The 55,306-nt window shown below is 72.8% G+C and carries 55 protein-coding genes (1 of these 55 running past the window's edge); 28 read left to right on the top strand and 27 right to left on the bottom strand.

Features of this window, described 5'->3' with window-relative positions; genetic code table 11:
* The 4 genes from hemC to RZ50_RS10975 all read left to right on the top strand — a co-directional run.
* Positions 1-853, top strand: partial view of a hydroxymethylbilane synthase gene (gene hemC / locus RZ50_RS10990; RefSeq protein WP_196949864.1) — the 3' portion only. The gene continues 83 nt to the left of window position 1, outside the view; 853 of the gene's 936 nt are visible here — the last part of the coding sequence; its start codon lies beyond the left edge, outside the window; its stop codon occupies positions 851-853.
* Between the two features lie 198 nt (positions 854-1,051).
* Entirely contained in the window at positions 1,052-2,986 is a 1,935-nt protein-coding gene (locus RZ50_RS10985; protein ID WP_196949863.1) for a serine/threonine-protein kinase, read from the top strand.
* Between the two features lie 64 nt (positions 2,987-3,050).
* Complete coding sequence (locus RZ50_RS10980; protein WP_196949862.1) at positions 3,051-3,584, top strand: hypothetical protein; 534 nt, start codon at positions 3,051-3,053, stop codon at positions 3,582-3,584.
* A gap of 67 nt (positions 3,585-3,651) precedes the next feature.
* Positions 3,652-4,473 (top strand): hypothetical protein, encoded by an 822-nt coding sequence (locus tag RZ50_RS10975; protein WP_196949861.1) that lies wholly within the window; start codon positions 3,652-3,654, stop codon positions 4,471-4,473.
* Position 4,474: 1 nt separating this feature from the next.
* Here RZ50_RS10975 and RZ50_RS10970 read toward each other — a convergent pair whose 3' ends face one another.
* Positions 4,475-4,993 (bottom strand): winged helix-turn-helix domain-containing protein, encoded by a 519-nt coding sequence (locus RZ50_RS10970; RefSeq protein ID WP_308271585.1) that lies wholly within the window; start codon positions 4,991-4,993, stop codon positions 4,475-4,477.
* Positions 4,994-5,003: 10 nt separating this feature from the next.
* Between RZ50_RS10970 and def the strand changes: the two genes are divergently transcribed.
* The 4 genes from def to RZ50_RS10950 all read left to right on the top strand — a co-directional run bounded on the left by def (position 5,004) and on the right by RZ50_RS10950 (position 7,803).
* On the top strand, positions 5,004-5,651 hold the full coding sequence (gene def / locus RZ50_RS10965) for a peptide deformylase (RefSeq protein WP_196949897.1): 648 nt from the start codon (positions 5,004-5,006) through the stop codon (positions 5,649-5,651).
* 35 nt (positions 5,652-5,686) lie between these two features.
* Positions 5,687-6,343, top strand: a complete 657-nt coding sequence (locus RZ50_RS10960; RefSeq protein WP_196949859.1) for a class I SAM-dependent methyltransferase — start codon at positions 5,687-5,689, stop codon at positions 6,341-6,343.
* A gap of 106 nt (positions 6,344-6,449) precedes the next feature.
* Entirely contained in the window at positions 6,450-7,055 is a 606-nt protein-coding gene (locus RZ50_RS10955; protein ID WP_196949858.1) for a TetR/AcrR family transcriptional regulator, read from the top strand.
* A gap of 112 nt (positions 7,056-7,167) precedes the next feature.
* Positions 7,168-7,803 carry a cysteine hydrolase family protein gene (locus tag RZ50_RS10950; RefSeq protein ID WP_217680485.1) on the top strand — a complete coding sequence of 212 codons (636 nt, stop codon included), beginning with the start codon at positions 7,168-7,170 and terminating at the stop codon, positions 7,801-7,803.
* A 196-nt stretch (positions 7,804-7,999) separates the two neighbouring features.
* Here RZ50_RS10950 and RZ50_RS30110 read toward each other — a convergent pair whose 3' ends face one another.
* From RZ50_RS30110 to RZ50_RS10930, 4 genes are all read right to left on the bottom strand, one after another.
* Positions 8,000-10,216 carry a tetratricopeptide repeat protein gene (locus tag RZ50_RS30110; RefSeq protein ID WP_308271583.1) on the bottom strand — a complete coding sequence of 739 codons (2,217 nt, stop codon included), beginning with the start codon at positions 10,214-10,216 and terminating at the stop codon, positions 8,000-8,002.
* Between the two features lie 26 nt (positions 10,217-10,242).
* Positions 10,243-10,728, bottom strand: a complete 486-nt coding sequence (locus RZ50_RS10940; protein ID WP_196949856.1) for a hypothetical protein — start codon at positions 10,726-10,728, stop codon at positions 10,243-10,245.
* Positions 10,729-10,986: 258 nt separating this feature from the next.
* Positions 10,987-11,325, bottom strand: coding sequence for a hypothetical protein (locus RZ50_RS10935; protein ID WP_196949855.1), 339 nt, complete (start codon positions 11,323-11,325; stop codon positions 10,987-10,989).
* A 163-nt stretch (positions 11,326-11,488) separates the two neighbouring features.
* Positions 11,489-12,130 (bottom strand): CGNR zinc finger domain-containing protein, encoded by a 642-nt coding sequence (locus tag RZ50_RS10930; RefSeq protein WP_196949854.1) that lies wholly within the window; start codon positions 12,128-12,130, stop codon positions 11,489-11,491.
* Positions 12,131-12,234: 104 nt separating this feature from the next.
* On the opposite strand from RZ50_RS10930, the gene RZ50_RS10925 reads away from it, so the two are divergent.
* The 3 genes from RZ50_RS10925 to RZ50_RS10915 all read left to right on the top strand — a co-directional run bounded on the left by RZ50_RS10925 (position 12,235) and on the right by RZ50_RS10915 (position 15,876).
* A complete protein-coding gene (locus tag RZ50_RS10925; protein ID WP_196949853.1) occupies positions 12,235-13,131 on the top strand; it encodes an arginase family protein in 897 nt (298 codons plus the stop codon).
* Between the two features lie 172 nt (positions 13,132-13,303).
* Complete coding sequence (locus RZ50_RS10920; protein WP_196949852.1) at positions 13,304-13,618, top strand: hypothetical protein; 315 nt, start codon at positions 13,304-13,306, stop codon at positions 13,616-13,618.
* Positions 13,619-13,635: 17 nt separating this feature from the next.
* Positions 13,636-15,876 (top strand): SAM-dependent methyltransferase, encoded by a 2,241-nt coding sequence (locus RZ50_RS10915; protein ID WP_196949851.1) that lies wholly within the window; start codon positions 13,636-13,638, stop codon positions 15,874-15,876.
* Here RZ50_RS10915 and RZ50_RS10910 read toward each other — a convergent pair.
* From RZ50_RS10910 to RZ50_RS10900, 3 genes are all read right to left on the bottom strand, one after another.
* A complete protein-coding gene (locus tag RZ50_RS10910) occupies positions 15,858-16,118 on the bottom strand; it encodes a DUF397 domain-containing protein (RefSeq protein WP_196949850.1) in 261 nt (86 codons plus the stop codon). The genes RZ50_RS10915 and RZ50_RS10910 overlap by 19 nt on opposite strands.
* Positions 16,119-16,183: 65 nt before the next feature.
* The gene (locus tag RZ50_RS10905) at positions 16,184-16,372 is read right to left on the bottom strand and encodes a DUF397 domain-containing protein (RefSeq protein ID WP_196949849.1); all 189 of its coding nucleotides are present in this window, start codon (positions 16,370-16,372) and stop codon (positions 16,184-16,186) included.
* A complete protein-coding gene (locus RZ50_RS10900) occupies positions 16,369-17,253 on the bottom strand; it encodes a helix-turn-helix transcriptional regulator (RefSeq protein WP_196949848.1) in 885 nt (294 codons plus the stop codon). Before RZ50_RS10900 ends, RZ50_RS10905 begins: the two co-directional genes overlap by 4 nt.
* Before the next feature lie 108 nt (positions 17,254-17,361).
* Between RZ50_RS10900 and RZ50_RS10895 the strand changes: the two genes are divergently transcribed.
* From RZ50_RS10895 to RZ50_RS10870, 6 genes are all read left to right on the top strand, one after another.
* Complete coding sequence (locus RZ50_RS10895) at positions 17,362-17,823, top strand: ATP-binding protein (RefSeq protein ID WP_217680483.1); 462 nt, start codon at positions 17,362-17,364, stop codon at positions 17,821-17,823.
* 101 nt (positions 17,824-17,924) lie between these two features.
* Positions 17,925-18,458 carry an NUDIX domain-containing protein gene (locus RZ50_RS10890; protein ID WP_196947268.1) on the top strand — a complete coding sequence of 178 codons (534 nt, stop codon included), beginning with the start codon at positions 17,925-17,927 and terminating at the stop codon, positions 18,456-18,458.
* A gap of 58 nt (positions 18,459-18,516) precedes the next feature.
* Positions 18,517-19,620, top strand: a complete 1,104-nt coding sequence (locus tag RZ50_RS10885; RefSeq protein WP_254802447.1) for a serine hydrolase domain-containing protein — start codon at positions 18,517-18,519, stop codon at positions 19,618-19,620.
* A 93-nt stretch (positions 19,621-19,713) separates the two neighbouring features.
* Positions 19,714-20,145, top strand: coding sequence for an SRPBCC family protein (locus RZ50_RS10880; protein WP_196947270.1), 432 nt, complete (start codon positions 19,714-19,716; stop codon positions 20,143-20,145).
* 192 nt (positions 20,146-20,337) lie between these two features.
* A complete protein-coding gene (locus RZ50_RS10875) occupies positions 20,338-21,573 on the top strand; it encodes a serine hydrolase domain-containing protein (RefSeq protein WP_308271582.1) in 1,236 nt (411 codons plus the stop codon).
* Between the two features lie 149 nt (positions 21,574-21,722).
* On the top strand, positions 21,723-22,244 hold the full coding sequence (locus RZ50_RS10870; protein WP_196947271.1) for a hypothetical protein: 522 nt from the start codon (positions 21,723-21,725) through the stop codon (positions 22,242-22,244).
* 108 nt (positions 22,245-22,352) lie between these two features.
* Here the strand turns inward: RZ50_RS10870 and RZ50_RS10865 are convergent, their stop codons facing one another.
* Positions 22,353-22,775, bottom strand: a complete 423-nt coding sequence (locus RZ50_RS10865) for a helix-turn-helix domain-containing protein (RefSeq protein ID WP_196947272.1) — start codon at positions 22,773-22,775, stop codon at positions 22,353-22,355.
* 88 nt (positions 22,776-22,863) lie between these two features.
* Here RZ50_RS10865 and RZ50_RS10860 point away from each other — a divergent pair, with 88 nt between their 5' ends.
* Positions 22,864-23,676: an NmrA family NAD(P)-binding protein gene (locus tag RZ50_RS10860; protein ID WP_196947299.1), complete on the top strand. Its 813-nt coding sequence runs from the start codon at positions 22,864-22,866 to the stop codon at positions 23,674-23,676.
* Positions 23,677-23,690: 14 nt separating this feature from the next.
* Here the strand turns inward: RZ50_RS10860 and RZ50_RS10855 are convergent, their stop codons facing one another.
* Positions 23,691-24,332: a TetR/AcrR family transcriptional regulator gene (locus RZ50_RS10855; protein WP_196947273.1), complete on the bottom strand. Its 642-nt coding sequence runs from the start codon at positions 24,330-24,332 to the stop codon at positions 23,691-23,693.
* Between the two features lie 115 nt (positions 24,333-24,447).
* On the opposite strand from RZ50_RS10855, the gene RZ50_RS10850 reads away from it, so the two are divergent.
* A complete protein-coding gene (locus tag RZ50_RS10850; protein ID WP_196947274.1) occupies positions 24,448-25,200 on the top strand; it encodes an SDR family oxidoreductase in 753 nt (250 codons plus the stop codon).
* Positions 25,201-25,362: 162 nt separating this feature from the next.
* On the opposite strand, the gene RZ50_RS10845 is transcribed toward RZ50_RS10850, so the two are convergent.
* Together RZ50_RS10845 and RZ50_RS10840 are read right to left on the bottom strand one after the other, a co-directional pair.
* A complete protein-coding gene (locus tag RZ50_RS10845; RefSeq protein WP_196947275.1) occupies positions 25,363-26,769 on the bottom strand; it encodes an SDR family NAD(P)-dependent oxidoreductase in 1,407 nt (468 codons plus the stop codon).
* Between the two features lie 113 nt (positions 26,770-26,882).
* Positions 26,883-28,406 carry a carbohydrate binding domain-containing protein gene (locus tag RZ50_RS10840; RefSeq protein ID WP_196947276.1) on the bottom strand — a complete coding sequence of 508 codons (1,524 nt, stop codon included), beginning with the start codon at positions 28,404-28,406 and terminating at the stop codon, positions 26,883-26,885.
* Between the two features lie 242 nt (positions 28,407-28,648).
* Here RZ50_RS10840 and RZ50_RS10835 point away from each other — a divergent pair, with 242 nt between their 5' ends.
* Positions 28,649-29,287: a GDSL-type esterase/lipase family protein gene (locus RZ50_RS10835; RefSeq protein WP_196947277.1), complete on the top strand. Its 639-nt coding sequence runs from the start codon at positions 28,649-28,651 to the stop codon at positions 29,285-29,287.
* Positions 29,288-29,418: 131 nt separating this feature from the next.
* Positions 29,419-30,375: an aldo/keto reductase gene (locus RZ50_RS10830; RefSeq protein WP_196947278.1), complete on the top strand. Its 957-nt coding sequence runs from the start codon at positions 29,419-29,421 to the stop codon at positions 30,373-30,375.
* 10 nt (positions 30,376-30,385) lie between these two features.
* Here RZ50_RS10830 and RZ50_RS10825 read toward each other — a convergent pair whose 3' ends face one another.
* The 4 genes from RZ50_RS10825 to RZ50_RS10810 form a co-directional block, all read right to left on the bottom strand.
* Positions 30,386-30,988 carry a GNAT family N-acetyltransferase gene (locus RZ50_RS10825; RefSeq protein WP_196947279.1) on the bottom strand — a complete coding sequence of 201 codons (603 nt, stop codon included), beginning with the start codon at positions 30,986-30,988 and terminating at the stop codon, positions 30,386-30,388.
* A gap of 107 nt (positions 30,989-31,095) precedes the next feature.
* Positions 31,096-31,770, bottom strand: coding sequence for a nitroreductase family protein (locus RZ50_RS10820; protein ID WP_196947280.1), 675 nt, complete (start codon positions 31,768-31,770; stop codon positions 31,096-31,098).
* Between the two features lie 107 nt (positions 31,771-31,877).
* Positions 31,878-33,515 carry an ABC-F family ATP-binding cassette domain-containing protein gene (locus tag RZ50_RS10815; RefSeq protein ID WP_196947281.1) on the bottom strand — a complete coding sequence of 546 codons (1,638 nt, stop codon included), beginning with the start codon at positions 33,513-33,515 and terminating at the stop codon, positions 31,878-31,880.
* 297 nt (positions 33,516-33,812) lie between these two features.
* Positions 33,813-35,027, bottom strand: coding sequence for a serine protease (locus RZ50_RS10810; RefSeq protein ID WP_196947282.1), 1,215 nt, complete (start codon positions 35,025-35,027; stop codon positions 33,813-33,815).
* A 633-nt stretch (positions 35,028-35,660) separates the two neighbouring features.
* On the opposite strand from RZ50_RS10810, the gene RZ50_RS10805 reads away from it, so the two are divergent.
* Positions 35,661-37,268: an ABC-F family ATP-binding cassette domain-containing protein gene (locus tag RZ50_RS10805; RefSeq protein ID WP_196947283.1), complete on the top strand. Its 1,608-nt coding sequence runs from the start codon at positions 35,661-35,663 to the stop codon at positions 37,266-37,268.
* A gap of 3 nt (positions 37,269-37,271) precedes the next feature.
* On the opposite strand, the gene RZ50_RS10800 is transcribed toward RZ50_RS10805, so the two are convergent.
* Positions 37,272-38,756: a S41 family peptidase gene (locus RZ50_RS10800; protein ID WP_196947284.1), complete on the bottom strand. Its 1,485-nt coding sequence runs from the start codon at positions 38,754-38,756 to the stop codon at positions 37,272-37,274.
* 167 nt (positions 38,757-38,923) lie between these two features.
* Between RZ50_RS10800 and RZ50_RS10795 the strand changes: the two genes are divergently transcribed.
* Positions 38,924-39,136, top strand: coding sequence for a hypothetical protein (locus RZ50_RS10795; RefSeq protein WP_196947285.1), 213 nt, complete (start codon positions 38,924-38,926; stop codon positions 39,134-39,136).
* A gap of 26 nt (positions 39,137-39,162) precedes the next feature.
* Positions 39,163-39,534, top strand: a complete 372-nt coding sequence (locus RZ50_RS10790) for a toxin Doc (RefSeq protein WP_196947300.1) — start codon at positions 39,163-39,165, stop codon at positions 39,532-39,534.
* A 63-nt stretch (positions 39,535-39,597) separates the two neighbouring features.
* On the opposite strand, the gene RZ50_RS10785 is transcribed toward RZ50_RS10790, so the two are convergent.
* The 9 genes from RZ50_RS10785 to RZ50_RS10745 all read right to left on the bottom strand — a co-directional run bounded on the left by RZ50_RS10785 (position 39,598) and on the right by RZ50_RS10745 (position 48,918).
* A complete protein-coding gene (locus RZ50_RS10785; RefSeq protein ID WP_196947286.1) occupies positions 39,598-40,248 on the bottom strand; it encodes a Pr6Pr family membrane protein in 651 nt (216 codons plus the stop codon).
* A 153-nt stretch (positions 40,249-40,401) separates the two neighbouring features.
* On the bottom strand, positions 40,402-41,058 hold the full coding sequence (locus RZ50_RS10780) for a response regulator transcription factor (RefSeq protein ID WP_308271776.1): 657 nt from the start codon (positions 41,056-41,058) through the stop codon (positions 40,402-40,404).
* Between the two features lie 86 nt (positions 41,059-41,144).
* Positions 41,145-42,422, bottom strand: a complete 1,278-nt coding sequence (locus RZ50_RS10775) for a sensor histidine kinase (protein ID WP_196947288.1) — start codon at positions 42,420-42,422, stop codon at positions 41,145-41,147.
* Positions 42,419-43,432, bottom strand: coding sequence for a hypothetical protein (locus RZ50_RS10770; RefSeq protein WP_196947289.1), 1,014 nt, complete (start codon positions 43,430-43,432; stop codon positions 42,419-42,421). Before RZ50_RS10770 ends, RZ50_RS10775 begins: the two co-directional genes overlap by 4 nt.
* 111 nt (positions 43,433-43,543) lie before the next feature.
* Positions 43,544-44,077, bottom strand: coding sequence for a GNAT family N-acetyltransferase (locus RZ50_RS10765; RefSeq protein WP_196947290.1), 534 nt, complete (start codon positions 44,075-44,077; stop codon positions 43,544-43,546).
* Between the two features lie 76 nt (positions 44,078-44,153).
* Positions 44,154-45,233: a hypothetical protein gene (locus RZ50_RS10760; RefSeq protein ID WP_196947291.1), complete on the bottom strand. Its 1,080-nt coding sequence runs from the start codon at positions 45,231-45,233 to the stop codon at positions 44,154-44,156.
* Between the two features lie 14 nt (positions 45,234-45,247).
* Complete coding sequence (locus tag RZ50_RS10755; RefSeq protein WP_196947292.1) at positions 45,248-46,297, bottom strand: hypothetical protein; 1,050 nt, start codon at positions 46,295-46,297, stop codon at positions 45,248-45,250.
* Positions 46,298-46,302: 5 nt separating this feature from the next.
* Entirely contained in the window at positions 46,303-48,438 is a 2,136-nt protein-coding gene (locus RZ50_RS10750) for a hypothetical protein (RefSeq protein ID WP_196947293.1), read from the bottom strand.
* A 21-nt stretch (positions 48,439-48,459) separates the two neighbouring features.
* A complete protein-coding gene (locus tag RZ50_RS10745; RefSeq protein WP_196947294.1) occupies positions 48,460-48,918 on the bottom strand; it encodes a hypothetical protein in 459 nt (152 codons plus the stop codon).
* A gap of 263 nt (positions 48,919-49,181) precedes the next feature.
* On the opposite strand from RZ50_RS10745, the gene RZ50_RS10740 reads away from it, so the two are divergent.
* The 4 genes from RZ50_RS10740 to RZ50_RS10725 all read left to right on the top strand — a co-directional run bounded on the left by RZ50_RS10740 (position 49,182) and on the right by RZ50_RS10725 (position 55,022).
* On the top strand, positions 49,182-50,357 hold the full coding sequence (locus tag RZ50_RS10740; RefSeq protein ID WP_308271581.1) for a CaiB/BaiF CoA-transferase family protein: 1,176 nt from the start codon (positions 49,182-49,184) through the stop codon (positions 50,355-50,357).
* Between the two features lie 2 nt (positions 50,358-50,359).
* On the top strand, positions 50,360-51,502 hold the full coding sequence (locus RZ50_RS10735) for an acyl-CoA dehydrogenase family protein (RefSeq protein ID WP_196947295.1): 1,143 nt from the start codon (positions 50,360-50,362) through the stop codon (positions 51,500-51,502).
* An 83-nt stretch (positions 51,503-51,585) separates the two neighbouring features.
* Entirely contained in the window at positions 51,586-52,800 is a 1,215-nt protein-coding gene (locus RZ50_RS10730; RefSeq protein WP_196947296.1) for an acetyl-CoA C-acetyltransferase, read from the top strand.
* Between the two features lie 38 nt (positions 52,801-52,838).
* The gene (locus RZ50_RS10725) at positions 52,839-55,022 is read left to right on the top strand and encodes a 3-hydroxyacyl-CoA dehydrogenase NAD-binding domain-containing protein (RefSeq protein WP_196947297.1); all 2,184 of its coding nucleotides are present in this window, start codon (positions 52,839-52,841) and stop codon (positions 55,020-55,022) included.
* An 8-nt stretch (positions 55,023-55,030) separates the two neighbouring features.
* Here RZ50_RS10725 and RZ50_RS10720 read toward each other — a convergent pair.
* The coding region (locus RZ50_RS10720; RefSeq protein WP_217680482.1) for a transposase at positions 55,031-55,306 on the bottom strand (276 nt) is incomplete at its 5' end.

The raw sequence follows: 55,306 nt of genomic DNA, 5'->3' as shown, positions 1-55,306 counted from the left end.
CGCCGCCCTGCACCCGGAGTTGCGCACCGAGGTGGTGCCGGTCACCACCTCGGGTGACCGCTGGACCGGCGATCTCGCCGCACTGGGCGGCAAGGGCGCGTTCACCAAGGAGGTCGACGCGGCGCTGCTCGCCGGGGAGGCCGACGTCGCCGTGCACTGCCTCAAGGACGTCCCCGCCGACCGCCCGCTGCCCGCCGGCACCGTCTTCGCCGCCTACCTGCGCCGCGACGACATCCGCGACGCCCTCGTCCACCCCGGCGGCCTGACCCTGGCGGAGCTCCCGCCCGGCACCCGGATCGGTACCTCCTCCGTCCGCCGCATCGCCCAACTCGCCTCCACCCACCCGCACCTGGAGTGCGTGCCGATCCGCGGCAACGCCAACAGCCGGCTCGCCAAGCTGGCCGCCGGGGAGGCCGACGCCCTGCTGCTCGCCGTCTCCGGGCTGGAGCGGATCGGCGAGCAGGGCCGTATCACCGAGATCCTCGGCATCGGGGCGATGTGCCCGCCGATCGGCGCCGGCATCCTCGTCCTCCAGTGCCGCGAGGACGACACCGCGACCATCGAGGCCGTCACCGGCCTCGGCCACCACGACACCTGGCGCGAGGCGGCGGCCGAACGGATGTTCCTGCACGTGCTGCAGGGCCACTGCAACAGCCCGATCGCCGGCTACGCCGAGGCCGAGGCGGACGGCCGCCTCTCCCTGCGCGGCCGGGTCTTCACCCCCGACGGCAAGCGGGTGCTGGACGCCCACGAGTGGGCGGGCGCGCTCAGCCCCGAGGACCTCGGCACCTCGGTGGCCCTGGCCCTCAAACGGCAGGGTGCGCAGGAGCTGATCTCCTCGATCCCGCACTGACTCGATCCCGCACTGAGACGTGAAGCCGGGGCGGGGCCGGGTGATCTCTTTGCCTTCGTGAACTGTTCCGCCGCGCCCGCTGCTGACATGATTCGGGGAGCGCGGCAAGGCAGCTGACGTTGGCTCAATCAGCAGCGGATCAGGCGGCGTTGAGCGAAAAAAGACGGAACGGGCACGCCGGGGGTGGACGTGGAACCGTTGAGACCCACCGATCCGACGACGGTCGGCGGCCGCTACCGGCTGCTGGCCCGGCTCGGCAGCGGCGGGATGGGGGTCGTGTACCTGGGCCGCTCGCCCGGCGGGCGGCTGGTCGCGGTCAAGTGCGTGCACTGGGACCTCGCCACCGACCCACGGTTCCGGCTCCGCTTCACCCAGGAGCTGGAGGCCGCCCGGCGCGTCGGCGGCTTCCACACCGCGCAGGTCGTCGACGCCGACCCGGACGGCGATCCGCCCTGGCTGGTCACCGCCTACATCCCGGGCCCGTCCCTGGAGGCGGCCGTGGCCACCCACGGCCCGCTGCCCGAACCGGTGCTGCGGGTGCTCGGCGCCGGGCTGGCCGAGGCGCTGGAGGCGATCCACGCCGTCGGGCTGGTCCACCGGGACCTCAAGCCCTCGAACGTCCTGCTCAGCGACGACGGGCCGAGGGTCATCGACTTCGGCATCGCCCGCGCCCTGGACGGCGCCTCCATCACCCGCACCCAGACCGTCATCGGCACCCCCGGCTACATGGCCCCCGAGCAGATCGCGGGCGAGCCGGTCGGCCCGGCCTGCGACCTGTTCAGCCTCGGCCGGGTGCTCTGCCACGCCTCCGGGAGCGACCCGTACGGGGGCGGCAACCCGCAGGTGCTGCTCTACCGGATCATGCACACCGAGCCGGACCTCACCGGCGTGCCCGAGGCACTGCGCCCGATCGTCGCGGACTGTCTGGCCCGTCGACCGGAGGATCGGCCCACGCCCGCCCAACTGCTGGCCCGGCTCGGGCCGCCCGCGTACGACGGGCCCACCGGCTCCTGGCTGCCGGAGGGGCTGCGGGCCGCGCCGGCGGTGCCGGAGGCGCCGCTGGTGGCTCCCGCGGGGCCCGTTCCCGCCGGTCCCGTTGCTGTCGGTCCCGTTCCCGCCGGTCCCGTTGCTGTCGGTCCCGTTCCCGTCGGTCCCGTTTCCTTCGGGCCCGTGGCGGACGGTCGCGTGCCCGCCACCAGGGTGCCGACCGTGCTGGCCGGGGACCCGTACGGCGCGGGCGGCTGGGCGCGGACCGAGCCCTCGGAGGCGGCGGAGGCCCGTCGGCGCAAGGCGCGGCGGCTGTGGGTGCTGGTGCCGAGCCTGCTGGCGCTGGTCGCGGTGGCCGTGCTGGTGCCGCTGTACCTGACCCGCGACCGGGGCGCCTCCGGCCTGGACAACGGTGGTTTCGTGGTCGCCAAGGACGACGGCAGTCCGCCCGACTGCGTGACCGGCGGGACCAGTGGCGGGGTCGGCGGCGCCAACCCCAGCCAGGGCCCGCCCGCGACCGTGCCCGACGGCACGCCGCACGCGCCCGGCCTGCTCACCCCGGGGGACCGGGACACGCTGACGCTGGGCCGGTCCCTGGTGCTCAGCTGGGACAAGACCGGCCCGGTGACCAGGGTGTTCACCAAGCTCCGCAACGATCCCTGGAAGGCCTCCGGCTGGCTCGTCTCGGCGAACTGCACCTTCAAGCCGACCGAGGCCGGGGTCTACCAGTGGGCCGTGGTCTCCTCCAACACCTCCACCGGCGGCGTCGCCAGCGGCTGGAGCACCGTGCGCTACCTGAACGTCCAGCCGGACGGCGTGACCGCCAACCCGGTCAAGCCCGCGCCCTCGGCCCCGCTGCTGGTGGCCCCCGCCGACCAGGCGGTGGTCCGCGCCGGGCAACCCGTCACGCTCAGCTGGGCCTCCTCCGGCACCAACTCCACGGTGAGCGTGCTGCCGCCGGGCTCCCGCGACTGGGACCTCCTGCCCTGGCAGTCCGGCCTGAGCACGACCTACACCCCGACCGCGCCCGGCACGTACATCTGGGTCGTGTACACCTCGGGCCCGGGGAACTGCACCGGCGGCCCCGTCGCCGGCAGTGACTGCGTGAGCGGGGCGAGCGAGCAGCGGTACCTGATCGTGCGGTGACGGGCGGTCACGCCCGTGGGCGCTTGTTCAGAACCGGCCGGGTGTTCGGGGCGTCCGTTGAGGCGTGATCAGTGCGTTGCTCGGCGGGATGCCGATGTTCTGGCCCGGGCTGCTGCTCTCGCTGGTGCCGGCGGCCCTGCTGAACCGGCCGGTGGGGCGGCTGCTGCGGGCCCACTGGGTGGTGGGCTTCGTGCTGCTGCTCGGGCTCGGCGGGGTGGTGGTGGCGACGCTGCTGCCGGAGGCGTTCGAGCTGTCGGAGGACGCCGTGCGGCACTGCACGGTGGCGGGCGGGCGGCCGCGCTCGCCGCACGAGCTGCTGCACGTACGGCACATCGAGCTCAAGCTGGCGACCTACGCCCCGGTGGGCTTCGCGGCCGCGCTGGCCGGGACGCGGCGGCGAAGGGCGGTGGCGCTGGCGGCCGCCGCCGTGCTCCCCTTCGCAGTGTCGGCGTTGCAGTACGCGGTGCCGGCGATCGGGCGGGACTGCGACGTGCAGGACGTGTGGGACGGCGTCCAGGGCGTCGCGCTGGGCGCGGCCCTGGGACTGGCGGCCGGCCCGGCGGTACGGGCGGTGCGGTCGAGGTCGCGCGCGGTGTGAACCGGGCCTTCGGATCCTGCGTGCGACGGGCCTCCCGGCCCTCTCCGCAATGGCCTAGGCTGCCGCCATGACGGGGCCTTTCGAATGCGGCGCGATGCTGGTCCGGCTGCTGGACCACCGTGGGCTCGGTGTGCCGGAACTCGCCGACCGCGCCGGGGTGATGGCGCCGGACCTCCGGGCGGTGCTTGCCGGGGCGTCCCCGGACGCGGAGCTCCTCCGGTGGCTCGCCACCGCGTTGGGGCTGCACGCCGTCGACCTGTTCGTCCTCGCCGGGGTGCCCGTCCCGGACGACCTGCTGCCGTGGGACGCCGCGGCCGCGCGGTGGGCGTCGGACATCGTGCAGGACGGGGTGCACCTCCCGGCGGCGGGTCGGCAGGTGCTCCTGGAGGTCATCCGTTCACTGCCGCGGGAGGAGCGGGATCCCGACCCGGAGCCGGCGCAGGTCAGACCGCTCTCGGACGGTCCGGGCGGGAGGGTCATCGGCATGACCCGTTGCCGGAACCTTCGCCTGCCGGGCTTGGCGCAGGCTCTCGCGGTGGTGACGCCGAGCTGTCTGGCGGCGTCCACCTACGGCCGGATCGGCGACGGAGGCAAGGACCTGACGCCACGCCTGGTCATGGACTTCGCCGCCCTGCTGGGGATCGACGCCCTCGACCTCTCCGCGCTGACGGGCGTCGCGCTGCCCGAGCCGCCCCCGCCGGCGGCGCCGGAGGCCGTGGACGCCGCGGCGCTGCTGTGGGAGGCGCGACGCCTGTCGGCCGCGCAGGCGAAGCTCGTCGCGGAGCTGGCGCGCGCGATGCGGCCGGCACCCCGCAACTGCTACCAGCTCAACCTGTCGGGGAGCGACGCTTTCCGCCCCCTGATCCACACACAGGCCTCGGCGGTGTGAACTACCCGTCGAGCAGCGGGAACAGGCGCGCCACGGCCGCGACCGGGCGGGCGCCGGCGGGGCGGGCGGCCGGGTCGGCCTCGCGGGAGAGGTAGCGGGCGAGGAGTCGGCGGATCTCCTCGCCGACGGCGGCGAGTTCGGCCGGGGTCAGGTGGACGACGGCGCTGAACGCCTCGTCCTGCTGCCACTCGACCGGGGCCTCGGCGCGCCGGGCGAGCCAGCGCTGGTAGCTCTCGTCCTCCAGGTCGCGTGCGAGGTCGCCGAACCCGTCTGCCGTTGCCTCCTGTTGGGGCTGGGGGAGTCGCCACGGCCGGGCGCGGCCGTCGAGCGCCGGGGCCTCCTCGATCAGCCCGTGCCGGGCCAGCTGCCGCAGGTGGAACGAGCACAGGCCGGAGCTGTAGCCGAGCCGGGCGGCCGCCTCGGTGGAGGTGAGGGTGCCGCGCTCGGCGAGCAGCTCCAGCAGCGCGGTGCGGACGGCGTGCTCGGGGAGGGCGCCGCTTCTGACGAGGTCTTCGGTCACTTTGCAAAGTCTGCTACTTTGCAAAGTTGACAGCAAATCCATTGAGGGAGCACCCGTGTCCGAGCTGCGCGACCGTCCGACCGTCCTGCGGATCACCGAGGTGGGGGAGGAGATCCTCCGCCGCACCTGCCGCACGGCGACGGAGGAGGACTTCGGCAGCGAGCGCCTGGCCCGGCTCATCGATTCCATGTTCGCCACCATGTACGTCGCCGACGGCTGCGGCCTCGCCGCCAACCAGGTGGACGTGGACCTGTGCCTGTTCGTCTACGACTGCACCGACGAGGAGGGCGTCCGGCACGTCGGCCACGTGCTGAACCCGGTGGTCGAGGAGCAGGAGCCCGGCCGCCGCCTGATCGAGGACACCGAGGGCTGCCTCTCCGTGCCCGGAGCCAACACCCAACTCGCCCGCCCGGCCCGCGCGGTGGTGCGCGGCGTCGACCAGCACGGCGAGCCGGTCGTGATCGAGGGCGCCGGCTACTTCGCCCGCTGCCTCCAGCACGAGACCGACCACCTCAACGGCGGGCTCTACATCGACCGGCTCTCCGCCCGCGACCGCAGGCGGATGATGAAGCAGACCGCCGACCGCCGCGAGAAGGTCTTCGCCGAGCGCGCCGCCAAGGCCGCCAAGGCCGCGAAGCTCGCCGGCGCCGAACGCTGACGCCGAGCGCTGACGCCGGACGCTAGGGTGGCGCGGTGACCGAGCCCGCGCACCTCGCCGCCGTCCGGGAGTCGTACGACACCGTCGCCACCGACTACCTCCGCCTGGTCGTCCCGCCGGAGGGCATGGATCCCGTCTCACGGGCGATGCTCGCCGCCTTCGCCGAGCTGGTGCGGGAGTCGGGCGGCGGCGAGGTCGCCGACCTCGGCTGCGGGCCGGGGCGGGTGACGGCGTACCTGTCCACCCTGGGGCTGTCGGCCTTCGGCGTGGACGTGTCGGGCGAGATGGTCGCCCTCGCCCGTCGGGCCTACCCTCAACTGCGCTTCCTGCGCGGCTCGATGGCCGCGCTCGACCTGCCGGACGGCGCGCTCGGCGGCATCCTCGCCTGGTACTCCGTCCACCACACTCCGGCCGACCGACTCCCGCAACTCTTCGCCGAGTTCGCCCGCGTACTGGCCCCCGGTGGGCACCTGCTGCTCGGCGGCCACGCCGGCGAGGCCCAACTGCTGCGCCCGGCCCGGGCGTACGGCCACCCGGTGTCGTACGCCTCGCACCTGGTCCCGGCGGGGCGCCTCGTCGAACTCGTCGAGGAGGCCGGGTTCACCGTCATGGCCCGGCTCGAACAGCCGAACCCGCAGCGGGGGGATCGATCCTACGTGTGCGTTCTGGCGTCCGCCGCAGGGGGCGGCTGACCGTTCCGGCGCGGAGGTCGGTGCTCCCGGGTGGCCGGACGGCTCTCCCGGGAGGCCGGGCGGCCCGATTCCAACCGGCGGGTTGGTGGCTTCGTATGCTGGATGCATGGCATGGGATACCGCGAAGACCAAGAGGCTGTTGCTCGACGCCGCCGTGGACGAGTTCGCCGCGTACGGGCCCGAGGGTGCCCGGATCGACCGCATCGCGGCCGCGGCCGGGGTCAACAAGGAGCGGATCTACCCGTACTTCGGCGGCAAGCGGCAGCTGTTCGCCGCGGTGATCCAGCGCGAGCTGGAACAGCTCGCCGCCGCCGTACCGATGGAGGAGGCGGACGGGCGGGCGGTGGATCTTCCGGAGTACGCGGGCCGGGTGTTCGACTACCACCACGACCATCCGCACCTGCTGCGCCTGCTGCAGTGGGAGGCCCTGTACGGCGATGCCGCCGCTCCGGTCGCGGGCGAGGAGCGGCGGGCCGCCCACTACGCCGAGAAGCTCGCCGCGGTCTCCCGCGCGCGCCGGGGGGAGGTGGATTCCGCGCGGGCAGGGGTGCCGCTCGCGCCCGAGGAGTTGTTGTACGCCGTCGTGGCGCTGGTCGGCTGGCAGTTCGCCGCGCCGCAGCTCGCCCGGATGATCCTCGGCGCTGCGGTGGACGAGGATCCGGCCGCCCGGCGCGCCGCCGTCGTGGACATGGTGCGCAGGCTCGCGCTCTGACCCGCCTCGGCCCCCATTTCCAACTGCTGGGTTGGAAATGGGGGCCGCTCGCGCTAGTGTCCAACTCGTCAGTTGGAGATTTTTCCGGACAAGGAGCCCCACCATGACGGTCATGTCCGCACGCCCGAACGCCGCCCTCGTCCTCATCGAGTTCCAGCGCGAGTGGCTCGACCCCGATCACGGCCGCCTCAACCACCTCGTCGAGGACCGCGGCCTGCTCGACACCGCCGTGCACGGCGCGGCCGCCGCACTGGCCGCCGCCCGCGCACACGGCGTCCCCGTCGTGCACGTGCCGCTCGTCCTCACCCCCGGCGCACCGGAACTGGAGAGCTGGACCCCGGCGCGGCTCGGCCTGCGCGCGGCGATCCCCAAGGCCGGCACCTGGATCCAGGGCAGCACCGGCGTCGAGTTCGCCGAAGCGTTCCAGCCCGCTCCCGGCGAACCGGTCGTGCGCGGCCGCGCGGGCGCCAGCGCCTTCGCCGGTTCCTCCGACTTCGACCTGATCCTGCGCCGCCTCGGGGTCACCGACCTGTACCTCGCGGGCTTCGCCACCCACGTCTGCGTCGAGTCCACCCTGCGCGAGGCCCACGACCGCGGATACACCGCCCACGTCATCCACGACGCCTGCGCGGCCTTCACCCGCGCCCAGCAGCAACACGTCCGCGAACACGTGATCCACCACTTCGGCGACGAGACCGACGCCGCCGCCTTCGCCGCCTCACTCGACGCCGTGACCACCGCACGATGACGGAGGGGAGTGCGCCGCGGCCGGAGACGGCCTGAAGGGGGAACGCGGATTCCCCGCCCGTCTCGGCGCGCCTCCCTGGGAAACCGCAGGACCGCCTCGAATTCCGCGAGGGGCACCTCCGCTGAGACTTCCCGGCATGGCGTTCTCAACCAGGGGACGGGGGGCGGTCGTCGGCGGCGAGGTGCGGTTCTGGTAGCTACTCGGCACCATCACCCCGAGCCTGCCCCTGCCAGTGGGCGAGGTTGTTCCGGATGACGACGGTTTTGACATGGTCCGGGCCCAGGACTCGCAGTGTGTCTGTCAGTAGGTCGGCGTACGCGGTGGCGGCGCCCGTCGGGTCCCCTGCCTCCCCCTGCCGGAAGGCGAGGTTGTTCCGGATGGTGAGGGTGTGGGGATGGTCCGGGCCCAGGACTCGCAGTGTGTCTGTCAGTAGGTCGGTGTATGCGGTGGCGGCGCCCGCCGCATCCCCCGCCTCCCCCAGCCAGTGGGCGAGATTGTCCCGGGTGCTGAGGGTGTGGGGATGGTCCGGGCCCAGGACTCGCAGTGCGTCTGTCAGTAGGTCGGCGTACGCGGTGGCGGCGCCCGCCGCATCCCCCGCCTCCCCCGGCCACCGGGCGAGGTTGATCCGGGCGGTGAGGGTGTCGACATGGTCCGGGCCCAGGACTCGCAGTGTGTCTGTCAGTAGGTCGGCGTATGCGGTGGCGGCGCCCGCCGGATCCCCTGCCGCCCCCAGCCAGTGGGCGAGGTTGTTCCGGGTGGTGAAGGTATGGGGATGGTCCGGGCCCAGGACCCGCAGCATGTCTGTCAGTAGGTCGGTGAGCGCGGTGGCGGCGCCCGCCGCATCCCCCGCCTCCCCGCGCCACCGGGCGAGATTGCCCCGGGCGGCGAGGGTGTCGACATGGTCCGGGCCCAGGTGGTGGGAAGCGCTGGTGGTGATATGGGCGAAGTGGTCGCGGGCTGCTACGACCTGGCCGATCTCGCCGAGGCTGTGGGCAGCCCGGTACAGCACTGCGTGCGCGTTGGGCTGGTACATCGAGTCCCCCGCGCAGTCGGCGAGGGTAGCGGTGTTGGCGCGCAAGGCCGCACAGAGGACCGTGTCGCGTTCAACCTCGGGCCACGCGGAGAGGAGCGCGTCAGCGGTCGTGCGGGCGAGGGCTTGGCGTTGGTCGGATGCCAGGGAGTCTCGGACGGCACGCTGGACGAGTTGGTGGACGCGGACCGCGGTGGCCGGGAGGTCGGGCGAGTGCTCGATGAGGCTGAGGCGACGAAGGGCGCTCAGGGCCGCTCGGGCTTCCGTCTCCGTCACCACCCGCTCGGGTGGCTGCTCCTCGGATCCGGCCGCCTCGCCGTCGCCCGGTCGGGCAGGGGGCCGTTGTCGGCCCAGGTGGGCGCGGGCCGGGCCGCTGGTGAGGACGGCATCGGGGATGCCGTTGGGGTCGAGGAAGGACACGAGGTGGAGCATCGGCCGGGCCAGTCCCTGCGGGCGGAGGGTGTCGGCGTGTTCGACCGACAGCGACCACGTGGCGGCGACGGTCACGGCCTGTTCGTCCGGCAGGCGGTCGGGGGCGGTGTCGCGCAGGACGGTGGTGCGGTCGGCGAGCAGGTGCCGGTAGGCGGCCGGGGTCATGCCGGTGTCGGAGAGCTCGGCGATGTAGGCGGCCGCCTGCGCGAGCGCCAGTGGGAGGTGGCCGAGGTCGTCGGCGAGCTGGTCCAACTCCTCGGCGGGGTGGGCGAGCCCGAACGGGTCGAGCACGCCCTTCAGGTAGGCGCGGGCCTCGGCGGGTGTGAAGACGTCGACGGGGATCAGCCGGCGGCCGCTGAGCAGGGCGGGATCCCGGCGGCGGGTCGTCACGAGTGTCCGGCCGGTCGGTGAGGCGGGTGGCCACAGTCCGGTCAGGTCGGCCGGGTCGGCGAGGTCGTCCAGTACGACCAGCCACCGGCAGGCGGGCGTGCCCGGCTTGGCCTCCAGCCAGGCCAGGAAGGCCTTCGCGGCGTGCTCCGGGTCCTCGGGCGCTGCCGAGCCGAACAGCTCGGCGGCGGCCCGGGCGTAGGCGTCGATGACTGCGGCCCTGGCGGCGGCGGTGACCCACACCAGCACGTCCACCTCGCGGCTCCGCATCGCGGTGCGGGCGTAGTGGGCGGCGAGCTGGCTCTTGCCGACCCCGCCCAGCCCCGCCAGGACACCCGCGGCCTGACCGAGCACGGCGGTGCCGCCTCCGGCCAGCGCCGCCGTGAGTCGGGCGGACTCGGCGCGGTCCTGGAAGTGGGCGGCCTGCGGGGGCAGGGTGCCGACCTGGTGCGGCCAGGCGGCCGGGGGCCTCGGCGCGGCATGTTGGTGGACCTGGCCGATCACACCGGCCGCGATGCCGCCGCCGGTCGCCGCGACGCCGAGCCCCGCCCCGGCCGCACTCACCGGGACGGATGAGGCACCGGGAACGGTCAGCCCCGGCCCGTCCCCGGCTGCGGAGGGTTTGCGGCCCCCAGCGTGACCGGCCCGTCGATCCGCACCGCCGCGACGGACCCGCCCTCGGCGTGGATCTCCACGGTGCCGCCGACGGCGATCCCGTCGCCGCTCGCGGACACCCCGCCCCCGCCGACCGCCCGTTCGGCGGCCTGCACTTCCTCCACCGCGGCCTTCAGGGCCGCCGCGAACTCCTCGTCCTTCTTCGCCGCGTTGTTGAGGCTCAGCGCCAGCCACTGACGGGTCTCGTCCGAAAGCTGCGCCCGGTCCTCGCCGGCCTCCTCGGCGACCTGCTCCAATGCCGGGTCCCCTCCGAGCTTGCGGCTCACCACGTCGTGCACGCGGTCCATCCCGGCCTCCAGCGCCCGGTCGACCTCCCCGTCCGCCCGTCCCGCGACCAGCCGCGCCTTCCGCACCGCCCACGCGAACACGTACCCAACCGCGATCTCAACGCCAGGAAACACCCGTGCCACCTTCAACCGGACCGGAAACCCACCCCCGACCGTACCCACAACCGGGCACTCGTGCAGGCCAGTTGAGACCACTTCCTGCCGGGCGACCCGAAGGCCGCCAACGTCGCGGCGCACGGCCCGGCCGGGCCGTGCGCACAGGGGGCGGAAACCCGACAGCTCGCGGTTGTACGGTTCCGGCCGGGAGGTGTCCTCACTCCGAGGCCTTGCCCGTGCCACCCACCCCCCACCAGCCGCGATCGCTGCCGCGCGCTATTCGGTGCAGTTGAAGCCCTCGACCGCACTGGGCGTTTCGGCGACGCCGGAGGGGAACTGGCCAAGGGCCGCGCAGGTGGCGGTGAGGTTGTCCGAACGGCGGACGATGGTGAAGGCCCCGGTGATCGGGCCGCTCGCGGGGGCGCCGCCGGAGGCCACGCAGTTGGTCACGCCGGTGGCGAGGCCGCCGGCGAGAGTGCCCTCGATGTCGTCGCAGGTGTAGGAGGGCCCGGCAGCGTGAGCGGGCGTGGCGGCCAGGACCGGTACGGCGGCGACCGCGAGAGCGGCGGCGATCGTGGCGGGGCGCAGACAGCGGCGGGCGAACGAACGGAACATGGTGCTTCCTTCTGGCGGACCGGCGGAGTGCCGGAGCGGGAGTCGAATGGGGGCGTGGTCGAAAAACCCGGCCCCGTCCGCAGTCTGTCCACGCACCGCACCCGCCGCCACCGGGCTGCGGCATTGGGAGGCGGGCGCTACGGCGCTCCGGTGGCTGACCGCCTCAACCGCCCTGTCGCTTCCGCTGGTAGTGGGCCCGGCCCTTGACGGAGTTCCCGCAGGTTCCCATGTCGCACCAGCGGCGGCGGCCGGCCCGGGAACTGTCGATGAACACCCAGCCGCAGCGCGGTCCGGGGCAGACGCGGGTGCGCTCCAGCGGCAGGGACCGGAGCAGGTCGTAGGCCCGCAGGGCGAGTTCGTGGTTGAGGTACTCAAGCCCCGAGGTCTCGACGCCGACTTGGAATTGCGGCGTCTGCCTGTGGACGGTGAGGCGGGCGTGGGCGGCGGCGCGCTTCCAGTGCTTCTCGACCTGGTCGACGGCCTCGGCGGGAGCGGTCGCGTCCTGGTGGATCAGTGCCGTGATGAGCGCGTGCAGGGCCTCGCGCAGTTCGCGGCTGTGGGCCAGGGCGATAGCGGCGCTGTCGGGTTCGGCCTCGGCGAGCCGCTGGAGGGCGGTGAGGTCGGCGGGGTCGAACTGGCCGGTGAGGGCGGCCCATTGCAGCAGGCGCGGGTAGCCGTCGAGCCAGTCGATCGACCCCGTCGGCTCCGCGTCACGAGCCGTGACCGTGTTGACCAGGTCGACGACGAGGTGCCCGCCGACCAGGTCGCGGGGTCTGAAGGTGTGCGCCTCGATGGTTCCCGTCATGCCTGACCGCCCTTCCCGCTCTTGCCTCACTCCGTCCAACCAGTGTACTGATGTTATCCGGTTGGAAACGGTGATCCCCGGCTGAAAGCTGAAAGGAGACGGCCATGGCTGCTGCCGCCGTCGAGCTCATCGCGGCCCCCTCGAACCTCGGCCTGCGCCCGCCCGTGCCAGGGCACGAGCCCGGTGCGTGGCGAGCACCGCAGGCGCTGCTGTCGGCGGGACTGGAGGCGCGGCTACAGCCCGCCCGGGTGGTCGAACTCGACCGCCCGCCCTACGACTTCGCAGCGCAGCCGCTCACCCGCATCCGCAACGGCATGACCATCCACGGGCACGCGCTGGAGCTCGGAGAGGCGGTACGAGCCGCCCTCGCCGCCTCCCGGTTCCCGGTCGTGCTGGGCGGCGACTGCAGCATCCTGCTGGGGTGCCTGCTGGGTGCCCGGCGCGACGGACGCTGCGGGCTGGTCCACCTCGACGGGCACAGCGACTTCCGGCACCCCGGCAACTCCGACGTCGCCACCTCCCCGTCCCTGGGCACGGCGGCCGGAATGGACCTGGCCCTGGCCACCGGCCGTGGAGAGCCGCTGCTCACCGAGTGGCCGGCGGTGGACGGGCCGCTGGTCGCGGACGAGGACGTCTGCCAGATCGGCGACCGGGAGAGCGAGGAGATCCCGCCGGTCACCCGGTTCACCGCCCAGGAGATCGAGCGGATCGGCATCGCCGAGCTGGGCGGGCAGGTCACCGCGTGGCTGGAGCGGCGCGGGCTGGACCGCGTCTGGCTGCACCTCGACCTCGACGTGCTCGACGAGCGCGTCCTGCCCGCGGTGGACACCCCGGGCAGCCCCGGGATGGACTTCCCCGAACTCGGCGCCCTCGTCTCGACCTTGGTCGGCACCGGCCGGGTGGTGGGGCTCGACATCGCCATCTACGACCCGGAACTCGACCCGGACGGCGTGTACGCCGCGCCCATCGTCGACTTCCTGACCTCCACCCTGGCCCGCTGAGTCGGCTCTGCCCCTGCGCCCAGGCGATCCCGACGAACGCGCCCCGCTCCCCGTTGGGCCCTGCGAAGTCGTCGGCATCGCTCCTAACCCCTGTCCAGCCGAACAGGGGTTCAGTAGCATGAACTCGCTTCCGCCCGTGGCATCGAGGGGACGAGTGACCGCCGTGAACGGTGTGACCGCAAGCAGCCTGGCCTTCGATGTCGTGGACATCGACGTGGACGTCGACCTCGCCCTGGACGCCGCCGGCGCCACGGACTTCCCGTTCCCGGAGGTTCCTCCCCGGTCGACCCTGGGGGTCGTCGACGCCGGCGCGCCGATCCTGATGCCGCCCACGCCGCAGGTCATTCAGACGTACGTCCAACTCGACTCGCCGGTCCTGATGGAGCCCGCGCCGCAGGTCATTCAGACGTACGTCCAACTCGACCCGCCGGTCCTGGTGGATCCCGTCCCGCCGCAGGTGACTCAGATGGTGATCGACGCCGTCTGACGCCCGCAGCCGCCCCCATGGACCAGAACCGCTACGAGCGCCCCTTCGACCGCTACCCCACCCGCCGCGAGCACGAGGCCCGTTGGGCCGAGCTGGCCCGCGCCCTCGCCGGGGCCGGGCCGCTGCCCCCGGGTGAATCATCGGCCCCCAAAGGCGAGTTGACGGTCCTCGGCTCCGGAATCGAGGCCGCCGGCTTCACCCGCGCCGACGAGCAGCTGATCCGCGAGGCCGACCACGTCTTCCACTGCGTGGCCGATCCGGCGACGGTCGTCCGCATCAACGCCTGGCGCCCCGACGCCTACGACCTCAGCGTCCTCTACGACGACGCCAAGGACCGCTACCTCACGTACGTTCAGATGACGGAAGCGGTGCTCCACTTCGTTCGCGCGGGCAGGCGCGTCGCGGCGGTCTTCTACGGCCACCCGGGCATCTTCGTCCTCTCCAGCCACCGCGCCGTCCGCATCGCCCGCCGCGAGGGCCACGCCGCCGTGATGCGCCCGGGCGTCAGCGCGTTGGACGTGCTCTGCGCCGACCTCGGCGTGGACCCGAGCAGCCCCGGCATGCAGACCTTCGAGGCCTCCGACCTGCTGATCCGGGACCGCCGGATCGACCCGGGCCTGCACCTGGTGCTCTGGCAGGTCGGCATCGTCGGCGAACTCGGCTACCAGCGCGCCGGGTTCAGCAACCGCCACCTGCCCGTCCTGCTGAACCGGCTGGAGGCGGTGTACGGCCCGGACCACACCGTGGTCAACTACATCGGCGCCCGCTACCGGGGCCTGGACCCGCTCACCGCCCACCACACCGTGGCCGAGCTGCGCGATCCGGCCGTGCAGCGCACCGTCACCAGCGCCTCCACCTGGTACATCGCCCCGGTCGAGGCCGCCCCTGCCGACCCGCAGGTGCTCGAACGCCTCGGTCTGCTCCAGCCCGGCCAGACCGTCCGCCCGCCGGACGGCCCGATGAGGGTCATCGACGACTACGGCCCGCGCGAACGCGAAGCCCTCGCCGGCTTCACCGACTTCCGCATCCCCGCCGGCTACCACTGGCAGCGGGACACGCCCGGCGCCCGCTTCGTCCTCGCCCTCGGTGAGGACGGCGCCCTGCGCGAGCGGTACGTACGGGAGCCGGCGGCGGCCGTGGCCGCGTGGGCGCCGCCGGAGCTCGGCGCGGCCGAACGCGCCCTGCTGGCCCGGCGGGAGGACCTGGCCGTGCAGGCCGTCGCCCGGGGCGTCGTCCACCGGCGGCCGACGCCGGAGGTGGCGCGGCGGCTGCGGACCCTGCTGACGCGCAAGGCGGAGGCCCGCAGGCTGGTGCGGGGCGAGGTGCCGGGCTGGCCCACGATCCGGCAGGACCTGGACACGGTCCTCGCCGGGGCGCTGTACCCGTGGACGGGCCTCTACGGCACGCCCGACGGTGAGCTCTCCGTCTACCTCCTCGGCCGCGCCACCTTCCCGCTCAAGCACCGGGCCTACGTCAACGGGCGGCGGATCGGTGAGGTGCGCTACGAGCACGGGGTGCTGAGCTGGCGCGGGGACGGAGAGGACGGCGGGGAGGGCGGTGGCGGCGAACTGCGCACGGAGTTCGGCCGGGACGGGCGCCGTCGGCTGATCGGCACCGTCCAGGGCCGCGAGGTGCGCCTCGCCGAGTACCTGCTGCCGGACGCGCCGCCGCTCGCCGACCTGGTCGGCGCCTACGAGGCGGAGGGCGTGCGGGTGGACGTCGCCCCGCCGCGCGTCCGGGTCACCGTGGACGGCGAGCCCGTGGCGGCGGCGGTCCTGGTCGGGTCGGCGGGCTTCGAGGTGGACGGCGTGACGGTGCCGTACGCGGAGGCGGTGGAAGCCGACAACGCGTGGCTGTACGGGTCGTACCGGCTTGGCGTGCCGGGCGGCGCGGAACTGCGGGTGGGGGAGGAGGGCGTCACGTTCGACGGACAGCCCCTCCCGAAGGCGGAGTTCAGTGGGCGCCGCCTGGTGTGGCGAGGTGGCCCGGAACGGCTGCCGGAGGCCGAACTCGCCTTCCTGCTCGATCCGATCACCCTGCACCCGATGCTGCACGGGACGCTGGTCGGCATGGTCCCGGTAGGGGAGGAAGAGGCCCGGCGCCTGGCAGCCCGCCCGCAGTACGGCATCCCGGCGGGCCCGTGGGCCCACCTCGTGGCACTGGCCGCCGAGGCGAGCCACGAGGGGGGCCTGTTCTGGTGGCACGGCTGGGAGCAGTCGGCCACCGCGCTACGGATGGTTCAACACGCGCTGCGGTAGGCGGGGTTGTAGGAGTTCGCCGAGGCGAACGCGACGAAGGCCTGCCAGGCGGTGGGGGAGAAGGTGAGGTGGGGGCCGGACTTGTCCTTGGAGTCGCGGACAAGGACGGCGGTGGTCGTCTCGGCGACCTCGACGCACTCGCCGCCTTCGTTGTTGCTGTAGCTGCTCTTGCGCCAGGCGATCTCGACGCAGGCGCCACCCTCGTTACCGCTGTAGCTGCTCTTGAACCAGGCAAGCTCCATGCTTCCTGACGGTACGCCAACGGCCCGCCGCCGGGAAGACGGTGGGCCGTTGAGGGGAGGTCGTCTCAGACCTCGGCAGTGGCGGCGAACGTCACGAACGCCTCCCACGCGGCCGGCTCGAAGGCCAGCTGGGGACCGCTCTTGTCCTTGGAGTCGCGCACGTGGACGACACCAGGCGTCTCGGCAACCTCGACACACTGGCCGCCTTCGTTGGTGCTGTAGCTGCTCTTGACCCACGCCAGCTTCGTGTTCATCGTTCTCCCAGCATCTTCTCGATCAAGGTCAGGGATTCCTCCGGCGTATGGGCCTGAGCCCTGAGAGCGCCGTAGCGTGCGTTCATGATACGGACTTCCTCCTGATCCGTAATCAGTCGACTGCTCTGTTGCGCCTCGATGTAGCCGGTCTGCGGCCGCCCCTTGGGGGTGATCAGGGTAAACGGGCCACCCAGCCCGGCGTGCGCGCCCCTGTTCAGCGGCATGACCTGGATGGCCATCCCTCGCATCTGTCCCACCGTCAGCAGATGGATCAGCTGTTCTTTGTGGACGTCCCAGCCACCCAGAGGCCGCAGGAGAATGCTCTCATCGATGACCCAGCTGAAGATCGCGCGCGGCCATCGCGTCAGGATTTCCTGCCGAGCGATCCTGGACGTTACCCGTTCCTCGATGACTTCTTCGGTCAGCAACGGCTGCCTCATCCCGTACAAAGCCCGCGCGTGCGCCTCGGTCTGCAAGAGGCCGGGGATCGCGTACATGCTGTGCTCGTGGATCTCGACCGCCACGGGTTCCAGTTCGACGTAGCCCCGGAACCAGGCCGGGTGCCGCACCCGGGCCTTGTTCCGCGCCCTCATCACGTCGTCCTTCGCGATGGCCAGCAGCCCACCCGCGTTGAGTTCTCTGTCCACTGCGATCAGGAACTCGGGCTGGGGGGTCCGCAGTCCGCGCTCCACCGCGCTGATCAGGTGTTCCCCGTAGCCGATGCGTTCGCCGAGTTCCTTCTGCGTCAGCCCGGCCTGCTCCCGCAGGAGCTTGATCTGCTTGCCGATCGCGCGGAAGAAGTCCGAGACCTCCCCCAAGTCCTCCGGGAGTTCCGTCCGCACGTCGTCATTGCCCGACCCGTTGCCGCTCGCCGCACCCATCGTGATCACCCTCCTGCGCCAGACGAAAGCCGTCCGCATCCATACAAGTACTCTCCGTGCTCGCGGAGTGCATGGTCAGCGTACGTCCGCGCCGCCACGCTTTTGCCCATGAAGTCCGAAACCCCCCTCGACAAACCGCGTTCCCACACCACCCTCCTCCACGCCACCCCCAAGGGCGCCGCCATCTGCCGACGCATCGCCAGGCGTCAACTCACCGCCTGGGGACTGAATTCGACGCACACCGAACCCTTCTACTCGGCGCTCCTGATCGTCGCCGAGCTCGCCGCGAACGCGATCATGCACGGACGCATTCCGGGGCGCGGGTTCGAGCTTCACCTCGCGCTCACCACCACCGTGCGCCGGGGCACGACCCTCCGCATCGAGATCTCGGACCCCCGGGGCGAACGTCTCCCCCTCCTCCCCAGCGTCCACACCCCCAACTCCCAGTCCGGGCGCGGCCTCGTCCTCATCAGCGCCCTCGCCGACCGCTGGGGCACCATCCCCCGCCACCCCAACGCCAAGACCGTCTGGGCCGAGCTCGACCTCGTCGCCACCCCCGATGCCCTCTGAACCCCGCCATAGCCGCCCACGCCCCACGTAACAACAAGAGGAGTGGGAAGTCGGCCCCACCGACTTCCCACTCCCTCCACCCGACGAACGGAGCAACCCCCATGACGAACAACGGGATTCATCAGAACGAAGAGGCCCGGCGCCGCCTCGGCTGCGTGGTGGTGACCACGCGCGCGGACACCGGCGCGGTACTGATGGTGCTGACCACGTACCGGGAGAAGCCGATCCTGCCCGGTGGCGCCGCGCACCCGAACGAGCTGATCGGTGCGGCCGCTGCACGGGAACTGCTGGAGGAACTCGGCCTGGTCCTCCCGCTCACCCACTTCATCGCGGTCGACCAGGTGGACGCCAACCGGCACTCGGGGGCGGTCGAGGGGATCAACGTCGTCCTCGACGGAGGCGAGCTGAGCGCCGAGGCGGCCGACGCCGTGACCGTCCCCGACACGGACGCGGCGCGGGAGGAGATCGCCGACGTGCTCTGGATCCTGCCCGCCGACCTCGACCGCGAGCTCGACCCCGCTCAGGCCGCCCGCGTGCGGCAGGCCCTCGCCGCCCGCGAGGCGGGCCACCGACTGCCCCTGCTGTTCAGGGGTGAGGATGTCAAGATCCCGCCGCCGGCACCGACTCCCGGGTGAACGGTGCCCACACGCGCCGCAGCCGAAGATCGAGAGGGCATGAAGGGGCATGGACATCATGCAGAAGCTTGTGCAGCAGGCCATTGACCAGCTGGTGGAGTCGGGTGCCGAGCTGGGCGTCCAGGTCGCGGTGTACCGGCACGGTGAGCTGGTGGTGGACGCGGTGGCGGGCGTCGCCGATCCGGAGAGTGCTCGTCCGGTCACCTCGGACACCCCGTTCTACAGCGCCTCCACCGGTAAGGGGGTGACCGCGACGGTGGTGCACGTCCTCGCGGAGCGCGGTGCCTTCGACTACGACACGCCGATCGTGGAGCTCTGGCCCGAGTTCGGCGCCCACGGCAAGGACGGGGCGAGCATCCGCCACGCGCTGACCCACTCCGTCGGCGTTCCGGCGGTGCCCTCCGACCTCACGGTGCGGGACCTGGCCGACTGGGACGGAATGTGTGCCCTGATCGCCGGCTCCGAGCCCTGGTGGGAGCCCGGGACCAGGACCGGCTACCACGCGGTGACCTGGGGTTTCGTGATGGGCGAGATCGTCCGCCGGGCCACCGGCAAGCCGATCTCGCACGTGCTGAGGCAGGAGGTGGCGGGTCCGCTGGGCATCGCCGACGAGCTGTTCTTCGGCGTTCCGGAGTCCGAGCTCGGCCGCCTCGCCCGACTTGAGGAGGCGCCCGGCAGCGCCGAGATGATGGCCGCGATGCCCGCCGACCTGCCGTTGTTCAGGGCCACGCCACCCGCCGTGACCCCCAGCGCCGCATACGGCAACGACCCCGTGGTGCTCACCTCGGACATCCCCTCGGGCGGCACGATGTCCGCCCGCGCGGTGGCCAGGATGTACGCCGCGCTGCTCGGTGAGGTGGACGGTGTCCGGCTGGTCCAGGACGAGCGGCTGCGCGAGGTCACGGCCCTGGCCACGGCCGATGTGGACCAGATGGTCGGTTTCCCGGTGCCGCGCGCACTGGGCTACAACCTCGGCCGGCCCGGAGCGGACCCGCAGCAGACGCTGAGCGTCTTCGGCATGCCCGGCATGGGAGGCAGCGCGGCGTACGCCGACACCGCGACCGGCATCGCCTTCGCACTGACCAGGAACCGGTTCTTCCCCGGCCCTTCCACCGCGGTCGACCGGATCGGCGAACTGGTCGCGAAGGCCGTCTCCGGCTGAGCCCCCCGGCCCTGGTTGCCGGGCCTGTACGGGCGGCGCAGGCTGGAAGAACCCAACAGGCCCGATGTGCCGGGCCAGGAGGCGAGGTTCACGATGAGCAGGCTTGAGGAACACATCACCATCGACGCCCCCGCACGGGAGGTCTGGGGGCGGCTGCACGACGTCGAGGCCTATCCGCAGTTCGTGGAGGGCATCCAGCGTGCTCATGCGCCCAGCAGCAACCGAGCCCATCTGGACGTGAAGGCCGGCGAGGTGCAGCGCGGGTTTGACGCCGTCCTCACCGACCGGGGCAACGAGCAGGTCCTCGCCTGGGAGACGCAGGGCAGCCCGGAGCTGAAGGGCACCCTCTCGGTGCGGTCGCTGGACCAGAACCACAGCCAGCTGCAGGTACAGCTGGAGTACGAGCCGGAGGCCATCCAGGACACCTTCGGCGGCCCGAAGGGCATGGCCCAGGTCCACCGGATCGAGAACACCGTCCGGGGCGGACTGGAGCAGTTCAAGAACATCGTGGAGTCGGAGCACTGACTTCCGAATCCCCGGCCTCATGGCCGGGGATTCCTTGAGCCCAGGAGTTCGGGGTCGTCCCTGACGGAAGATCAGGGATCTCCGGTGCCCCGACCCTGATGATCCCGGCGTCCGGGTTCGGGAGACTCGTCGTGCGGGCCGGGAACGAACCAGCGGTCCGGATGACGATCAGTCTTGGGGGATGGACCGCACGTGAACGCCTACACGAACCGCACCCGTTGGGCCGTTGTCGCCGCCGCCGCCGGCGCCCTGGCGGCCGCGCTGACGGTCGGGGCGGGCGCACCCGCGCTCGCCGTGGCGCCCGTCGCCCCGTCCACCGGTGCGCCCGCCGGCGCGTCCGCGCTGCCGCCGTTGGACCAGGCGGCCATCCGGGCCGCTCTCGCCAAGCGGCCCGCCGCCGACGTCTCGGCCGCCTTCGTGCGCGTCACCGGCTCCGCCGGGCGGTTCGAGGGCACCTCGGGGGAGGACGGCACGGACATCGATCCGCACGGCAGGTTCCGGATCGGGTCGGTCTCGAAGATCTTCACCGCCACCGTCGTCCTCCAGCTCGCCGCCGAGGGCCGGATCGACCTGGACGACAGCGTCCAGCGGTACCTCCCGGACTTCCCCTACGCGTCGGTCAAGGTCGGCCAGCTGCTCGACCACACCAGCGGACTGCCCGGCGGCGCCAACCTGCCCGACAAGCCCACCGGGCCCTGGGGTGACGGCACCACCACCTGGTTCGCCGAGCACCGCTTCGACTCGGCCACCCCCGGGCAGGTCCTCTCCACGATGGCCGGCCAGCCGCTGGGCTTCGTGTCCGGCACCGCCCAGCAGTACAACGGCATGAACACCTTCGTCGCCGGGCTGATCGTCGAGAAGGTCACCGGCCACCGCTACGCCGACGAGCTGCGCGAGCGGATCATCCGCCCGCTCGGCCTGCACGACACCTCCCTCCCGGACGCCGACGACCCGGAGCTGCGCCACGCCGCCACCCACCCGTACCTGACCGTCCCCGACGCGGACGGCGGCTCGCACCGCGTGGACGTGACCGAGCAGAGCCCGTGGCCCTGGGCCGAGGGCGGCATGATCTCCAGCGCCCCCGACCTGGACCGCTTCATGACCGCCCTGTTCCGGGGCCGCCTCCTCCCGGCGGCCGAGCAGGAGAAGCTGTTCACCGTCCCCGACGTGCCCGTCGCCGAGCACAGCAGCCACTGCCCGGGCGGCAAGGCGTGCATGAGCATGGGGCTCGAACGCCTTGAGGCCAACGGCGTCGTGGTCTGGGGCAAGACCGGCTCCCGCCCCGGCTCCACCAGCGGCGTCTTCGCCACCCGCGACCTCGCCCGCAAGATCGTGTACTCGGTGGACCCGACCGCCCTGAACGGCGCCGAGACCCCGTACGTCCTCGGGATCGTGGTCGCAGCCTTCGGCCCGGGCGCCAAGTCCTGACGGAGGTCCGCCTCCAGCCGCCTCCAGCCGCTTCCACCCGCCTCCACCCGCCTCCGCCTGTGTGACGACCGGCAGTTGGCTCGCACGGGGGAGGGGGTAGGGCCCCGCGGTGGAGGCGGTGCCAGGGCGGTGTCCGCGACGGTGGACGCATGCTGAAGAACATTCCGGTGGGCGACACCGAACGCCCCGTCCCCCGCTGGGCCCTGCGCCTCGCGAAGGCCCTCCCGTTCGTCCTGCTGCCGCACTGCCTGTGGCGGTTGCCGTTCGCGTTCGACTACCGGATGGGGACGATCGACCCGGCCGCGCCGGCCTACGTCTGGTGGGCGACGCCGTACGTGTTCGGACTGAGCGTGCTCACCGAGGCACTGGCGCTGCTCACTCTGGGGCTGGTCAGCGGCTGGGGTGAGGTGTTCCCGTCCTGGGTGCCGGTCCTACGGGGCCGCCGGGTGCCGCCGCTCGCGGCGGTCGTCCCGGGGGTGCTGGGCGGGCTGGTCCTGTGCGGGCTGTTCGACCTCCAGCCGCTCGCCTGGTTCGGCGTGCTCGACGAGGTCGGTTTCAGCAGCGGGTGGTGGGAGGCCCTGTGCCGGGTCTGCGTCGGCCCGGCCATGCTGTGGGGGCCGATCACCATCGCGCTGGCCGTCTCGTACTACCGTCGCCGACGCATCGCCTGAACCCCCGGACGCGCGGGAAGTCGGCCGGTCCGACTTCCCGCGCGCGGCGCGTTCGCGGGTCGGTGCGTCCGGTCGTACGCGCCGACCGCCGCGGTTCAGCTGCTCGTGTCAGCGGATGTCGTGGTCGGGGTGGGCCTGGTCGTACGCGTGCCGCGCCTCGGCGATGACGGCACGATGCGCGAGGGACCAGTCGGCGAGTGCCTTGACCAGATGGGTCAGGCCGGCCCCGGTCCCGGTCAGGCGGTAGTCGACCTGGGCCGGGACGGTCGGGTACACGGTGCGCAGCACGAGGCCGTCACGTTCGAGCCTGCGCACGGTGAGGGTGAGCATGCGCTGGGAGATGCCGTCGATGGCGCGCTGGAGTTCGCGGAAGCGGCGTGGCCCGCCGGCGAGTTCGACGACCACGAGCACCGACCACTTGTCGCCGATGCGGTCCAGGACGTCGCGGATGCCGCAGTCGGGGTGGTCTTCGCGTCCGCACGGGTCGAGTTCGGCCGGGGTGGTGGTTACTCCGGTGTGCGTGAGTGACATCGAACTGCCTTCTTGTGGCCGGTGGGCGTGCGATCGAGGATCAAGCGTAGTTACCGATGAGAACCACTACGGAAGACGTCGACTGATCATGATTCTGGTGACCGGAGCGAACGGAAATCTCGGCTCGGCCACTCTCGCGGCGCTGCACGCCCGCGGAGTCGTCGCGATGGGCGGCAGCCGCACGCCGGGCGAGGGGGTGCGGCGTCTCGACTTCGACGACCACGCGAGCCTCGACCTCACCGGGGTGTCGACCCTGGTGCTCGTCTCCGCCGGCTATGCCGAGGACGACCAGGTCATCGCCCGGCACACGGCGGTCCTGGACGCCGCCGTCCGCGACGGCGTCGGCCACGTCGTCTACACGAGCCTGACCACGGCCGGCGATCATCTCGGTTTCGCCCTGGCCCACCGTGCGACCGAGCACCTGGTGCGGGCGAGCGGGTTGCCGTGGACGATCCTGCGCAACGGCCTGTACGCCGAACTCTTCGGCGCTCTGCTGATGCGGGCCGGTGACGGTGTGGAGTCCGCGTTCGGGGAGGGTGCCCTGGCCGCGGTCCCGCGAGAGGATCTGGCCGAGGCCGCGGCGGTGGTGGCGTCGGATCCCGCACCTCACGGCGGGCGCGTCTACGACCTCGTCGGCACGCCGATCACGGCTGGTCAGGTGGCCGACGGACTCGGCGTCACGCATCGCTCCATCAGTCTGGGGGAGTACCGGCGCAGGCTCCTTGAGGAGGTGCCGGGGCTGCTGCCGTTCCAGCCGCCGATGCTCGCCTCGATCGCGACGGGCGTTCGGCACGGCTTCCTGGGCGGTACCGGGCCCGACCTCGCCGGCCTCCTCGGCCGCGCGGGCCGCGACCCCCTGGCCACGGCCGTCGCGGCGGCGTCCGCGTCCCGGGGGGCTTAGCGGGCCCGGGGAGCCTAGCGGGCCTGGTTCCCGGCGACGAGGGTGTCGGCCAGCCGCTCGGCGACGGCGGCGTCCAGTGGGGCGTGGCCGAGCAGGAAGCGGTACCAGAGCACTCCGTAGACCTGGTCCACGATCAGGTCCAGGTCGGCGTCCTCGGCCAGTTCGCCGCGGTCGCGGCCCCGGGCGAGGAGTTCGCGCAGCGCCTCGCGCCGGGCGGAGGTGAAGGTGCGCATCAGCTCGGCGAGGTGAGGGTCGCGGGCGGCCTCGCGGGCGAGCGTGCGCAGGGCCGAGGCGGTGGTGTCGCGTTGGGCGGCTTCGAAGCTGGTGCCGAGGAAGGCACGCAGGTCGGTGTGCAGGGCGCCGGTGTCCGGGCCGGAGACGTCCTGGTCGGCGCGGTCGGTCAGGGCGTCCAGGAGGACGGCGCCCTTGGAGGGCCACCAGCGGTAGACGGTCTGCTTGCCGACGCCGGCCGTGCGGGCGATGGCGTCGATGGTGACGGGCGTGCCGTCGGATTCGGCGAGCAGGCGCAGTGCGGCGTCCAGGATCGCCCGGTGGGCGGCCTCGTTGCGGCGGCGGCCGGTGTGGGGCCGGGTGGGCGGGGCGTCCTCGGCGGTCTGGGCGTCCTCGGTGGCCCGGGTGGACTCGGTCTCGCTCATCGTGGTCGTCCCTTCCTTTCCTTCTGCCGCTTGACAAGACTACCAGTCTCGACAAACATCATTGCCGGAACTAGCGGTCTCGACAAGATTCGAATCAGCCGGAAGGACTCCGACCATGAGCACTGCGTCAAACCTCTTCGCCGGACAGCGCGTCGTCGTGATGGGCGGCAGCTCGGGCATCGGCGAGGCGGCCGCCACCGCCTTCGCGGCGGACGGCGCCGAGGTCGTGGTCACCGGCCGCGACCGCGAGCGGCTGGACGCCGCCGTCGCCCGGATCGGCGGCAAGACCAGCGGACGGCAGCTGGACGCGACCGACCCGGCGGCCATCGCCGCCTTCTTCACCGACTTCGCCGAGGGCGGCACCGTCGACCACCTGGTGGTCGCGGTCAGCGGTTCGGCCGGCAGCGGCCCGATCGCCCAGCTCGACCTCGCCGACCTGGCCACCGGCTTCGACGCCAAGTTCTGGCCGCACGTGCGCGTCCTCAAGGCGGCGCTGCCGCACCTGCGCGAGGACGGCTCGGTCACCCTGATCACGGCCGCCTCCGCCCGTGCCGCCTTCCCCGGCACCTCGGGACTGGCCGCGATCAACGGCGCGCTGGAGGCGATGGTCCCGCCGCTGGCCGTCGAACTCGCCCCGCTGCGGGTCAACGCCGTCTCGCCCGGCGTGATCGACACCCCGTGGTGGGACCGCGTCCCGGCGGATCAGCGCGCCGCGCTCTTCGACGGCCTGGCCGCCACCACCCCGGTCGGCCGGGTCGGCCGCCCCGAGGACGTCGCCCAGGCGATCCTCCTGCTCGCCGCCAACACCTTCGTCACCGGCGTGGTGTTCGAGTGCACCGGTGGGGCGAACCTGCCCACCGGCCGCTGAGCGCGCGGCACGCCCCGGCCCGGGACCGCTCCCGGGCCGGGGCGTCGTCACTGGTCACCAGTGCGGTTCGACGACGGGCTCACTGCGAGCCGTACCGGGACAACCCCGGCCTCCGAGCCCCCTGGTGCGGCAGTCATGACACCTGCTGCGCACCCCGGGCCGTCACCACTCCGCCACCCGGTAGTCCTTCAGGAACACCCCCGACACCGGGTGCCCGGCCTCGCCCCGCACGATCGGGTCGTACACCCGGGCCGCGCCGTCGACGATGTCGAGCGGCGTGCGGAAGCCCTGGGCGGCGATCCGGGCCTTCTTGGGCGCCGGGTTCTCGTCGGTGATCCAACCGGTGTCGACGGCGCACATGTGCACGCCCCGCGCGGCGAGTTCGGCGGCGCTGGTGCGGGTGAGCATGTTGAGCGCGGCCTTGGCCATGTTGGTGTGCGGGTGCCGGGCGGTCTTGTTGCGGACGGCGAACCGGCCCTCCACCGCCGTGACGTTGACGATGTAGCGGGCGGGGTGCGGGGAGGCGAGCAGCAGCGGCAGCAGCCGGTCGCAGAGCAGGGCCGGGGCAAGGGCGTTGACCAGCTGGGTCTCCAGGACCTCCGCCGGGTCGAGCGAACCGAGCGTGGCGGACCACGAGTTGGCGGGCGCGAGGTCGGGCAGCAGCCCGGCCTCGTCGGTCAGGTCGAGCAGCGAGCCGGCGCCGGAGGGCAGTTGGGCCGCCTCGGAGAGCGGCCGGAAGCCGGGGGCGTGGGTGATCGCCCGGCGGTCGGCGGCGGGCAGCGCGTCCCGCTCGCCCGCGGCGAGGAGCGCGTACGACTCCGGCGGGCGGCGCAGCGTCTGCGCGGCGTTGTTGACCAGGATGTCCAGCGGACGGCCGTCGGCGCGCAGCCGCTCGGTCAGGCCGAGGACCTGGCGCGGGTCGCGGAGGTCGATGCCGACCACGGTCAGCCGGTCCCACCACTGCCCACTGCCCTCGGCGGCGCGGAAGCGGCGGACGGTGTCCTGCGGGAAGCGGCTGGTGAGGGTCAGCTCGGCGCCGTCGCGCAGCAGCATCAGCGCGAGCTGGAAGCCGATCTTCACCCGCCCGCCGGTGAGCAGCGCCCGGCGCCCGCGCAGGTCGGTGCCGAGGCCGCGGCGGGCGGTGTTGTCGGCTGCGCAGTGCGGGCAGAGCATGTGGTAAAAGCTGTCGACCTGCTGGTAGGCCTGTTTGCAGACGTAGCACTTGCGCGGTATTCGCAGCTCGCCGACCGGCCCTCCCGGGGTGGGGGCGAGCGGCGCGTCCTCACGGCGGTGCCGGGCGCCGGTCGCGGTGGCGGCGAGCAGCTCGGCGTCGGCCTGCCGCACGGCCTCCTTGGCCTCCTGGCGGCGGCGCTTGCGGCTCTCCATCACGAAGGAGCTGAGCTGCCGCTCGGCGTGCAGGCGGGTGCGGTCGTGGGACGGGAGTGCGCGCAGGCGGCCGAGGGTGCGGCTGAACGCGGCGAGTTCCTCGGGGCTCAGGCCCGCCGCACAGGCGGCGTCGCCGGTCGGAATGGTCGTGTCGAGCTGGTCGTGGTCGTCCCGGACCGTCATGTCCGCCCCCTCGTGCCGTACAGGTGGGAGGGACAGTAGCCGACGGTCCGGGACGATGGGATCCGAATTTCCGCGGGCCCGGCCCCGCTCGGGGCCGGGCCCGGGATCGGGGCTCAGCCCGCGTACTGGCTGAAGATCTTCGCGAACTCGTAGGGCTGCTGGGTGATGTTGGTGCACTTGGAGAGCGAGCCGCCGGTGCAGGCGTTGGCGTCGCGGGTGGCGTCCCAGAAGGCCAGCAGGCCCAGGTGGTTCTGCTTGGCGAAGGTCACCAGCTGCTGGGCGGCGGCCTGGTTGTAGATCTGGTGGTCATCGTTCTCGCCGATCATCGGGGTGACGCCGACCATGGACCACAGCTGGGCGTCGGTCTTCGCCGGGTAGAGCGCCTTGAGCTGGCCGAAGAGCGACTGGGCGGCCTGGACGGCGGCGTTGCCGTAGTCGGTGCCGGAGCGGTAGTAGTCCATCGCCATGATGTTGACCAGGTCGAGGTTGACCCCGGCGTCCCGGGCGGACTTGACGATGGCGACGCCTTCGCTGGTCAGGCCCTCGGGCAGGACGGGCAGGGTGAGCGAGACCTTGAGGCCCGGGTGGGCCTGCTGGAGCTTGGCGAGCGCGGCGGAGCGGCGGTCGTTGGAGGCGGTGTCGGCGATCGCCGCGCCCTCGATGTCGTAGTCGACGTAGCGCAGGTTGTAGGCGTTGACCACCGCGTCGTACTCGTTGAACAGCGAGTCCACCGTGGTGCAGGCGGCGGCGAGTTCGGTGCCGCTGGCGCCGCCGAAGGACAGCTTGACGTCGCCGCCGGCCGCGCGCAGCGCGTCGACCTGGTCCTTGGCCCAACCGGTGCGCGGGTCATAGGCGTTGAACCAGCTGGCCTTGCAGCCGACACCGGTGACGAAGCCCATGGTGTAGCCCTTGACGGTGCCCGCCTTGGCCATGTCGGGCATGGACGGGGTGGGCCAGGCGCCCATGTCGATGTAGGGGGCGACGGGCAGCGCGACGTTCGGCGGCGGGGTGCTCGGGCCGCCGGTGGGCGTGCCGGTGGGGCCGCCGGTCGGGGTGCCGGTGGGCGTGCCCGTGGTCGGCGGGGTGCTGGGGTTGCCGCCGCCGGGGCCGGTGAGCGAGACGTCGTCGGCGAGGTAGGCGCCCTGCCCGTACCAGCCGTGCAGGTAGACGGTGACGCTGGTGGTGCTCGGTCCGGTGGTGAAACTGGTGGACAGCTGCTGCCAGTTGGGGCCGCCGGCGGTCCAGGTGGCCGGGTCGGTGACGCCGCTGCCCGTCGCGCCGAGGTAGACGTACTGGCCCTGCACCCAGGCGCTGAGGTTGTACGTGGTGTTGGGCTGGACGCTCACGGTCTGGCCGCACTGCGCGGTGTCGCTCGCGCTGGCCGCGCCCTTGAGCGCGTAGGTGCCGCTGTGGGCACCGGAGTTGACCACGCTGCCGGTGCCGGCGGAACAGCTCCAGGGGTCGAGCGCCCCGCTCTCGAAGCCGGCGTTGGCGAGCAGGTTGGCGTCGGCGGCGGCGTTCCCGGCGAGGGTGGCGAGGCCGCCGGCGGCGAGCACGGTGGCGGCGGCGAGGCTCAGCAGTTTGGTCCGGCCGGCGGGGCTGCGGTGCGTGGGGGCGTGCTGGAGCGCGCTGGGCATGGGGGGTGCCTCTCGGGACGGTGGCCGCCCGCGCCGCGAAGGGGGGAGTCGCGGGGCGGGCGGCGGCATGGGGGCTGGTCCGGTGCGGGGAGGAGCGCGGTGCTGAGGATCAAACTGGACTAGACCAGCTGTGCACGTCAAGCATTTCCAGGCTTCCGGAGGCCCGCCTGGGGCAGGTTTTAGAGAGGGTTTACGGGACGGGTCGTCAGCGCGCTTCCCGCTCACGCCCCTACGGTGGGCCGATGACCATACGAACGTCTGACGATCCCTTCGACGGCCCGCGGATCTGCTTCCTCGGCGACTCCTTCGTCCAGGGCGTGGGCGACCCGGAGTTCCGCGGCTGGGTCGGCCGGGTGCTCCAGGCCGCCGCCCCCGACGCCACCGCCTTCAACCTCGGCGTGCGGCGCCAGACCTCGACACAGGTGCGGCAGCGCTGCTGGGCCGAGGTCGAGGCGCGCAGCCGGCCCGGGGACGACCACCGCCTGGTGCTCTCGGTCGGCAGCAACGACGCGGTCGTGGAGGACGGGGCGCCCCGCGTCGCGCACCGGGACACCCTGGCCAACGTCGCCGCCCTGCTCGACGGCGCCCGCGAACGCGGGATCGGCGCGCTGGTGGTCGGCCCGCCGCCGGTGGTCGGCCTCGGCGCGCCGCACCTGGAGCGGCTGCTGCGGCTCGTCCCCGAACTGGCCGGGCTCTGCGCCTCGTACGGCGTCCCCTTCGTCGACGTCACCGGGGCGCTGGCCGGGGACGCGGCCTGGGGCGCCGAGGCGCGGGCGGCGGACGGCGCGCACCCGGGCGTGCACGGGTACGCGCGGCTGGCCGGGCTGGTGCTGGACGGCGGCTTCGGGGAGTGGCTCCGGCGCGTTCCGTGGCGGGCTTGACCTTGAGCGCACTCCAAGGTGGAAGCTGGAATCCTTGATCCGCCACGGAACTTGATCCACCGTCGGATCCGTTCCACCCGCAGTGTCCGAAGCACTGCGAGTACAGCCGGAAACCAGACAGGAGCACCGTCATGCGCAACGCCCCGTTCGGCAGCAACGGCCCCGAGGTCGGCGTCATCGGCCTCGGCTGCATGGGGATGACCTTCGCCTACGACGTGCACAACCGGGACGACGAGAAGTCCGTCGGCGTGATCCGCCAGGCGCTCGACCTCGGCGTCACCCTGATCGACACCGCCGACATCTACGGCCCGTTCACCAACGAGGAGGTGGTCGGCGCCGCGCTGGCCGGCCCGTACCGCGAACGCGCCTTCCTGGCCACCAAGGTCGGCATCGTCCCCGGCACGAGCGGGCCGACCGCCGCCCGCGACGGCAGCCCCGAGCACGTGCGCCGCTCGATCGACGACAGCCTGCGCCGGCTCGGCACCGACCACGTCGACCTCTACCAGCTGCACCGGGTCGACCCGGCCGTCCCGATCGAGGAGACCTGGGGCGCGCTCGCCGAGACCGTCCAGGCCGGCAAGGCGCTGCGGATCGGGCTCTCCGAGGTGACCGTCGAGGAGATCGAGCGGGCGCAGGCGGTGCACCCGGTGGCCTCGGTGCAGTCCGAGCTGTCGCTGTGGACCAGGGACGTGCTGGCCGACGTGCTGCCGTACACCGAGGAGCAGGGCATCGCCTTCCTGCCGTACTCGCCGCTCGGCCGGGGCTTCCTGACCGGCAGCATCTCCTCCTTCGACGACCTGCCCGCCGACGACTTCCGCCGCCGGCTGCCGCGCTTCCAGCAGGACGCGCTGAAGGCGAACCTGGAGCTGGTCGGCAAGGTCCGGGAGATCGCCGAGCGGATCGGTGCCACGCCCGCGCAGGTCGCGCTGGCCTGGACGCTCGCGCAGGGCCGGTACGTCTTCCCGATCCCGGGCACCAAGACGCCGCGCTACCTGGAGGACAACGCGGGCGCGGCCGCGATCGAGCTCTCGGCCGCCGACCTGGCCGAGCTGGACGCGCTGCCGACCGCGACGGGCGAGCGGTACTGATCGCCGGAGCTCAGCGCTCCATGACCCACACCAGCTGCCGTCCGGTCTCGGCCGGAGCCCGGACGGCGGCCTCGGCCACCCGGTCGAGCCGGTAGCCGAGCTTGCGCGGGACGGCCGCGCTGGCGCCGTTCGCCTGGTCGCAGCGGATCTCCACCCGGGTGATCCCGGGCAGCGCCAGCGCGGCCTCGGTCAGCGCCCCGGCCGCGGCGGTGGCGATGCCCCGGCCGACGTTGCGGGCCGCGACCCAGTAGCCGATCTCCAGCGCGCCCGGGCCGATCCGCCCGTGCAGGCCGAAGGCGCCGACCACCAGGCCCGGTTCGGCGTCCAGACCGGCCAGGTACATGAAGTCGGTGCCGGCCTCCCAGGCGGCCGTCCCGGCCCTGGTCAGCTCGGCGGTCCGGGCCCGGGAGGGGGGCTCGGCCGCCCACTCCATCCAGGGCCGCAGGTGGTCCATGTTGGCCCGGACGGCCCGGTTCAGCGCGCCCGCGTGGGCGCTGCGGCGGCGGTGCAGCGAGAGGCCGCCGGGCAGCCGCAGCAGCTCGGGCGGCCGCCCGGTGGTCGCCTCCAGCGCGGCCCGGGCGGGCTCGCAGGAGCGTGGCTGTGCTTGGCTCATGGCGGCGATTATGTCCTTGGCCCGAACCTGTCAGCATCTGGTTTCCCCCGGGCAGGGGGAGCGCCCGCCCGCCACGGGCCCGGCGTGCCCATCGCGGGCCCGGCGCGTCAGAGCCGGATCATCACCTCGTCGAGCTCCTTGCGCCGCAGATCCGGCACCCGCGCCCCCTCGGCCGGGTAGCCGACCGGGATCACGTACGCGGCGCGCTCCTCGACCGGGCGGTCGCACACCTCGTTGAGGAACCGCATCGGGCTCGGCGTGTGGGTCAGCGTGGCCAGCCCGGCCTGGTGCAGCGAGGCCAGCAGCAGCCCGACCGCGATCCCCACCGACTCCTTGGTGTAGTACGGGCGCGGCGAGTTGGGCCCCTTGTGCACCTCGAACACCACGATCACGGCCGGCGCGTCCTCCAGGAACGGCTTCTGCCAGTCGGTGCCGATCGGCGCCAGCGCGGCCAGCCACTCCTCGGAGGCCCGGTGGCCGTAGAACTCCCGCTCCTCGGCCTCGGCCGCCTCGCGCAGCCGCCGCTTGCGCTCCGGGTCGGTGATCACCACGAACCGCCAGGGCTGGACGTGCGCGCCGCTGGGCGCCGTGCCCGCCGTGCGGACCGCCCACTCGATCACCCCGTCCGGGATCGGGCGGGTGGAGTAGTCGCGGACGGTCCGGCGCTGCGCCATCACGTCGTGGAAGGCCTTGCCGCGGTCCTCGGCCTCGTGGGCCGGCACCGTCATCGGGGTGAGCGGGACGGTCGGGTAGGGCGTCCCTGCCAGTGCGCTGTCAACCATGGCGCACAGCACAGCACATGACGGTCCCGCCGGGAAGAGGTCGAGACCAATTCCCGGCGGGACCGTCATGTGGCCGCCCGGTGCCGTGCCCGGTGCCGTGCCCGGGGTCAGAGCTCGTGCACCCGGCCGTCCCGGACCTCGATCCGCCGGTTCACCGTGACGGTGTCCAGCATTCGCCGGTCGTGGGTGACCAGCAGCAGGGTGCCGGTGTACGAGCCGAGCGCGGACTCCAGCTGCTCGATCGCGGGCAGGTCCAGGTGGTTGGTGGGCTCGTCCAGCACCAGCAGGTTGACGCCGCGCGCCTGGAGCAGCGCGAGCGCCGCCCGGGTGCGCTCGCCGGGGGAGAGGGTGCCGGCCGGGCGCACCACGTGCACCGCCTTGAGGCCGAACTTGGCCAGCAGGGTGCGCACGTCCTCCGGCGACAGCTCCGGCACGGCGGCCGCGAAGGCCTCCGCCAGCGGTTCCCCGCCCAGGAACAGCCCGCGCGCCTGGTCCACCTCGCCGACCACCACGCCGGAGCCCAGGGCGGCGCCGCCGCCGTCGAGCTCCAGCCGGCCGAGCAGGGCGGCCAGCAGCGTGGACTTGCCCGCGCCGTTGGCGCCGGTGATGGCGACCCGGTCGGCCCAGTCGATCTGGAGGTCCACCGGGCCGAACGCGAAGTCGCCGCGCCGGGCGACGGCCCCGCGCAGGGTGGCGACCACCGAGCCGGAGCGCGGCGCGGTGGCGATCTCCATCCGCAGCTCCCACTCCTTGCGCGGCTCCTCGACCACGTCCAGCCGCTCGATCATCCGCTGGGTCTGCCGGGCCTTCGAGGCCTGCTTCTCGGTGGACTCGGTGCGCTTCGCCTTGGCGTTCTTGTCGTTGTCGCCGCCCTTGCGGCGGGCGTTGCGGACGCCGTGCTCCATCCAGTTGCGCTGCATCTGCGCCCGGGCCTCCAGCGAGGCCTTGGTGTCGGCGTACTCCTCGTACTCCTCGCGGGCGTGCCGGCGGGCCACCGCCCGCTCCTCCAGGTACGCCTCGTAGCCGCCGCCGTACAGGTTGACCTGCCGCTGGTGCAGGTCCAGCTCCAGCACCTTGGTGACGGTGCGGGCCAGGAACTCGCGGTCGTGGCTGATCAGCACGGTGCCGGCGCGCAGGCCCTTGACGAAGGACTCCAGCCGCTCCAGGCCGTCCAGGTCGAGGTCGTTGGTGGGCTCGTCGAGCAGGAAGACGTCGTAGCGGGAGAGCAGCAGCGAGGCCAGGCCCGCGCGGGCGGCCTGGCCGCCGGACAGCGCCGTCATCGGCAGGTCCAGCGAGACCTTCAGCCCGAGCGAGTCGGCCACCTCCTCGGCCCGCTCCTCCAGGTCGGCGCCGCCGAGGTCCAGCCAGCGGTCCAGGCTCGCCGCGTACGCGTCGTCGGCGCCCGGTCGGCCCTCGACCAGGCCCTCGGTGGCCTCGTCCAGCGCGGCCTGCGCGGCCGCAACGCCGGTGCGCCGCGCCAGGAAGTCGCGCACCGACTCGCCCTCGCGCCGCTCCGGCTCCTGCGGGAGGTGGCCGACGTTGGCGCCGGCCGGGCTGAGCCTGAGCGAACCGCCCTCGGGGGTGTCCAGGCCGGCCAGCAGCCGCAGCAGGGTCGACTTGCCGGCGCCGTTCACACCGACCAGGCCGATCACGTCACCGGGGGCGACGACCAGGTCCAGGCCGGAGAAGAGGGTGCGTTCGCCGTGGCCGGCGCTGAGGTCCTTGACTACGAGTGTGGCGCTCATGATGTGGCCGATTGTAGGAGGAGCCGGCCCCCGGCCGGAAAAGCCCGGGGGCCGCGGCTGCGACAGCTGCGGCCCCCGGGGAGGCGGGAGCCAGGCGTTGATCACTCGGGCGTCTTGGTCGTACGTCCGTTTTGGTCGTACGTCCGTCTTGGCCACGCGCCTGGCTGGGTCGCACGTCCGTCTCGATTGCACGTACGGCTGAGTGCCGTACGTGCATCTTGGGCGCCGCCTCGGCCGTACGTGCGTCTAGGTCGTACGTGCGTCTCGGGCGTCGCCTCGGCCGTACGTGCGTCTAGGTCACTTGGCCTTCTTCGAGAAGTAGTCGAACATGTGAGCCGCCACGTCCTCCAGGTACGGGCCGGCCTCGTAGGTGTTGGCGCCGTTGCCGATGGAGGTGTCGCTGACCAGGGCCGGCTTGCCGTCCTTGGTGGCGTACCAGCCGCCGCCGCTGCTGCCGCCGGTCATGTTGCAGCCGATCACCAGCATCGCCGGGCGGCCCGGGTCACCGGCCTTCTTGGCCGGCTTGCCGCCGTCGCAGTGCTCCAGCTCGACGCCGTCGAAGGGCTTGCCCTCCGGGAAGCCGTAGTTGGCGACGCCGGAGAGCTGGTCGCGCGGGGCGTTGAACCACAGCGGCACCGAGCCGCCGACGGTCTCCTCCAGCGACTTGCCGTTCGGGTCGGGGTTGGCGACCTTGATGATGCCGAAGTCGTACTGGCTCCAGGGGCCGCCCTTCTCCGGATCGGCCTCGGCGGTCCACTGCGGCGAGACCATGCCGGCCGTCGCGTTCCACTCGCCGTACGGCTCGGCGTCCTCCAGCTTGGCCTTCTGCTTGTTGCCGTTGCTCAGCACGCCGTTGCTGTTGAAGGCCGGGGCGAAGGTGATGTCGGTGTAGTACTTGTTGCCCTTGCCGCCGTGCAGGCAGTGGCTCGCGGTCCACACCAGGTTGCTCTTGCCCGGGTTGGCCGGGTCGGAGACGACGGTGCCGGAGCAGACGTAGTCCTCGTTGCCGTCCTTGAAGAAGATCTTGCCGTTGACGTGCATGTTCTTCGGGAACGGGTGCGCCACGGGCTTGGCCGGGACGACGCCGGGCAGCTGGTCCGGCCCGGCCGGCGGCTGGGCGGCGGTCGGCTGGGCCGGGGCCGCGCCGGTCGGCTGGGCGGTGGGCTGCGCGGGCGCCTGGGTCGGGTCCTGGGCCGGCTGCGGCAGCGGCTTGGGTTTGGCGTTCAGCAGCTTCTGCAGCGTCCAGTAGCCCTTGGCCGCGGGAGTGATGACGTTCGCCTGGGCCCACTTGTCCCAGTCCTCTAGCTTCCAGGTCTTCAGCTCTTCGAGCGTCGGCAGCTTGATCGGAGCCGCGCCGGGCTTCCCGGACCCGCTCGCCGCGACCGAGGGCGCGGCGGTCTGGGCGCCGGCCGGGTCACTGTTGTCCGGCCCGCAGGCGGTGGCGACCACCATCGTCAGCGCGGCGACGGAGGCGCCGAGGACGGCACGGCTCGGCCGGGATATCGGTGACATGAATTCAAATCCCCCTGTTGACTACCGCCGTACGGCCGGTCGCCCGGGTGGGGACCGGGGCCGCGGCGGGTATGGCAGGTGAGGAGTCTGCCATGCGGCCGGGGAACTCCTGACACCCGGGCCCGGCCGGGACGGGGCCGTCACGGGATCGGCACCGGATCGGCACCCGGCCTGCGCCGGGGCCCTCCACCGGGCCCTCCACCGGGCCCTCCACCGGGCCCTCCACCGGGCCCTCCACCGGGCCCTCCACCGGGCCCTCCACCGGGCCCTCCACCGGGCCCTGTCCGGGCCCTGTCCGAGCCCTGCCCGAGCCCTGTCCGGGCTCCCCTCGGGCCCTGTCACCGGCCCTTCGCCGCCGCTCGGAAATTCGGTTGCACGCGCTCCCGGACCTCCCTAGCGTGGTCCGCGTCATCAGCCAGACAAGGAGAAGGCCGTTGCTCTACTGAGGTCCCGGGACACCGCCCCGCCGCGCAGGCACTGCCGCCGTCGCGTGGTGTGCGTGTGTGCGACCTCAGCCACGGCCCCGTGGCGCCTTCTTGCGCCGCCTTGTCCTCCAGCCGTTCCGGTCCCGCACCCGCGGTGTCTCCCCGTGTTGCTCACCACCCCCTTCAGCAACCGCCCGGGAGGCCCTACATGGCACAACCCACCACCGCCGTCCTCTGCACCGACCTCTCGTTCGAGTGGCCGGACGGCAAGCCCGTCCTCGACGGCTTCCACCTCGCCGTCGGCCCCGGCCGCACCGGACTGATCGGCCTCAACGGCGCCGGAAAGTCCACCCTGCTGCGGCTGATCGCCGGCGAGCTCACCCCCACCGGCGGCTCCGTCCGGGTCGCCGGCGAGCTCGGCTACCTACCACAGGGCCTCACGCTCGACACCGGGCTGCGGGTCGACGAGGCGCTCGGCATCCGGGCCGCCCGCGAGGCCCTGCACGCCATCGAGTCCGGCGACACCGACCAGCGGCACTTCGACGCCGTCGGCGACGACTGGGACGTCGAGGAGCGCGCCCGCGCCACCCTCGACCGGCTCGGCCTGCACCGCCTCGGCCTCGACCGCACCACCGGCGAACTCTCCGGCGGCGAGGCGGTGCTGATGCGGCTGGCCGCCCTGCTGCTGCGCCGCCCCGACGTCCTGCTGCTCGACGAGCCCACCAACAACCTCGACCGGTCCGCCCGCGAGCGGCTCTACGAGACGGTGGCCGGCTGGAGCGGCGTCATGGTGATCGTCAGCCACGACCGCGAGCTGCTCCAGCAGGTCGACCAGATCGCCGACCTGCGGGACGGCGAAGTCGCCTGGTACGGCGGCAACTTCACCGAGTACGAGCGGACCCTGACGGCCCAGCAGGAGACGGCCGAGCGGCTGCTGCGCAACGCCGAGGCCGACGTCCAGCGCCAGAAGCGGGACTTGGTCGACGCCCGCACCCGGCTGGAGCGCAGCGCCAGTTACGGCAAGAAGCGCTCCGTCACCCGCAACGACCCGCACATCTTCGCCGGGATGCTCAAGCGCAAGGGCCAGGAGACGGCGGGCCGGCTGACGGGCATGCACACCGAGCGACTGGAGGAGGCCAAACAGCGGCTCACCGCGGCCGAGGAGGCCGTGCGCGACGACGCCGAGATCCGGATCGACCTGCCGCGCACCGCCGTGCCCGCAGGCCGGACGGTCCTCACCCTGCAGAAGGTCCGGCTGCCCTACGGTGCCACCGTCGACCTCGACCTGCGCGGCCCCGAGCGGATCGCGCTGGTCGGCCGCAACGGCTCCGGCAAGACGACGCTGCTGCGCACCATCGCGGGCGAACTCTCCCCGCTGGAGGGGGAGATCACCGCCCCGGTGTCGCTGCGCCACCTGCCGCAGCGGCTCGACCTGCTGGACGACGGGCTCAGCGTCGTGCAGAACGTCAAACTGTTCGCCCCCGCCGCGGGGGACAACGCGATCCGGGCCCGGCTCGCCCGCTTCCTGTTCCGGGGCGGCCGGGCCGACCAGCCCGCCGGCACCCTCTCCGGCGGCGAGCGGTTCCGGGCGACGCTGGCCGCCCTGCTGCTGGCCGAGCCCCCGCCGCAGCTGCTGCTGCTCGACGAGCCGACCAACAACCTGGACCTCGCCAGCGTCCGCCAGCTCACCCAGGCGCTGGCCGCCTACCAGGGCGCGCTGATCGTGGTCAGCCACGACCTGCCGTTCCTACGCGGCCTGGGCCTGACCAGGTGGCTGGAGCTGGACGGCGAGCTGAGGGCGGTGGACCCGATGTAGCGGCTACTGCTCGCCCTGGTCCCCTCGGGTGTCCCCTTGGGCGTCCTCGGTGAGCACCCTGCGGGCCGTGCTCAGGGCCGAGTCCCTGAGCCCGGCCAGCTCGTCCGGGGTGAACACCGGGGTGCGGATGTCCGGCGGGATGCCGGGGCCGTCGAAGCTGGTGCCCCTGCGGGTGAGGAACTTCTCGTTCGGCAGCGCCACCATGAAGTCCGGCGAGAGGGTCTTGATCATCACGTCGGAGAAGACGCCCTGGGTGTTCTGGCCGATCCGGACCACGTGCGGGGAGCGGCCCATCAGGGCCTGGGTGAAGGTCTCCGCCGCGCTGACCGACGCCGAGGAGGTGAGCAGGGCCACCGGTCCGGTGAAGTGCGTGCCGCCCGAGGGCTGCACGGTGATCGGTTGCGGCCGGGTGTACCTGGTCGGGTCCGACGGGTCGTCGCGGGCCACCTTGCGGTAGGCGACGTACGGGCGGTCGGTGAGCCGGGAGGCGATCTGCAGCCCGAGCACGTCCGAGCCGCCGCCGTTGACCCGGACGTCGACCACCAGCCCGGCGATCCGGTCCGGGTCGGCCAGCAGGGCGTCCAGCGCGCGGTCGAGCTCCTCGGTCTGGGCGGCGAAGAAGCCGTCCGCGTAGCTGTTGAAGGAGTCCACCCGCAGGTAGCGGAGGCCGTCCGGGAGGTGGCCGACGGTCAGCCGTCCGGCTCCGAAGGTCCGCACCGGTCCGACGAGTTGGGCGGCGACGGCCTCCCGGGCCCGGGCCAGGTCGGCCTCCGTCGGCCGCTCGGTGCCCGGGCGGCGCCCGTAGAAGACACCGTGCGGGCGGTCGGTGACCCGGGCCAGGCTGGTGTGCGCGTCGCCGAGCGGCTCCAGCAGCCGGACGAACGCCTGCTGGAGTTCGTCGGGGGTGGTCGTCGGGCCGATCTTCCAGCGCTCCTCGGCGCAGCGGGCGGGCCAGTCGATCCGCTTGGCCGCGAAGAAGGGGTAGTTCTCCGCGAAGGTCTCGGCGAACCGGTCGAAGACCGAGAGCGGGTCGTTCGGTGCCGGCCGGGTGCAGAGCGCCGGCAGGGCGTCGAGCCGGTTCAGCGTCCTGGTCCCGGCCGCGCCCTCCTCGCGCTGGATCAGGGCGCCGGTGCCCTGCGGGGTGAGCGTCAGGGCGTTGTTGTCGATGACGAACCGGGTGGTGCCGTCGGGCCCGGGTGCGCCCCGACGGTCCGCCACGATCCAGCCCGGCACGCAGCTGTGCGCGGTCACGTCGTAGGTGGTCAGCCGGTCCCCGGCGACCACGGCCACCAGGCCGTAGCCGTCCATCCGCCAGACCCCCTCCACCGGGTTCCCGTGCTGACCCGGTGCCACCGTCGCCGCCACTCCGGGTGCCCCCACTCCGGTCGCGGCCACTCCGGGTGCCGCCAGCGAGACCGTCGCCCCGACTGCCGTCGCGAGCGCCACCGCCGTGGCCGCCGCCACCCTGCCCAACCCGTACCGTGTCATCCCCGGCCTCCCCGTCGAACCCGGCCTCCCCCGCGGAACCGCTCCGCCGCCTCGTCGGCGACGCTACGGCCGGTCCCGCCGCCCGGCGTCGTCCGATGGATGCGCCCCACCCCCGACTTTCGTCGGTGGTGCTCCCAACTCCCGTACGCTCCAGTACCATCGGCGGCATGCCAGCGCTCAACATCGAGTACACGGAGCACGAGCTCGCCGCGATCCGCGAGGCCGCCGCCGCGGACGGCAAGAGCGTGAAGGCGTACGTCCACGACCTGAGCGTGCGGGAGCAGCAGCGCCGGGTGTTCGTGGACCACGCGGTGGCGTTCTGGAAGTCGCACCAGGCGGAGTTCGACGCCGCGTTCCCGGAGGACGCCCCCGCCGCGTGAGCGCCGACGGCGGGTGGGGCGCGGGGATGCTGCTGCACGTCGACCTGCGCTGGCTGCTCGACGTGCAGGAGCTGGCCTCCCCGGAGGACCTCAGCGTGCGCGACTACTCGGCCCTTCAGGCCGCCGTCGCCCGGCACCGGGTGAACACCGCCCAGCTCGGCCACGACGCCGACCCCGCCTGGTGCGCGGCCACCCTGATGCACACCATCGTGCTGCTGCGCCCGCTGCCGGTGCGCAACAACCTGTACGCCTGCATGACGACGGCCGCGTACATGCACGCGGCCGGAGAGGGGATCGACCCGCCGTACGGGGCGCTGGTCGAGCTGGCCCGCGACATCGCCGAGGGCGGGGCGGACGTGTACGCGGCGGCCGACCGGATCCGCGCCTGGCGGATCTGAGCCCCTGTCGGGCCCCGGGTTTTCCGGCCCGGGCGTCCGGAAACCGTCGGCCGCCGCGTGGTGCTACGCCTTGGGCGTGGGCCGCAGCTTCGCCGCGACCAGCGTGCCCAGCCGGTCCAGCCCGACCACGAGCGCGGCCAGCACGATGAACTCGACGGTCAGCAGGGCGATCTGACCCCAGACGTAGCCGTAGCCCTTGGTGGTCGGGTCGAAGAAGAAGTACGGGTACGGCGTCGGGTAGTCGTCGAACAGCGCGTTGCGGGTGAGCACGATCGCCGCGTAGCCGAGCGGGAAGGCCAGCCAGAGCGGTACGTCCTTCCAGGCCGACGCGTTGCGCGGCTTCAGCACCAGCCAGTCGATGACCACCATGACCGGCGTGACGTAGTGCAGGAAGAAGGACGACCAGTGCGCGAGCCGGTCCGGCCCGCTGACCAGCCCGGGCAGCGGGTTGGCGCCGTGTTCGAGGAGGATGTGCGAGACCAGCCCGGTGATCAGTATGTACAGCGTGGCGGCGCCGCGCAGCCGGGGCGCGGGCGCGTCCACCGTGCCGCGCCTGGTCATCCAGTACACCGCGCCGATGAAGTAGCCGAGCACGATCACATTGCTCTGCACGGTGAAGTACACCAGTGGCGCGGTCCCGAGGGACAGGCCGAGGCCCGCCGAGAGCACGATGCCCATGCGCCACCACAGCGCGGGACGGGTCCGGACTGTCATGCGGCCGCCAATTCATTTCAGCCGATACGGGAGGTATCGGACGGTTGGGAGGGGGAAGGTCGCACTCTACTCGCTGGTCCCGGCCGCATGGAACCTGCGTGCGAGCGCCCCGGGGTCGCCGCCCGGCCGTCAATTCGCCCGTTGCCACGGCCGTCACTTCGGCAGGACGAACCCCGACTCGTAGGCCGCGATCACCGCCTGGGTGCGGTCCCGCGCGCCCAACTTGGCCAGCACGCTGCCGACATGGGTCTTCACCGTCTCCTGGCTCACCACCAGTTGCCGCGCGATCTCGCCGTTGTTGAGCCCGGCGGCCATCAGCCGCAGCACCTGCCCCTCCCGCTCGGTCAGCCGCCCGATCGGCCCGTGGTCTGCGGCGGCCGCCCGGCGGCCGTCCGCGCCGTGCCGCAGCGCGAGCTCGCGCACGGCCGCCGGGAAGAGCAGCGAGTCCCCGCGCGCGACCACCCGCACCGCCTGCACCATCTCCTCCGCCCGCGCCCGCTTCAGCAGGAACCCGGCCGCGCCCGCGCGCAGCGCGTCGTAGACGTGGTCGTCGTGCTCGAAGGTGGTGACCACCAGGATCCTCGGCGGCTCGGCCATCCCGCCGATCAGCTGCTCGGTGGCCCGGATCCCGTTGATGCCGGGCATCCGGACGTCCATCAGCACCACGTCCGGGCGCAGTTCGCGCACCAGCGGGACGACCTCGGCGCCGTCGGCGGCCTCGCCGACCACGGTGAGGTCCGGCTCGGCGTCGATCACCACCCGCAGGCCCGTCCGGACCAGCCGTTCGTCGTCCGCGATCACCACGCGGATGCCGTCCCGGCCGGTGCTTCCCGTGCTCGTGCCTTCCGTGCTCGTGCTTTCCGTACCCAGGTTTCCCGTACCCAGGTTTCCCGTGCTCATCGTGCAGTCCCTCCCACCGGCAGCCAGACGGCCAGCCGCCACGTCGTCCCGTCCTCGTTCGGCCCCGAGGTGCTGCCACCGCGCAGGGCCGTCACGCGTTCCCCGATCCCGCGCAGCCCGCGCCCGCCGCCGGGGCGGCTCGGGCGGGCGGCCGGGTCGAGCGGGTTGGTCAGCTCGATCTCCAGCCGGCCCGCGTCCAGCGCGACCCGCAGCCCGGCCGGGGCGCGCCCGGCGTGCCGCAGCACGTTGGTCAGGCCCTCCTGCACGATCCGGTACGCCTCGCGGGAGACCTCGGTGGGCAGCGCGCCCAGGCCTGGGGCCAGCTCGGCGTCCACCGTCACGCCGGTGCGGGCGAGTTGACGCAACAGGTCGTCCAGCCCGGCGAGGGTCGGGCCGGCCGGTCCGGCGTTGTCGGCGGTGTCCTCCTCGCGTAGTAGCCCGAGCACGGTGTCCAGTTCGGCGACGGCCGACCGCGCGGTCTCCTCGATCGCCCGCAGCGCCTCGGCTGCGAAGTCCGGGTCGGTGCGCAGCACCCGGGCGGCCGCCGAGGCCTGGATGCCGACCGCGCTGAGCGCGTGCCCGACCGAGTCGTGCAGTTCGCGGGCCAGCCGGTTGCGCTGGGCGAGCATGGTGGCCCGGCGCTCGGCGGCGGCCAGCCGCTCCTCCGGGGTCGGGCCGAGCAGCGCGGGCGCCCAACGGGCCAGCAGGGCGCCGCAGGCGGCGTTGGCGGTGAGGATCAGGAGCAGGACGGCGAGGCCGAGCGTGGGGCCGGTCAGCATCCAGTAGGGGAAACGGTCCTCCCAGAACCGGATGAGGTCCTGGGCCCCGCCGAAGCTGAACAGCAGCACCACCGCGAACGGCACCCCGGCCAGCGTCGTCCCGGCGACCACCCCGCCGAGGAACACGTGCAGCACGAACCAGAGCGCGGTGCGCCATCGGGCCGCCCACCCGCGGGCCGGCCCCGAGGCCAGATCCTCCGGCCGGTCCACCGCGCACAGCGCCCGTGCGGCCGAGCCCTCCAGCCCCCGGACGGTCGGCACCAGGGCGGTGACGGCCGCCATCGGCAGTGAGAGGAACAGCGAGAGGAACTGCATCTCCACCTGCCGGGCGTGCCCCTGGGCCGGGTTGAGCGCCCCGAGCATCACCACCGACAGCAGCCAGTACGGCATCAGCAGCGCGCCGCCCAGCACCAGGTGCACCCAGCGCAGCCGGGCCCGCCGCCCGAGCAACACCCCCGCCGTCCGCCGCAGCCGGCCTCCCGCCCCCGTGTTCATCTGGGTGACTCTACGTCAGGGGTGCCCGGAAGGGCCGCCCGTCCGAAGGCCGCCCGCTCGGAGGCCGCTCGTTCGGTCAGTGCCACCGCGCCGACCGCCAGCACCAGCACCCCGGCCACCACCTGGGCGGTCTGCACCAGGGTCAGCAGCCCGGGCACCGCCGTCCGCAGGTCGGTCACCCTGGTCGCGGTCGCGCCGAAAGCCACCGTCTGCCAGCAGCCCCAGCCGAACAGCGAACCGGCCGCCGTCCAGGCCACCAGCAGCGGCCCGAGCAGCCGCCGCCCCGGCCGGATCCGGAACACCGGCACCAGCAGCGCCGCCGGAGCGGCCACGGCCATCACCGCGATCACCGCGTTCATCACCGCCGTGCCCACGGCCCGCTCCTGTGCCAGCGCGACCGGCAGCCCGACCGCGCCGCCCGCCGCCCAGTACACCCGGGCCGCCGCGACCCCGAGGCCCAGCAGCGCCGCGGCGCAGCCGAGGCCGCGCTGCACGGCCAGGGTGGGGGAGCGCGGCAGGTCGCCGATCCTCTCGCGGAACAGCCCGGCCCAGCGCCGCCGGGCGTACAGCACGAAGGCGGTGATCAGCGCCAGGCCCTGCACCGCGAACCCGCCGTACACGAGCAGGAAGATCCAGCCGTCGAGGCCCTTGCCGTCGTCGTGCCGGTCGCCGTGCTCCGGCCCTACCAGCAGGGTGCCCAGCAGGAGCGGCGGCAGCGCGACCAGGACGGTGCCGAGCAGCCCGGTCGCCACCCACATCGGGAACGCCACCAGCCCGGCCGGCGCCCGCCGCCCCCATGGCCGTACGAAGGCCAGCGCGAGGGCCACCGCGATGGCGTCCATGCCGAAGGTGAGCAGGTTGACCAGCCAGAGCCGGTCCAGCTCGCCGGGGTCGCCCGCCCCCACGGGGTGCCCGGTCAGCCACAGGAGTTTGAGCGTCAGATACGGCACCGTCGCCGCCACGGCGGTCCAGGCCGCTCCAGCGCGCACCGCGCCTTCGTCGATCCTCATGCCCTCCACGGTCCCGCCGCGCCCCGGGCCCGGTCCTCCGCCCGGGGCGCGATCCCCCTCCCCCTGGTGGGGGATTTCCGGCCGGGGGTCTCTGGCCGGGGGATCCCCGGCTCACGCCATGCGGTGGATCACCCGCTCCTCGTCGTCGACCCGCCCGTCCGGGTCCGCCACCAGCCCGAGCCGCCCGGCGAGCCTGCGGGAGGGCAGGTTGTCCGCCCGGATGAGCGCGGTCACCGGAACCCCGGGGAACCGGGGCAGCGCCTCGGCCATCGCCGCCCGCGCCGCCTCCGCCGCGTACCCCGCGCCCCAGGCGGACGGACGGAACCGGTAGTAGAGGTTGAACACCTGCTCCCCGTCCAGCGTGTACAGACAGAGCCCGGCGAACCCGATGACCACCTCCGGCTCCTCCCGCGTCGCCACGGCGCAGTACCCCACCCCGTCCCGCACCCAGTCGGCGACGAACCCGTCCAGCATCTCCCGCGCCTGCGCGAGGTCCCGCTGCGGCCCGTGCGGGTTGTACCGGTTGGTCTCCGGATCCCCGTGGACGGCGAACACCGCCTCCACATCACCCTCTTGCGGCCGCGTGAGCACCAGCCGCTCGGAGACGGCAACGATCGCGCGAGCGCTGCGGTGGACAGTGGTCATGGCGCTTCCCCCGTATCATGCGTAATAGGTCGATCGCACAATAGACCATTACGCCACCAACCGCCCGCCCGATTTCCTACAGGATCGGCTCACACCCGATCGCCTTGCCCCCGGCGGCGAGGAACTGCTTCCAGGTCTCGTCGGAGGTGTCGAACAGGTATCCGAGCTGCCTGATCGTGCGGATCCGGAAATAGACGGGTCGATCGTGGCAGGTCACCACGATCTCGTCCCGCGGGATGGGACCAACCCAGCGCGCGCGGCCGAACGCCGGCGAGGTGTCCCGGTCGGTGGCGTCCAACCGGAGCCGGGGCTCGGTGGCGATGACGAGGGAGGAGGTGCCCTCGTGATCACCCTCCGGCGTGATCTCGCAGGTCCACAGTGGATCGGACCCGGCGGTCACGGCCTCCTTGTACCGCTTGCCGGGCGCGCGCTGGACGGTGATCCCCGGCAGGCCGCAGACGGCGTCGCCGTCGAGCTCCCGCTCGGCGGCGGCCGGGGTCAGCTCGCGCAGGGTGGGCAGCGGCGCCCTGCCGCAGCCGCGCCGGTCCGCGATGCGGTCGGCCGTTGACACGGCGAGCCGGGCGAACTTCAGGGCGTCGGGCTGCTTCTTGTCGTACACGGTGACCCGGGCCCACAGCCCGTTGGGACAGCCCTCGGGGAGCAGCGCCCACGCCTCCGAGCCACGGACGGCGCCGACCGCGCCGCCGTTCGCCGAGGCGGCGAACGTCCGGGCGCCGGGGGTGAACGGGAGGTGGAAGACGTCCTTGCTCTGGTCGAGGGACACCATGACGGTCCGGTCGTCGCCGAACATCCCGCCGGCCACCGTCACGGCGCACACCGCCGTGCCGCGGCTCACGTTCCCCTCGTACGGCTCCGCGCTGACCTTGCCCGACCCGAGCACGTCGTTCACCGCTCGTGAGTTCACCACGCCGTCGCACACGCTCTTCGGGCCGTAGTCGTTGGTCATGTCGTCCCTCAGCAGCACCCACCCGCCGATCGCCAGGCCGACCGCCGTCGCCACCACCACGGCTGCCGCGATCCAGGCCCGTACGCGCAGGGCGCGGGTGGTGAACCCGCGCCGATCGAGTGCCGCACTGATGCGTCCGGCAGGGCCCGCAGCGGAGTCGCCGGGCTTGTCGTCGTCCTTGGTTTCCACAGTCCGCTGCTCCCTCAGAGGATCGGCTCGCAGCCGATCGCCTTGCCGCCGGCGGTGAGGAACTGGCGTACGAGGTCCTTCTGATCGGAGAACAGGTAGTCCCCGCGGCCGCCGGCGAGGGCCGCTTCGTGGCCGCCGTCGATGGTGAAGTAGACCTCCCGGCCCTGACAGGTTGCGGCGTACGTGCCCCGGGCGACCAACTTCGCCCGCCCGTACGGGTCCGCGTCGGGGTGGGGGGTCGCGGTGGCGGCCCGCGGCTCGGTGGTGATCGCGAGGATCTGCGGCAGGCCGAGCTTGTTCGGCCCGCTGATCGTGCAGGTCCAGATCGGGTCGAACGCGGTGGTGACCTGCTGCCGGTACGCCCACTGGGCGTTCGGGTCCTTCGCGGGTGCGAGCCCGGGCAGGCCGCAGAGGTTGTTCCAGTCCGGGTCCGTCTCGGCGCCCCTCGCGGAGAGGCTCGTCGGTGCGGGGAGCACGTGGTCCGCGCAGGAGCGGTTCCTGGCTGCCCCGTTGGCGAAGGCGACGGCCAGCCTGGCCCTGGCCTCGTCGTGCCCCTCCACGTGGGTGCGCACCTCGGCGCGCAGGCCCTTCGGGCATCCTTCGGGAAGCAGGGCCCACGCCAGGTCGGGGGTCACCGCGCCGGCCGAACCGCCGGAGAACAGCCGGGCGTTCCCCGCGGCGAACTCACGAGGGCCCTCCTGGTTGGGCCTGACGGTGAACCACACCTCCTTCTTGCTGGTCTCGAACAGGCCTGAGGTGACCGTGGCGATGCAGGTGTTCCCGGTGGAGACCCCGGTCCGATCGTAGAATCCGCTCTTGTACTCACTGATCCGCCCGGGCCCCGCCGCGTCGTGCACCTGGTCCGCCGTGGCGGCCCCGTCGCACACGCTGCCCGGCCCGCCGACGTTCGTCAGCCGGTACGCAGCGAACCCTGTCGCCCCGGCCAGGATGAGGGAGAGTGCCAGCGTCACCACCACCAACCGCCTCTTCCGGGCGCGTGTGGCGGAGGTGCGTTCGGCGAGGCCGGCGGGAGTGCCCGAGTCTTCGTTGTCGTTGATCTTCACGGCCCTCACGCCTTGCCGAACGCGCTGTGGTAGGTGGTGTTGATTCCGTTGTTGTAGAACTCGCTCGCATCGTGCTGCAGCAGGTTCGGAACGGAGCCGGTGTCAGCGCTGTCCCAGCCGACACCGTATTGGCCCGCCTTTTCTTTGAGCATCCCTTCCAACTGGATGCGCCCCGCCGAGAACTTGGAACTCACATCAGCTGCGGTGCCTACGTCGACGCTGTCCTTGGCGGCATTGGTGTAATCGGCGGTGCCGATGTCGACGAGGCGCTGTGCCATGTCGCCCAGCGGCAATACCTTCGAGACGACCGGTAGAAGGCCCACCGGCGTCCCGGCCTCGTGGTAGAGCATCCTCTGTTGCCAGTCGAGGCCCGCCTTCCTCTCGTCCGCGTGGTCGGTGGCCGCCTTGGCGAACGCCGCGTCGAGACCACCGAGCGCCTGGGCGGACTCCTTCGTGAAGGCCTCCAACTTGTAGTTCGGGCGCCTCGTGCCATCGGGTTGGAAGGCCTCCGGTCCGTACTCGTCGAGGCGGCGGGCGATCTCCTTGGTCTCGGCCTGGTGGATGATCTGGAACGTGTCCGGGTCGTCCAGGGCGCCACGGATCACGCGCAGCAGTTGCTCCGGCTTGGCGGTCAGCCCGTTCGGCTGGGACGGGTGCTGCAGGTCCTTGCTGAGGATCTCGTGCATGTCCGGGGCGTAGTCGGCGAGCATCCTGGCCACCGGCTTGCGGAGGACCTCCGCCACCGTGGTGTCCTTGGGGTCGCTTCCACCGAGGGTCTTGAGCGTCTCGTCCATGATCCGCACGCCGACCTGATCGTGCGGAGCCGGGTGCTGGTTCTTGGCGGGGCCGTGGCTGGTCGTGGCGTCCTCCAGCATGTCGGCGAACAGCTTGTGGGAGGTGTCGCGCAGGACGTCCGTGGGGAGCTTGCGCTCCTGGTCCTCATCGAGCCAGTCGCGGTCCTTGAGCAGGTGGACGAGGTTCTTGTTCTGGCTGGGGTCGAGGAACGCCTGGGCCGTGTCCCGGTCGCCCTTCATCATCCTCAGCAGCGGGGCCAGCGGGTCACCGTTGCGGGGGTCGTAGGAGAACTGCGGGCCCCACAGGTCATCGCCCTTGAGCTTGGTGGAGGCCTCGTAGTCCAGCAGGTCGGTTCCGACCCTGCGCACGAAGGCCTTGTCGAACGTTCCCTTCGCCGCCATGAGTGCGGTGAGCGCCGGGTAGTTGTCGTTCAACCCCACTGCCCCGGGGGTGGGACGACGGGCGGCCGCGAAGAGGTCGGACTCCCAGTCCTTGCCCATGCCACCGTCGCGGGTGGCGGTGGCGAGGACCACGGACAGGTCGCCGTAGACGTCCTGATAGCCCTTGGCGTTGTGCTTGCCGTGGGCGAGGCCGTCCAGGATCTTGGTGTACTCCAGGAAGGCCTCCGGGCCCGACTTGGCCCCGTACTTGAGGCCGTTGAGCAGCGTGGTGGAGAAGTCCTTGTTCTCCGCGTTGGCGGCCAGCAGAGTCTCCAGCTCCTTGAGCTGGTCGTCGGTCAGGCCGCCGACCGTGGACATCAGCTCGGTGGCCCGCTTGGCGTCGGTGACCGGACCGGTGCCGCCCGGGGTGGGGTTGAAGGCGGTGTTGCTGGTGCCGATGTCGGTCTGGAGGTGGAGGGTGGCCCGCTGGTCGGCCGCGGTGGCCTTCTCGACGGCCTTGCTCAGGCGGTCCGAGATGGCCTTGGACTTGGCGGCCAGGTCCCGTGCCAGTACCTCGCCGTCGGTGTCGTTCCTGGCCCCCTTCGGCAGCGTCCAGCTGACCGTGCCGTCCGCGGAGACGGTCAGGTCCTCGGCCTGCGCGTCGTGGAGCGCCGCGTCGAGGTCGCGGCGGGCGGCGGCGAAGTCCTCGGCGGCGGTCTTCATGATCGCGGCGAGGGCGGTGGCGACGGCCGAAGCCTGCTTGAAGTCGCCGTCGATGCCCTGCAGCGCCTTGGTCGCCTCGTCGGCGGCCACGCCTTTCCAGCCGGCCCGCTGTGCGGTGTTGGTGAGGTCCTTGGCGACCCTGCCGTCCAGGGAGGTGAGGGCCTTGGCGACGCCGGACCAGGCCTCGGCGGCGTCGCTGACCGCGGAGAAGTCGGCCTCGTGCAGTTCCTTGAAGGACACCATCTGTCTGTTCCCCTGCCCTGACTAGCGGGCCGCGTTGAGGTCGGCGGCGGTCTTGGCCTCGTTGGCGCCGTAGAACCGCTGGGTCTTGTCGAGGTTGCCGGCGGCGTTGCCGAGCTTGTCGTGCAGGGTCTTGCACTGCTGCATCCACCGCTCGGTGCTGCTGGTGAGGGCGCCGCCGAAGGAGAAGCCGCGGATCCTGGTCGACGCGGTGCTCGCGTACTCGGTGAGGCTGTGCGCGCCGGGGCCGGCCTTGCCGTTGGCGTTGTCGAGGTCGGTGGCGATCTGCCGGGCTATCCCGGCCGAGGCGTTGAGCTCGTGAGGAGTGTCCAACTGGGTGGTGGCCAGGGGAGGCGGGATGAGTGGCACGGGGCTGCCACCGTACGGCGGAGCCGGATCGGCGTACGGAGACTTCTTGGTGGTGCTCGGCGTCGGGTCCGTGGCCGGCGCGACCGGTCCGGTAGTGAAGTACGGGCTGGCCATGTGTGCGCGATCCTCCCCATTCGGCGCAGCGGAAGTTCCCCCCTCCGCAGTGTGACGACCTTACAGGGGGCTGCCGTCAGTGCACCGACGCACCACCCGTGGTGCCGGGTGTGCGGGGAGTGACCGGGTTCACCAAGGGCTGGTCAAGGGGGATTTGGCGACTCGGCGCGGGGTGCGAGGTCTTGTTACCGGCCGGTCGCTTCCCTATCATCGCGAGTGTTACAGCTTTACTGTCAAACCCATCGGAAAGGGTTCAGCAGCCAGTGCGTGACACGAGCGGTGCGCCGGTGGCGAGTGGGCCGTTGGCGGGTGTGCGGGTCGTCGAGCTCGCCGGGATCGGGCCGGGGCCGTTCGCGGCGATGCTGCTGGGCGACCTCGGTGCGGACGTGGTGCGGGTGGACCGCCCGGAGCCCTCGCCGCTCGGGACGGACCCGGCGTACGACCTCTCCAACCGGAACAAGCGGTCGGTCCTGATCGACCTCAAGTCGCCCGAGGGGCCCGGGCGGGTGCTGGACCTGGTCGAACGGGCCGACCTGCTGATCGAGGGCTATCGGCCGGGCGTGGCCGAGCGGCTCGGGGTCGGGCCCGGGGCCTGTCTGGCGCGCAACCCGGCGCTGGTGTACGGCCGGATGACCGGCTGGGGCCAGCAGGGCCCGCGCTCCGCCACCGCCGGGCACGACCTCGGGTACGCGGCGGTGGCCGGGGTGCTCGGCCTGGTCGCGGGCGCCGGGGGCGCGGACGAGCCACCCGGCATCCCGGCCAACCTGCTCGGCGACTACGCGGGCGGCTCGCTCTACCTGGTCGTCGGCCTGCTCGCCGGGCTGCACCACGCCCGGACCACCGGCGAGGGCCAGGTGGTCGACGCCGCGATCGTGGACGGCGCCGCACACCTCGGCGGCATGCTGTGGGGGCTGCTCGCGGCCGGCCACTGGCAGGACAGGCGGGGCGTCAACCTGCTGGACGGCGGCGCGCCGTTCTACGCGATCTACCGGGCGGCCGACGGCGGACACCTCGCGGTGGGCGCGCTGGAGCCCCGCTTCTACGCCGAGTTCGCCCGCCTGCTGGAGCTCGGCCCGGACGCGCCCGACCAGTACGACCCCGCCCGCTGGCCCGAACTGCGCGCCCTGATCGCCGCGCGCTTCGCCACCCGGACGCGGGCGGAGTGGGAGGGCGTCTTCGCCGGTTCGGACGCCTGCGTGGAACCGGTGCTGACGATGCGTCAGTCTGCCGTGGACGAACACCTGTCGGCGCGCGGGACGTACGTGGAGGCGGGCGGCATCACCCAGCCCGCCCCCGCCCCGCGCTTCTCCGCGACCCCCGGCGCGCTGCGCCGCCCGCCCGCCCGGCCGGGCGCCGACACCGCCGAGGTCGCCCGGGACTGGGGCGTACCGGCGCTCGACCAGTGGGCTCCCGACTCCACAGCAGATCAAGGAGAGTAGCGTTGCAGCGCGAGATCTTCACCGAGCAGCACGAGGACTTCCGGGCCACCGTGAAGGCCTTCCTCGCCAAGGAGGTGCTGCCGCACTACGACCGCTGGGAGAAGGCCGGCATCGTCGACCGCTCCGTCTGGCTCGCGGCCGGCCGTCAGGGGCTGCTCGGCATCGCCGTCCCCGAGGAGTACGGCGGTGGCGGCGCCCCGGACTTCCGCTACGCCGCCGTGCTGGCCGAGGAGTTCGCCCGGGCCGGCGCCTCCGGGCTGGCGATCGGTCTGCACAACGACATCATCGGCCCCTACCTCACCTCGCTCGCCACCGAGGAGCAGAAGCGCCGCTGGCTGCCCGGCTTCTGCAGCGGCGAGCTGATCACCGCGATCGCGATGACCGAGCCCGGCACCGGCTCCGACCTGCAGGGCATCCGCACCCAGGCGTACGACCGGGGCGACCACTACCTGCTCAACGGAGCCAAGACCTTCATCTCCAACGGCATCCTCGCCGACCTGGTGATCGTGGTCGCCCGCACCACCCCCGAAGGCGGCGCGCACGGGCTGAGCCTGCTGGCCGTCGAGCGCGGCACCCCCGGCTTCGAGCGCGGCCGCAACCTCGACAAGATCGGCCAGAAGGCCCAGGACACCGCCGAGTTGTTCTTCGAGGACGTCCGGGTGCCGAAGGAGAACCTGCTCGGCGAGCTCAACGGCGGCTTCGTCCACCTGATGCAGAACCTCGCCCAGGAGCGGCTCACCATCGCGGCCGCGGCGATCGCCGGCGCCGAGTACCTGGTCGAGATCACCACCGACTACGTCAAGCAGCGCGAGGCCTTCGGCCGTCCGCTGGCCAGGCTCCAGCACGTCCGCTTCGAGATCGCCGAACTGGCCACCGAGTGCGCGATCACCCGGACCTTCGTCGACCGCTGCATCACCGAGCACAACCGCTACGCGCTCACCCCCGCCGACGCCTCGATGGCCAAGTGGTGGGCCACCGAACTGCAGAAGCGCACCGCCGACCGCTGCCTCCAACTGCACGGAGGCTACGGGTACATGAGCGAGTTCCCGGTCGCGCGGGCGTTCACCGACGGCCGCATCCAGACCATCTACGGCGGCACCACCGAGATCATGAAGGAGATCGTCGGCCGCTCCATCCTCGGCTGAACCCCCGTTCGAGCCGCCGTTCGCCTCTGCTCGCCCCCCTGCTCGCTCCCTGCTCCGAAATCCCGCTGAAAGGCGTTTCCATCGTGACCACCGAAGCGTACGTCTACGACGCGATCCGCACCCCGCGCGGCCGCGGCAAGGCCACCGGCTCGCTGCACGGCACCAAGCCGATCGACCTCGTCGTCGGCCTGATCCACGAACTGCGCCGCCGCTACCCCGAGTTGGACCCGGCCGCGATCGACGACATCGTGCTCGGCGTGGTCAGCCCGGTCGGCGACCAGGGCTCCGACATCGCCCGGATCGCCGCCATCGCGGCGGGCCTGCCCGACACCGTGGCCGGCGTCCAGGAGAACCGCTTCTGCGCCTCCGGACTGGAGGCCGTCAACCTGGCCGCCGCCAAGGTCCGTTCGGGCTGGGAGGACCTGATCCTGGCCGGCGGCGTGGAGTCGATGTCCCGGGTGAAGATGGCCTCCGACGGCGGCGCCTGGTTCGCCGACCCGATGACCGCGTACGAGACCAACTTCGCCCCCCAGGGCATCGGCGCCGACCTCATCGCCACCATCGAGGGCTACTCCCGCACCGACGTGGACGCCTTCGCCGCCGAGTCCCAGGCCCGCGCCGCCAAGGCCCAGGCGGACGGCCTGTTCGACCGCTCGGTGGTCCCGGTGCGCGACCGCAACGGCCTGGTCGTGCTGGAGCGCGACGAGTTCATCCGCCCCGGCACCACCGTCGAGACCCTGGCCGGCCTCAAGCCCTCCTTCGCCGCCATCGGCGAGGCCGGCGGCTTCGACGCCGTCGCCCTCCAGAAGTACCACTGGGTGGAGGCCATCGACCACGTCCACCACGCGGGCAACTCCTCCGGCATCGTGGACGGCGCCGCCCTCGTCGCCATCGGCAACCGTGAGGTCGGCGAGCGGTACGGGCTGCGCCCGCGCGCCCGGATCGTCTCCGCCGCCGTCTCCGGCTCCGAGCCGACCATCATGCTCACCGGCCCCGCCCCGGCCACCCGCAAGGCGCTCGCCAAGGCCGGGCTGACCGCCGCCGACATCGACCTGGTGGAGATCAACGAGGCCTTCGCGGCGGTCGCGCTGCGCTTCATCCGCGAACTCGGCTTCCGCCACGACCAGGTGAACGTCAACGGCGGCGCGATCGCCCTCGGCCACCCGCTCGGCGCCACCGGCGCGATGCTGCTCGGCACCGTGATCGACGAGCTGGAGCGGCGCGACCTGCGCTACGGCCTGATCACCCTCTGCGTGGGCGGCGGCATGGGCATCGCCACCGTCGTCGAGCGCGTCTGACTCCCTCCCTCCCCGGTAGACCTGGAGACCTTGAACCCATGAGCGACACCACCACCATCCGCTGGGAGCAGGACCAGGACGGCGTGGTCACCCTCGTCCTCGACGACCCCACCCAGTCCGTCAACACCATGAACGAGGCCTTCACCGCCGACTTCGAGGCCGTCGTCGAGCGCCTGGCCGCCCTCGGGGACGCGCTGCGCGGCGTGGTGATCACCTCCGGCAAGAAGACCTTCTTCGCCGGCGGCGACCTGCGGATGCTCTCCGCGGCCCGCCCCGAGGACGCCGAGGCCGTCTTCGAGAAGTCCATGCGGATCAAGCGCTCCCTGCGCAGGCTGGAGACCCTCGGCAAGCCCGTCGTCGCCGCCGTCAACGGCAGCGCCCTCGGCGGCGGCCTGGAGATCGCCCTCGCCTGCCACCACCGGATCGCCCTGAACACCCCCGCCAGCCGGCTCGGCCTGCCCGAGGTCACCCTCGGCCTGCTGCCGGGCGGCGGCGGGGTGGTCCGCACGGTGCGGCTGTTCGGCATCACGGACGCCCTGCTGAAGTTCCTGCTGGAAGGCCGCCAGTACCGGCCCGCGCAGGCGCTGGAGCACGGGCTGGTGCACGAACTGGTCGACACCCCGGAGGAGTTGACGGCCAGGGCGAAGGCCTGGATCGAGGCCAACCCGACCGCCGTCCAGCCCTGGGACGTCAAGGGCCACAAGATCCCCGGCGGCACCCCCGCCACCCCCGCCTTCGCCGCCAACCTGCCCGCCTTCCCGGCCAACCTGCGCAAGCAGCTGAACGGCGCGCCCTACCCGGCCCCGCGCAACGTGCTGGCCGCCGCGGTGGAGAGCGCCCAGGTCGACGTCGACACCGCGATGGTGATCGAGGCCCGCTACTTCACCGAGCTGGCCTGCGGGCAGACCAGCAAGAACATGATCCAGGCGCTGTTCTTCGACATGCAGGCGGTCAACTCCGGTGCCGGGCGCCCCAAGGACGTCGAGAAGCGGCAGGTCCGCAAGGTCGCCGTGCTCGGCGCCGGGATGATGGGCGCCGGCATCGCCTACGCCTGCGCCAAGGCCGGCATCGACGTCGTGCTCAAGGACGTGAGCGCCGAGGCCGCCGAGCGCGGAAAGGCCTACTCCGAGGGGCTGTTGAACAAGGCCATCGCCCGCGGCCGCTCCACCGAGGCCAAGCGCGACGCCCTGCTCGCCCGGATCACCCCCACCGCCGAGGCCGCCGACCTGGCCGGCTGCGACGCGGTCATCGAGGCCGTCTTCGAGAACACCGAGCTCAAGCACAAGGTGTTCCAGGAGATCGAGGGCGTCGTCGCGCCCGACGCGCTGCTCTGCTCCAACACCTCCACCCTGCCGATCGGCCTGCTCGCCGAAGGCGTCCAGCGCACCGGCGACTTCATCGGCCTGCACTTCTTCTCGCCGGTCGACAAGATGCGCCTCGTCGAGATCATCCGGGGCCCGCAGACCGGCGACGAGACGCTCGCCCGTGCCTTCGACCTGGTCCGGCAGATCGACAAGACCCCGATCGTGGTCAACGACTCGCGCGGCTTCTTCACCTCCCGGGTGATCGGCCAGTTCATCAACGAAGGCGTCGCCATGGTCGGCGAGGGCATCCACCCCGCCTCCGTCGAGCAGGCCGCCGCCCAGGCCGGCTACCCCGCCAAGGTGCTCTCCCTGATGGACGAGCTCACCCTCACCCTGCCGCGCAAGATCCGCGACGAGTACCGGCGCTCGGTCGAGGCCGCCGGCGGCAGCTGGACGCCGCACCCGGCGGACGCGGTGATCGACCGGATGGTCGACGAGTTCGGCCGCCCCGGGCGCAGCGGCGGCGCGGGCTTCTACGAGTACGGCGAGGACGGCCGCCGCGGCCGGCTCTGGCCCGGACTGCTGGAGCACTTCCCGCAGGCCGACGGCGCGGACCCGGCCGACGTCCCGTTCGAGGACCTCAAGGAGCGGATGCTGTTCAGCGAGGCGCTGGACTCGGTGCGCTGCCTGGAGGAGGGCGTGCTGACCTCGGTCGCCGACGCCAACGTGGGCTCGATCCTGGGCATCGGCTTCCCGGCCTGGACGGGCGGCGTGTTCCAGTACATCAACGGCTACGAGGGCGGCCCGGCCGGCTTCGCGGCCCGCGCCCGCGAACTCGCCGCCGCCTACGGCGAGCGGTTCGCGCCGCCGGCGCTGCTGGAGCGGATCGCGGCGGAGGGGCGGACCTTCACCTCCTAATGCTGTTGTCAAGCAGCCGCTGTGACAGGGAGCCCACGATGGAAGCACTGTCCGTCACGGATGAGGGCCCACAGGACGTTGACGCGGCGGCGGGCCAGGGCAAGGACAGCCTGGGTGTGTCGCTTGCCTTCGGCGCGCTTGCGTTCGTAGAAACGGCGGGACTCCTCGCAGCTGCGGATGCTGATGAGCGCGGAGGTGTAGAAGACGCGTTGCAGCCCGCGGTGGTAGCGCCGGGGGCGGTGCAGGTTTCCGCTGATGTTGCCGGAGTCGCGGGGCACCGGGGC

It is taken from the genome of Kitasatospora sp. SUK 42 (genome assembly GCF_015776785.2).
Classification (GTDB): domain Bacteria; phylum Actinomycetota; class Actinomycetes; order Streptomycetales; family Streptomycetaceae; genus Kitasatospora.
The sequence above is the reverse complement of the archived record's forward strand: the minus strand, read 5'-3'. Positions and strand labels throughout refer to the sequence as shown.

What these genes read in the sequence shown, in the direction of transcription:
- RZ50_RS10975 (WP_196949861.1), top strand. Translation starts at nt 3,652, where the DNA reads ATGACGGGGCCTTTCGAATGCGGCGCGATGCTGGTCCGGCTGCTGGAC.
- RZ50_RS10955 (WP_196949858.1), top strand. Translation starts at nt 6,450, where the DNA reads ATGGCATGGGATACCGCGAAGACCAAGAGGCTGTTGCTCGACGCCGCC.
- RZ50_RS10950 (WP_217680485.1), top strand. Translation starts at nt 7,168, where the DNA reads ATGTCCGCACGCCCGAACGCCGCCCTCGTCCTCATCGAGTTCCAGCGC.
- RZ50_RS10935 (WP_196949855.1), bottom strand. Translation starts at nt 11,325, where the DNA reads ATGTTCCGTTCGTTCGCCCGCCGCTGTCTGCGCCCCGCCACGATCGCC.
- RZ50_RS10930 (WP_196949854.1), bottom strand. Translation starts at nt 12,130, where the DNA reads ATGACGGGAACCATCGAGGCGCACACCTTCAGACCCCGCGACCTGGTC.
- RZ50_RS10925 (WP_196949853.1), top strand. Translation starts at nt 12,235, where the DNA reads ATGGCTGCTGCCGCCGTCGAGCTCATCGCGGCCCCCTCGAACCTCGGC.
- RZ50_RS10915 (WP_196949851.1), top strand. Translation starts at nt 13,636, where the DNA reads ATGGACCAGAACCGCTACGAGCGCCCCTTCGACCGCTACCCCACCCGC.
- RZ50_RS10910 (WP_196949850.1), bottom strand. Translation starts at nt 16,118, where the DNA reads ATGGAGCTTGCCTGGTTCAAGAGCAGCTACAGCGGTAACGAGGGTGGC.
- RZ50_RS10905 (WP_196949849.1), bottom strand. Translation starts at nt 16,372, where the DNA reads ATGAACACGAAGCTGGCGTGGGTCAAGAGCAGCTACAGCACCAACGAA.
- RZ50_RS10900 (WP_196949848.1), bottom strand. Translation starts at nt 17,253, where the DNA reads ATGGGTGCGGCGAGCGGCAACGGGTCGGGCAATGACGACGTGCGGACG.
- RZ50_RS10895 (WP_217680483.1), top strand. Translation starts at nt 17,362, where the DNA reads ATGAAGTCCGAAACCCCCCTCGACAAACCGCGTTCCCACACCACCCTC.
- RZ50_RS10890 (WP_196947268.1), top strand. Translation starts at nt 17,925, where the DNA reads ATGACGAACAACGGGATTCATCAGAACGAAGAGGCCCGGCGCCGCCTC.
- RZ50_RS10885 (WP_254802447.1), top strand. Translation starts at nt 18,517, where the DNA reads ATGCAGAAGCTTGTGCAGCAGGCCATTGACCAGCTGGTGGAGTCGGGT.
- RZ50_RS10880 (WP_196947270.1), top strand. Translation starts at nt 19,714, where the DNA reads ATGAGCAGGCTTGAGGAACACATCACCATCGACGCCCCCGCACGGGAG.
- RZ50_RS10870 (WP_196947271.1), top strand. Translation starts at nt 21,723, where the DNA reads ATGCTGAAGAACATTCCGGTGGGCGACACCGAACGCCCCGTCCCCCGC.
- RZ50_RS10865 (WP_196947272.1), bottom strand. Translation starts at nt 22,775, where the DNA reads ATGTCACTCACGCACACCGGAGTAACCACCACCCCGGCCGAACTCGAC.
- RZ50_RS10860 (WP_196947299.1), top strand. Translation starts at nt 22,864, where the DNA reads ATGATTCTGGTGACCGGAGCGAACGGAAATCTCGGCTCGGCCACTCTC.
- RZ50_RS10855 (WP_196947273.1), bottom strand. Translation starts at nt 24,332, where the DNA reads ATGAGCGAGACCGAGTCCACCCGGGCCACCGAGGACGCCCAGACCGCC.
- RZ50_RS10850 (WP_196947274.1), top strand. Translation starts at nt 24,448, where the DNA reads ATGAGCACTGCGTCAAACCTCTTCGCCGGACAGCGCGTCGTCGTGATG.
- RZ50_RS10845 (WP_196947275.1), bottom strand. Translation starts at nt 26,769, where the DNA reads ATGACGGTCCGGGACGACCACGACCAGCTCGACACGACCATTCCGACC.
- RZ50_RS10840 (WP_196947276.1), bottom strand. Translation starts at nt 28,406, where the DNA reads ATGCCCAGCGCGCTCCAGCACGCCCCCACGCACCGCAGCCCCGCCGGC.
- RZ50_RS10835 (WP_196947277.1), top strand. Translation starts at nt 28,649, where the DNA reads ATGACCATACGAACGTCTGACGATCCCTTCGACGGCCCGCGGATCTGC.
- RZ50_RS10830 (WP_196947278.1), top strand. Translation starts at nt 29,419, where the DNA reads ATGCGCAACGCCCCGTTCGGCAGCAACGGCCCCGAGGTCGGCGTCATC.
- RZ50_RS10825 (WP_196947279.1), bottom strand. Translation starts at nt 30,988, where the DNA reads ATGAGCCAAGCACAGCCACGCTCCTGCGAGCCCGCCCGGGCCGCGCTG.
- RZ50_RS10820 (WP_196947280.1), bottom strand. Translation starts at nt 31,770, where the DNA reads ATGGTTGACAGCGCACTGGCAGGGACGCCCTACCCGACCGTCCCGCTC.
- RZ50_RS10815 (WP_196947281.1), bottom strand. Translation starts at nt 33,515, where the DNA reads ATGAGCGCCACACTCGTAGTCAAGGACCTCAGCGCCGGCCACGGCGAA.
- RZ50_RS10810 (WP_196947282.1), bottom strand. Translation starts at nt 35,027, where the DNA reads ATGTCACCGATATCCCGGCCGAGCCGTGCCGTCCTCGGCGCCTCCGTC.
- RZ50_RS10805 (WP_196947283.1), top strand. Translation starts at nt 35,661, where the DNA reads ATGGCACAACCCACCACCGCCGTCCTCTGCACCGACCTCTCGTTCGAG.
- RZ50_RS10800 (WP_196947284.1), bottom strand. Translation starts at nt 38,756, where the DNA reads ATGACACGGTACGGGTTGGGCAGGGTGGCGGCGGCCACGGCGGTGGCG.
- RZ50_RS10795 (WP_196947285.1), top strand. Translation starts at nt 38,924, where the DNA reads ATGCCAGCGCTCAACATCGAGTACACGGAGCACGAGCTCGCCGCGATC.
- RZ50_RS10790 (WP_196947300.1), top strand. Translation starts at nt 39,163, where the DNA reads ATGCTGCTGCACGTCGACCTGCGCTGGCTGCTCGACGTGCAGGAGCTG.
- RZ50_RS10785 (WP_196947286.1), bottom strand. Translation starts at nt 40,248, where the DNA reads ATGACAGTCCGGACCCGTCCCGCGCTGTGGTGGCGCATGGGCATCGTG.
- RZ50_RS10775 (WP_196947288.1), bottom strand. Translation starts at nt 42,422, where the DNA reads ATGAACACGGGGGCGGGAGGCCGGCTGCGGCGGACGGCGGGGGTGTTG.
- RZ50_RS10770 (WP_196947289.1), bottom strand. Translation starts at nt 43,432, where the DNA reads ATGAGGATCGACGAAGGCGCGGTGCGCGCTGGAGCGGCCTGGACCGCC.
- RZ50_RS10765 (WP_196947290.1), bottom strand. Translation starts at nt 44,077, where the DNA reads ATGACCACTGTCCACCGCAGCGCTCGCGCGATCGTTGCCGTCTCCGAG.
- RZ50_RS10750 (WP_196947293.1), bottom strand. Translation starts at nt 48,438, where the DNA reads ATGGTGTCCTTCAAGGAACTGCACGAGGCCGACTTCTCCGCGGTCAGC.
- RZ50_RS10745 (WP_196947294.1), bottom strand. Translation starts at nt 48,918, where the DNA reads ATGGCCAGCCCGTACTTCACTACCGGACCGGTCGCGCCGGCCACGGAC.
- RZ50_RS10725 (WP_196947297.1), top strand. Translation starts at nt 52,839, where the DNA reads ATGAGCGACACCACCACCATCCGCTGGGAGCAGGACCAGGACGGCGTG.